Annotated in this window: 45 protein-coding genes and 1 other RNA gene (1 of these 46 running past the window's edge); 40 read left to right on the top strand and 6 right to left on the bottom strand. The window is 51.9% G+C overall.

Going from position 1 to position 43,375, the window contains the following annotated elements; translation table 11 throughout:
• Positions 1 to 249 precede the first annotated feature (249 nt).
• Positions 250 to 2,361, top strand: coding sequence for a stalk domain-containing protein (locus tag FPZ49_RS13010; protein ID WP_144847300.1), 2,112 nt, complete (start codon positions 250 to 252; stop codon positions 2,359 to 2,361).
• A gap of 105 nt (positions 2,362 to 2,466) precedes the next feature.
• On the opposite strand, the gene FPZ49_RS13005 is transcribed toward FPZ49_RS13010, so the two are convergent.
• Entirely contained in the window at positions 2,467 to 4,386 is a 1,920-nt protein-coding gene (locus FPZ49_RS13005) for an FAD-dependent oxidoreductase (RefSeq protein ID WP_144847298.1), read from the bottom strand.
• A gap of 184 nt (positions 4,387 to 4,570) precedes the next feature.
• Here FPZ49_RS13005 and FPZ49_RS13000 point away from each other — a divergent pair, with 184 nt between their 5' ends.
• The 24 genes from FPZ49_RS13000 (at position 4,571) to rnpB (ending at position 25,460) form a co-directional block, all read left to right on the top strand.
• Positions 4,571 to 4,915, top strand: coding sequence for a histidine triad nucleotide-binding protein (locus FPZ49_RS13000; RefSeq protein WP_144847296.1), 345 nt, complete (start codon positions 4,571 to 4,573; stop codon positions 4,913 to 4,915).
• A gap of 131 nt (positions 4,916 to 5,046) precedes the next feature.
• Complete coding sequence (rpsU, locus tag FPZ49_RS12995; RefSeq protein ID WP_010491812.1) at positions 5,047 to 5,220, top strand: 30S ribosomal protein S21; 174 nt, start codon at positions 5,047 to 5,049, stop codon at positions 5,218 to 5,220.
• A 12-nt stretch (positions 5,221 to 5,232) separates the two neighbouring features.
• Positions 5,233 to 5,676, top strand: a complete 444-nt coding sequence (locus FPZ49_RS12990; protein WP_144847294.1) for a GatB/YqeY domain-containing protein — start codon at positions 5,233 to 5,235, stop codon at positions 5,674 to 5,676.
• A gap of 132 nt (positions 5,677 to 5,808) precedes the next feature.
• A complete protein-coding gene (locus FPZ49_RS12985; protein ID WP_144847292.1) occupies positions 5,809 to 7,203 on the top strand; it encodes an NfeD family protein in 1,395 nt (464 codons plus the stop codon).
• A 64-nt stretch (positions 7,204 to 7,267) separates the two neighbouring features.
• On the top strand, positions 7,268 to 8,257 hold the full coding sequence (gene floA / locus FPZ49_RS12980; RefSeq protein WP_144847290.1) for a flotillin-like protein FloA: 990 nt from the start codon (positions 7,268 to 7,270) through the stop codon (positions 8,255 to 8,257).
• Between the two features lie 38 nt (positions 8,258 to 8,295).
• Entirely contained in the window at positions 8,296 to 8,769 is a 474-nt protein-coding gene (locus tag FPZ49_RS12975) for a hypothetical protein (protein WP_144847288.1), read from the top strand.
• Positions 8,770 to 8,939: 170 nt separating this feature from the next.
• Positions 8,940 to 9,218 (top strand): sporulation protein YqfC, encoded by a 279-nt coding sequence (gene yqfC / locus FPZ49_RS12970; RefSeq protein WP_144847286.1) that lies wholly within the window; start codon positions 8,940 to 8,942, stop codon positions 9,216 to 9,218.
• A gap of 20 nt (positions 9,219 to 9,238) precedes the next feature.
• Positions 9,239 to 10,420 carry a sporulation protein YqfD gene (gene yqfD / locus FPZ49_RS12965; RefSeq protein WP_144847284.1) on the top strand — a complete coding sequence of 394 codons (1,182 nt, stop codon included), beginning with the start codon at positions 9,239 to 9,241 and terminating at the stop codon, positions 10,418 to 10,420.
• 25 nt (positions 10,421 to 10,445) lie between these two features.
• Positions 10,446 to 11,408 (top strand): PhoH family protein, encoded by a 963-nt coding sequence (locus tag FPZ49_RS12960; RefSeq protein WP_391563818.1) that lies wholly within the window; start codon positions 10,446 to 10,448, stop codon positions 11,406 to 11,408.
• Between the two features lie 19 nt (positions 11,409 to 11,427).
• Entirely contained in the window at positions 11,428 to 13,683 is a 2,256-nt protein-coding gene (locus FPZ49_RS12955; RefSeq protein WP_144847322.1) for an HD family phosphohydrolase, read from the top strand.
• Positions 13,680 to 14,237: an rRNA maturation RNase YbeY gene (gene ybeY, locus FPZ49_RS12950; RefSeq protein WP_144847280.1), complete on the top strand. Its 558-nt coding sequence runs from the start codon at positions 13,680 to 13,682 to the stop codon at positions 14,235 to 14,237. The genes FPZ49_RS12955 and ybeY overlap by 4 nt, the downstream gene beginning before the upstream one ends.
• Complete coding sequence (locus FPZ49_RS12945) at positions 14,234 to 14,941, top strand: diacylglycerol kinase family protein (protein WP_144847278.1); 708 nt, start codon at positions 14,234 to 14,236, stop codon at positions 14,939 to 14,941. The genes ybeY and FPZ49_RS12945 overlap by 4 nt, the downstream gene beginning before the upstream one ends.
• 26 nt (positions 14,942 to 14,967) lie before the next feature.
• Entirely contained in the window at positions 14,968 to 15,384 is a 417-nt protein-coding gene (gene cdd / locus FPZ49_RS12940) for a cytidine deaminase (protein ID WP_144847276.1), read from the top strand.
• Positions 15,384 to 16,307 carry a GTPase Era gene (era, locus tag FPZ49_RS12935; RefSeq protein WP_144847274.1) on the top strand — a complete coding sequence of 308 codons (924 nt, stop codon included), beginning with the start codon at positions 15,384 to 15,386 and terminating at the stop codon, positions 16,305 to 16,307. The genes cdd and era overlap by 1 nt, the downstream gene beginning before the upstream one ends.
• A gap of 138 nt (positions 16,308 to 16,445) precedes the next feature.
• The gene (locus tag FPZ49_RS12930; protein ID WP_144847271.1) at positions 16,446 to 16,586 is read left to right on the top strand and encodes a YqzL family protein; all 141 of its coding nucleotides are present in this window, start codon (positions 16,446 to 16,448) and stop codon (positions 16,584 to 16,586) included.
• 40 nt (positions 16,587 to 16,626) lie between these two features.
• Positions 16,627 to 17,373 (top strand): DNA repair protein RecO, encoded by a 747-nt coding sequence (gene recO, locus FPZ49_RS12925; protein WP_144847269.1) that lies wholly within the window; start codon positions 16,627 to 16,629, stop codon positions 17,371 to 17,373.
• Positions 17,374 to 17,709: 336 nt separating this feature from the next.
• Positions 17,710 to 18,522: a pyruvate, water dikinase regulatory protein gene (locus FPZ49_RS12920; RefSeq protein ID WP_144847267.1), complete on the top strand. Its 813-nt coding sequence runs from the start codon at positions 17,710 to 17,712 to the stop codon at positions 18,520 to 18,522.
• A gap of 107 nt (positions 18,523 to 18,629) precedes the next feature.
• On the top strand, positions 18,630 to 19,088 hold the full coding sequence (locus FPZ49_RS12915) for a YaiI/YqxD family protein (protein ID WP_144847265.1): 459 nt from the start codon (positions 18,630 to 18,632) through the stop codon (positions 19,086 to 19,088).
• A gap of 43 nt (positions 19,089 to 19,131) precedes the next feature.
• Complete coding sequence (gene dnaG, locus FPZ49_RS12910) at positions 19,132 to 20,979, top strand: DNA primase (RefSeq protein WP_144847263.1); 1,848 nt, start codon at positions 19,132 to 19,134, stop codon at positions 20,977 to 20,979.
• Positions 20,980 to 21,022: 43 nt separating this feature from the next.
• Complete coding sequence (rpoD, locus tag FPZ49_RS12905; protein ID WP_144847261.1) at positions 21,023 to 22,144, top strand: RNA polymerase sigma factor RpoD; 1,122 nt, start codon at positions 21,023 to 21,025, stop codon at positions 22,142 to 22,144.
• Positions 22,145 to 22,294: 150 nt separating this feature from the next.
• A complete protein-coding gene (locus FPZ49_RS12900) occupies positions 22,295 to 23,131 on the top strand; it encodes a hypothetical protein (protein WP_144847259.1) in 837 nt (278 codons plus the stop codon).
• Entirely contained in the window at positions 23,132 to 23,893 is a 762-nt protein-coding gene (locus tag FPZ49_RS12895) for a tRNA (adenine(22)-N(1))-methyltransferase (protein ID WP_144847257.1), read from the top strand.
• Complete coding sequence (locus FPZ49_RS12890; protein WP_144847255.1) at positions 23,869 to 24,984, top strand: Nif3-like dinuclear metal center hexameric protein; 1,116 nt, start codon at positions 23,869 to 23,871, stop codon at positions 24,982 to 24,984. Before FPZ49_RS12895 ends, FPZ49_RS12890 begins: the two co-directional genes overlap by 25 nt.
• 60 nt (positions 24,985 to 25,044) lie before the next feature.
• Positions 25,045 to 25,460: RNase P RNA component class A (gene rnpB / locus FPZ49_RS12885), an RNA gene on the top strand.
• Positions 25,461 to 25,587: 127 nt separating this feature from the next.
• On the opposite strand, the gene FPZ49_RS12880 is transcribed toward rnpB, so the two are convergent.
• Entirely contained in the window at positions 25,588 to 27,492 is a 1,905-nt protein-coding gene (locus FPZ49_RS12880) for a S8 family peptidase (RefSeq protein ID WP_144847253.1), read from the bottom strand.
• A gap of 229 nt (positions 27,493 to 27,721) precedes the next feature.
• Between FPZ49_RS12880 and FPZ49_RS12875 the strand changes: the two genes are divergently transcribed.
• The 13 genes from FPZ49_RS12875 (at position 27,722) to FPZ49_RS12815 (ending at position 37,968) form a co-directional block, all read left to right on the top strand.
• Positions 27,722 to 28,222: a YpuI family protein gene (locus tag FPZ49_RS12875; RefSeq protein WP_144847250.1), complete on the top strand. Its 501-nt coding sequence runs from the start codon at positions 27,722 to 27,724 to the stop codon at positions 28,220 to 28,222.
• A 74-nt stretch (positions 28,223 to 28,296) separates the two neighbouring features.
• On the top strand, positions 28,297 to 29,436 hold the full coding sequence (locus FPZ49_RS12870; RefSeq protein WP_144847248.1) for a glycoside hydrolase family 15 protein: 1,140 nt from the start codon (positions 28,297 to 28,299) through the stop codon (positions 29,434 to 29,436).
• Between the two features lie 55 nt (positions 29,437 to 29,491).
• A complete protein-coding gene (locus FPZ49_RS12865) occupies positions 29,492 to 29,701 on the top strand; it encodes a DUF1540 domain-containing protein (RefSeq protein ID WP_144847246.1) in 210 nt (69 codons plus the stop codon).
• Between the two features lie 32 nt (positions 29,702 to 29,733).
• Positions 29,734 to 30,147, top strand: a complete 414-nt coding sequence (locus FPZ49_RS12860) for a hypothetical protein (protein WP_144847244.1) — start codon at positions 29,734 to 29,736, stop codon at positions 30,145 to 30,147.
• A gap of 124 nt (positions 30,148 to 30,271) precedes the next feature.
• Positions 30,272 to 30,997: a lytic transglycosylase domain-containing protein gene (locus FPZ49_RS12855; protein ID WP_144847241.1), complete on the top strand. Its 726-nt coding sequence runs from the start codon at positions 30,272 to 30,274 to the stop codon at positions 30,995 to 30,997.
• A gap of 93 nt (positions 30,998 to 31,090) precedes the next feature.
• Complete coding sequence (locus FPZ49_RS12850) at positions 31,091 to 32,266, top strand: cysteine desulfurase family protein (RefSeq protein ID WP_144847239.1); 1,176 nt, start codon at positions 31,091 to 31,093, stop codon at positions 32,264 to 32,266.
• Entirely contained in the window at positions 32,263 to 33,471 is a 1,209-nt protein-coding gene (gene thiI, locus FPZ49_RS12845) for a tRNA uracil 4-sulfurtransferase ThiI (protein WP_144847237.1), read from the top strand. Before FPZ49_RS12850 ends, thiI begins: the two co-directional genes overlap by 4 nt.
• A 36-nt stretch (positions 33,472 to 33,507) precedes the next feature.
• Positions 33,508 to 34,170 (top strand): TerC family protein, encoded by a 663-nt coding sequence (locus tag FPZ49_RS12840; RefSeq protein WP_144847235.1) that lies wholly within the window; start codon positions 33,508 to 33,510, stop codon positions 34,168 to 34,170.
• Between the two features lie 238 nt (positions 34,171 to 34,408).
• Positions 34,409 to 36,256 (top strand): translational GTPase TypA, encoded by a 1,848-nt coding sequence (gene typA / locus FPZ49_RS12835; RefSeq protein ID WP_144847233.1) that lies wholly within the window; start codon positions 34,409 to 34,411, stop codon positions 36,254 to 36,256.
• A gap of 76 nt (positions 36,257 to 36,332) precedes the next feature.
• Positions 36,333 to 36,602, top strand: a complete 270-nt coding sequence (locus tag FPZ49_RS12830) for a YlaH-like family protein (protein ID WP_144847231.1) — start codon at positions 36,333 to 36,335, stop codon at positions 36,600 to 36,602.
• Between the two features lie 18 nt (positions 36,603 to 36,620).
• Complete coding sequence (locus FPZ49_RS12825) at positions 36,621 to 37,085, top strand: hypothetical protein (RefSeq protein ID WP_144847230.1); 465 nt, start codon at positions 36,621 to 36,623, stop codon at positions 37,083 to 37,085.
• 6 nt (positions 37,086 to 37,091) lie between these two features.
• A complete protein-coding gene (locus FPZ49_RS12820) occupies positions 37,092 to 37,364 on the top strand; it encodes a hypothetical protein (RefSeq protein ID WP_144847229.1) in 273 nt (90 codons plus the stop codon).
• Positions 37,365 to 37,515: 151 nt separating this feature from the next.
• Positions 37,516 to 37,968: a pyridoxamine 5'-phosphate oxidase family protein gene (locus tag FPZ49_RS12815; RefSeq protein ID WP_144847227.1), complete on the top strand. Its 453-nt coding sequence runs from the start codon at positions 37,516 to 37,518 to the stop codon at positions 37,966 to 37,968.
• Positions 37,969 to 38,017: 49 nt separating this feature from the next.
• Here the strand turns inward: FPZ49_RS12815 and FPZ49_RS12810 are convergent, their stop codons facing one another.
• Positions 38,018 to 38,548, bottom strand: coding sequence for a YhcN/YlaJ family sporulation lipoprotein (locus tag FPZ49_RS12810; RefSeq protein WP_144847225.1), 531 nt, complete (start codon positions 38,546 to 38,548; stop codon positions 38,018 to 38,020).
• Between the two features lie 152 nt (positions 38,549 to 38,700).
• Here FPZ49_RS12810 and FPZ49_RS12805 point away from each other — a divergent pair, with 152 nt between their 5' ends.
• Positions 38,701 to 40,035, top strand: coding sequence for a PhoH family protein (locus FPZ49_RS12805; RefSeq protein WP_144847223.1), 1,335 nt, complete (start codon positions 38,701 to 38,703; stop codon positions 40,033 to 40,035).
• 81 nt (positions 40,036 to 40,116) lie between these two features.
• Here the strand turns inward: FPZ49_RS12805 and FPZ49_RS12800 are convergent, their stop codons facing one another.
• From FPZ49_RS12800 to FPZ49_RS12790, 3 genes are all read right to left on the bottom strand, one after another.
• Entirely contained in the window at positions 40,117 to 40,641 is a 525-nt protein-coding gene (locus FPZ49_RS12800) for a hypothetical protein (RefSeq protein WP_144847221.1), read from the bottom strand.
• A gap of 68 nt (positions 40,642 to 40,709) precedes the next feature.
• Positions 40,710 to 41,834 (bottom strand): hypothetical protein, encoded by a 1,125-nt coding sequence (locus FPZ49_RS12795; RefSeq protein ID WP_261381376.1) that lies wholly within the window; start codon positions 41,832 to 41,834, stop codon positions 40,710 to 40,712.
• A 191-nt stretch (positions 41,835 to 42,025) separates the two neighbouring features.
• Positions 42,026 to 42,961 (bottom strand): hypothetical protein, encoded by a 936-nt coding sequence (locus tag FPZ49_RS12790; protein ID WP_144847219.1) that lies wholly within the window; start codon positions 42,959 to 42,961, stop codon positions 42,026 to 42,028.
• Between the two features lie 110 nt (positions 42,962 to 43,071).
• On the opposite strand from FPZ49_RS12790, the gene FPZ49_RS12785 reads away from it, so the two are divergent.
• A protein-coding gene (locus FPZ49_RS12785; RefSeq protein ID WP_144847217.1) for a class I SAM-dependent methyltransferase crosses the window boundary here: on the top strand, positions 43,072 to 43,375 show its 5' portion. 830 nt of this gene lie beyond the right edge of the window; 304 of the gene's 1,134 nt are visible here — the first part of the coding sequence; the start codon lies at positions 43,072 to 43,074; the stop codon falls past the right edge of the window.

Genomic DNA, 43,375 nt, shown 5'->3' with positions numbered 1-43,375 from the left:
TCAAAGAACTCGGATTCCTATTCTTTTCTGATTATTACCGACAAGTCACAACGTAAACTTAGGAACCGCCGTATACCGAACGGTACGTACGGTGGTGTGGGAGGTCGGCTGCTCAATTAATGAGCAGCCTCCTACCCGATTACGCAAAAATAGGACTCTCCTGCTGCTCCTCACGCCATTTCTATACCCGACACGGCTGCACTCGTGTATAATAAAAAGACAACCTTAGATACAAAAAGGGGAGCGTCTATGAAGCTATATAAATATAAAAGTAATCGGATTCCCAAAGCCATCCTCATCTCCGCAGTTTGCGCTGGCTTGTTCCTAGGGGCTGTTGGATCTCACCCTGGCAAGGCGTACGCCGATGCGATCTGGGATCATTGGCAGGCAGCGGATGCCGCAGTGGCGAAGGGGACACCGGAAGCGGCCGTTCCGCACTGGAAGTTTCTGGTCGATCATTACGCATCCATCGGAGATTGGGAGAATGCGGCGTTGTTTTGCGGCCGGCTCGACGAATATTACGATAATGCGAAGGCGTATGATCAAGCGATTCGGTACTACGAGCTGGAGAACGAGTATTGGCTCAAAGCCGGCAAAGACTGGGGAGCCGTAGACCTGCAGCGCGCCGAGCAAATCCGCACGACCATCGAGTTGTACATGAATGTTTCCGATCCCGAAGTACTAAAGGCGCGTTCAGCGCCGACAAGCGGGAAGCTGTCCAAATTCGAACCGGAATACGGGACGTACATAGGCATGTATACCGAGCGAGATCCGCAAATGCTCAATTTTTACGACCGTTCGGAGCAATTTTACGGCAAAAAGCACGCGCTCTACCTCGCCTATACCCAGGTCGGCAAGCCGTTTCCGAAGCAGTATGTGACACGAGCCAAGCAGGCGGGAGCAGCGATGCAAATTGCCTGGGAGCCTTCAAACGGACTGGATGCCGTGACGGAAGCGGTCGTTCGGGATTGGGCGCGGGAAGCGAAAGCAGCCGGAATACCGATTTTTCTCCGGTATGCCAGTGAAATGAACGGGAACTGGGTCGTATGGCATGGCGATCCGCAGAAATACATTCAGAATTTCCGAATGGTGCACGACATCATGGCGCAGGAAGCGCCGAATGTAGCGATGGTCTGGAGTCCCGGCGATGTGCCGATGTACTCGATGGATGCGTATTATCCCGGGGATGACTATGTAGATTGGGTTGGTGTCAGCTTGTATACCGAGCCGTACGAGAACGGCGACCCGAAGCAGGCCAATATGCAGGCAACGAGTCCGATTGAGCGTCTAGATTATTTGTACAAAACATACGCTGCCCGCAAACCGCTCATGCTCAGCGAAACCGCCGTATCCCACCGGGCGAATTTGCCTCAGGAGACGTTTACTGACTATGCGCTTTTGAATCTGCAGCGGTTATATGAGGTAATGCCGGCCAAATACCCGCGCCTCAAATCGATCACGTATTTCAACGTCAACCTGGGCATGACCGAGTCGATGAACGATTATTTGCTTCGCGATAACGACGCCGTTATGAAGCTGTATAGTAAAATGATTGCCTCGCCGTACTACTTAACCAAAGTGGAAAATGGGGCGAAGCCGTCCAATCTTCAAGGAACCGTTCCGCTGGGCGGAGACCGGTATTTTACGAAGAGCACCAAGCTAACTCCATTTGTGAAAATTCCGGATATTTATATCGGCAAGCTGGAGTATTATTTAAACGGCAAGCTGCTGGAGACGCAAACGAGTCCGCCATTCGGCCTAGAGCTCCAAGCGGGTGATGTACCCGATGGCTCTGTTATTGAACTCGCAGTCTACAATCGGGCTGGGGAAAAGACAGCCTCCAAGTCGTTCCCTCTGAACTCCGGCATCTCGGTGGCCGTGGATGGAAAAGATCTTGCTTTCGAACAACCGCCGGTGATCCGGGACGGGAACACCTTGACGCCGCTTCGCGCCATTTTCGAGTCGATGGGCGCTGCGGTCAAGTGGGATCAGTCCACCCAAACGGCGACCGCGACAAAAGGGGCTACCACCTTAGCCATCCAAATCGGAAGCAGTACGGCGCTGAAGAACAACGTGCCGGTCAAGCTGGAAATGCCCGCTCAGCTGGTCAACGGCTATACCATGGTGCCTGCCCGCTTTGTCGGGGAAGCCTTTGGCGGTACGGTGAACTGGGACGGGGCTTCCCGCACCGTGCAAATTCGCAACAGCGGGAAATCATCGATCAACCAGCAGGCCGAACCTAATGTGACAACCATAACCGGAGCTCTTACCAACACTGCCACCCAAACGAAGGCAACCTTCAAAAGCTGGCTCAAGGTACAATATACCAAGGTAGTCCAATTATGGAACAAATTAGCTTGAAGAATACTCTAGTCCTATAAACACCAAAAAAGCTCAATTCGCTGAAAATTACAGCCGAATTGAGCTTTTTTCATCTGTCTATAAATAATTGCGCATAGCTTTCCCTTACACCCGAGCCGGAACCTTCAAATCCTCCATAATCGCTTTCGCCGCCTGGCGCGCGCTGGAGAAGGCGCGTTCCGCGAGCTCGCCTTTGCCCGTACAACCGTCGCCGCAAAAGTAGAACGGCACATTTTCGATCCGATTTGGCAAGAGCTCGTTGCCGACGATATTTTTCACGCTGGCTACCATCGCCTTCTTGGACACGCGCTTCACTTCCGTCGCATCGCGCCAGCCTGGATAGTACTGGTCGAACAACGCTTCCATCTGCTTCGTTTTATCGTCCAGGTACGCCTTGCGTTCGGCTTCATCGGCAAAGTTGTCGCTCAGGTACGCGATCCCCTGCAGCAGCTGACCGCCTTCTGGAACCAGCGTATGGTCGGTAGCCGAGACGTCGCTAATGAACAGCTTATTGTCCATGTCGCTGATATAGCTGAACGGACGCGCCACTACGTGCTTGAGGCCGATATCGTAAACCATGACCTCCGTAGGCGTGTTATCTTCGTAAGGGGCCAGGAACGGCTCCCATGGCGTGCCTTTGAGCAGCTTGCAAACCTGCTGAACCGGCATCGCGAAAATGACGCGGTCAAAGCTTTCTTCCCGATTTTTCGTTTTCAGTACGAATCGCTTATCTTCATAGCGAATGCTTTCTACGCCTTCTTGCAGCGCTAAGTCCCAGCGGCCGGAAATTTCGATTTTCTGGCGAAGCTGATTGGTAATGACCGCCCAGCTTCCCAGCACATAGTTGACCGGACGGCTGGACAGAAAGAGGTTGTGGTAATATTCGCTGATGACGGAACCAGATACCTTGCGGGCTTCTTCCGGCGTGATGAAGAAATTGGAGCATACCAGATGCTCCCACAGCTCTTTCACATCTTCGTCCGCATCGGATTGCGCCAAGTAGTCGCCTAGCGTGTTGTAATTGCGAACGTTATGGATATTGGCGATGATCGCCGTAATTTCACCGACGAACCGCATTTTTTGCAGCGGGTTCAGCAGCTCGGTCCGCATCAAATTGATAAAATCGAGCGGAGCAGGTGTCAGCTGATCGTTTTTCGCATACATAACTCTTCGTTTGTCTACCTGCTTCGAGCTGAAAGACAGCCCAAGCTCCCGTTCCATAACGGAAATTTGATGGCGATCTATTCCATAAATGGCATGCGCTCCATAATTCAGCGTAAACCCAGATTTTTCGTAAGTAAATGCCCGGCCTCCGAGCTGTGGACTGCGTTCAAACAGCACCCCCTCAGTCATAGGGTGTTCCGATAAATAAGCGGCTGCAGTCAGTCCCGCAAGTCCGCCGCCAATGACGGCTACTCTCATGATGTTTTCTCCCTTCCGTTCCGGCTCCGCGAGCACCGGTTCCGCGGCTAGATTCGTGCGGATTCCCGACCATACCCATGACAGCTGACCGCGCATCAGCTCGGTAAGGTCGCCTTCTTCTTTCGTACACCATAGGATTAGCGTTCCCATGTAGGATGAGACAAGTGTCTTTGCTTTATCCGGATGCGGCAGCCAGCGCAGCACGCTGTCAAACAAACACCGGTTCAGCTCCTCTTGCGCTTGCTTCAACCCTTCGTTTTGCAGGGACAAAGCCAAATAGCTTTTCATAAGCTTAGGGGAGTGTCCGACGGCTTCCGTCAATTCCAGCATGAGCCGGTTAATGTGATGCTCAAGCGAAGTTACCTGGGACGGCTTGCGCCTCGACCAGGCCACAATCAGATCAATCTGCTTCTTGGGAATTTCTCTTAGAATTTCGTCTTTGCCTGCGAAGTAATGATAAAACGTTCCTTTGGAGGTATGCGTCGCGGCTATGATATCATCGACCGAAACCTGGTCGTAGCCTTGTTCGATAAAGAGCTTGAGAGCGACCTCCATCATATAGTCCCGTTTCTTACGGGTTGCGGCACGCATGAATTTGTTCATGGCATCCCCCTGGAATATGCTGCAGCGTCAGCTGCAGCCGAATGTGCTAATCCCAAACGATTATTCATTATATGCAAAATTAGACTCGGAGTCTACTATAAACTTTGGGACGAGAGGCATTGGATTTTTATCGGCCGATTCAGTATGATAGAGGATAGAATTTCCATGAGGGAGGTGGACAAAGATGGATTGTATTTTCTGCAAAATTGTTGAGGGGACTATCCCTTCCAAGAAGGTATTCGAGAATGAGCATGTCATAGCTTTCCATGACATTCAACCCGCTGCAAATGTACATACTTTAATTATTCCGAAAAAACATATTGCAGACATGAACGGCGTCGAGGAAGCGGATCTGTTTCTGATCGGCGAGATTCATCGGGCTGCGCAGCAGATCGCCCGGGAGCAGGGCGTTTCGGAATCGGGGTACCGGCTTGTCAACAATTGCGGCAAAGACAGTGGACAAGTGGTGTTTCACCTCCATTATCACCTATTGGGCGGAGAAAAACTGGGTGCTTTAAATTCCAAATAACGGCAAGTCCAAAGAATTTTAAAAGAGTTGCGTATTTGGGTTGACACCCAGTTTCAGTTTCACCTATAATGGGGTTTGATGAATGTCTTTTTTTTCGTCTTGGACGGTCTGTTCGGAGGGAGGGAAAACTGGTGTCAGAAACTCGAGTTCGCAAGAACGAAACTATAGATGCTGCACTTCGTCGCTTTAAGCGCTCCATCGCGAAAGATGGCGTATTGGCGGAGGTTAAGAAACGCAAGCATTATGAGAAGCCTAGCGTGAAACGCAAGAAGAAGTCAGAGGCTGCTCGCAAGAGAAAGTTCTAGGAGGCTTAATCGATGAGCTTAAGCGAGAAATTAAACGATGATATGAAGCTCGCGATGAAGAGCCAAGACAAGTTCAAACTCTCCGTAATCCGTATGGTTCGTGCCGCTATCAAGAATATCGAGATTGATCAGCGTAAAACCTTAGATGACCAAGAAGTACTTGACGTTCTTAATCGTGAGATCAAACAGCGGAAAGATTCCCTCCAAGAATTTGAAAAGGCCGGTCGTGAGGATTTAGCGGAAAACCTGAAGGCTGAACTTGTAATATTGATGGAATACATGCCGCAACAGCTATCGGAAGAAGAAGTAAAAGCCATTGTACAGCAGACCATCCAAGAAGTGGGCGCTTCTTCCAAAGCGGATATGGGGAAAGTCATGACTGCATTAATGCCGAAGGTGAAGGGGCGGGCAGACGGCAAAACCGTCAATACGTTCGTTCAACAGTTACTGTCCTAACAACGATGAGAAACACTCCGATTATTCCGGGGTGTTTCTTTTTTTAACATTAGAATTGAATCCAAAAAATGCAAGCTGCGTAATACCTTATGAACGTAGGTTGATTCGACAATCGAGAAGGAGGTGATCTGGATGCGATTGCAGGTAAGACGAATGCTTCGGGCTCGAGCGATTTTGCTGACGCTTGGCTTTGCGCTCCTCCTGCCGCTTATCATGCTCAAGAGCTCGGAGGGGCTAGCAGCGGCGGCAGAGCCCAGTAAACCGGCTCAAGCGGCGCCTGTCGTCGTAATCCCCGTGCACTCTACGATAGAAACGGGGCTGCAGCGGTTTTTGGAGCGGGCCTTTCAGGAAGCGCAGGAGGCGCGTGCGGTTTCCATAGTGCTTGATATTGATACGCTGGGCGGCAGAGTCGATTCAGCCGAGGAGATCGGGCAGCTCGTACGGAGCAGCTCGATTCCAACGGTTGCTTTTGTCCATGGCAAAGCCGTATCGGCCGGCAGCTATATTGCGCTGAATGCCAATCAGATCGTCATGCAGCCGGGCAGCTCGATCGGAGCCGCGTCCGTTGTGGATGCGGGCGGTAATGAGGTGGAGAGCGCAAAGGTAGTGGCGCATTGGGCGAGCGAGATGAAAGCGGCAGCGGAGCTGCGCGGACGGAATCCGCAAATTGCGGAAGCGATGGTCGACAAGAACACCGGCGTGACGATGTCACAGATCAATCGTACGGTGCAGAAGGGACAAATTGTTTCCCTTACGGCTGAAGAAGCGGTCAAAGTAGGCTATGCCGAGAAGCTGGCGGGGAATTTGCAGGAGGTCGTCCAATTTATTGGAGGCGAAGGGCATCCGGTCGTCACGATTGATTTAAGCGGTGCAGAGCAGTTTGCCCGTTTCATTACGCAGCCTTGGGTATCCATGCTGCTGCTGTTCCTCGGCATTGCAGGCGTGGCGATCGAATTGTTCGTCCCCGGGTTCGGGCTGCCTGGAATCATGGGCTTGCTGGGTTTCGGGCTGTATTTCTTCGGCCATTACATTGCAGGGTTTGCCGGAGTCGAGGATCTGGTGCTGTTCGCGATCGGGATTTTGCTGCTCATTATTGAAGTATTCGTGTCCAGCTTCGGTATCATCGGCATTCTCGGAGCGGCGTGCTTGATCGGCAGTGTCATTATGGCGGCGTACAATACGAAGCGGGCTGCTTTGAACCTGGGGCTGGCTTTTGTCCTGGCGATCATAGTGGTTGCGATTGTCATTCGAGTGTTCAAGCACCGCGGCGTATGGAATCGCTTTATTCTACGCGAGCAGCTGACAACGGAAAAAGGCTACACCGCCGCACCTACGAGATTGGATCTGATTGGGCAAACAGGCCGATCGATCACGCCGCTGCGTCCAGCCGGTACGGCCATGTTTGGTGAGGAACGGGTGGATGTCGTTACCGCAGGGGATTTCATTGCAGCGGGACGCGAGATTGTTGTGCTTCAGGTAGAAGGGGTTCGAGTCATTGTGCGGGAGAAGCCGCAAGGCCCCGTTTAACCCATGAGGCTTGCTGGATTACTGATCCAAAGCCTATTGTGAGACCAGAGGAGGAAATGAGGAAATGGATTCTATCGTTTACATCTTTTTGCTGGTGGCCGTAATTATTATTGCGCTGTCCGTATTTTTTAGCTTCGTACCAGTGATGCTGTGGATTTCGGCGCTGGCTTCCGGCGTACGGATCGGTATTATTACGCTGGTAGCGATGCGTTTGCGCCGCGTCATTCCAAGTCGCATCGTTAATCCGATGATCAAGGCGACGAAAGCGGGCATTGATCTGACGATTAACCAGCTGGAGAGCCATTTTCTGGCCGGCGGTAACGTAGACCGGGTGGTCAATGCTTTGATTGCCGCTCATCGAGCTGACATTCACTTGGAATTTGAACGCGCGGCAGCGATTGATTTGGCTGGACGCGATGTTTTGCAGGCGGTGCAGATGAGCGTAAACCCGCGAGTGATCGAGACTCCGACCGTATCCGCTGTGGCCAAGAACGGGATCGAAGTAAAGGTTATTGCGCGTGTGACGGTCCGAGCTAATATCGACCGACTCGTCGGTGGTGCAGGAGAAGAAACGATTATCGCGCGGGTTGGCGAAGGGATCGTCACGACCGTCGGGTCCAGCGATTCGCACAAAGATGTGCTTGAGAATCCGGATAAAATTTCGCGCACGGTGCTCGGCAAAGGGCTTGATGCCGGAACGGCGTTTGAGATTTTGTCGATCGATATTGCGGACGTAGACGTAGGCAAAAACATTGGTGCCCACTTGCAGACAGAGCAGGCGGAAGCGGATAAGCGTATTGCACAAGCGAAAGCGGAGGAGCGCCGCGCAATGGCGGTGGCTCAAGAGCAGGAAATGAAGGCGCGCGTCATCGAGATGAAGGCGAAGGTCGTAGAGGCCGAATCCGAAGTGCCTCTGGCCATGGCCGAAGCGCTGCGTGACGGAAAGCTTGGCGTCATGGATTATATGAACCTGAAAAACATTGATGCCGATACCCAAATGAGGTCTTCCTTAGGCAAGATGAATGGAAATGGAAAAGACGGCGACGAAGCGTAAGCCTCCCATCGGCATAAAGGAAAGGCGGTATTTAATCGATGTGGATCCTTCAGTTTCTGTTCAAAAATTGGTTTATTCTTATCGTACTCTTCATAATCGTCGGCCGAATATTTGGCCGGATTCGAGGTGCGACAGGCGCCGCTCCGCAGCAGGGGAGGCCGTCGAAGGGGATGCCTTCGTTCGGCGGAGGTCCAGGTACGGGCCCGACCTCCGGCAGAGAAGAGGGCCGCGCTCGCAGGATGCCGGCGACAGTGCAGGCACAGCCAACCTACAAGGCGTCTACGGCTCCGGTCATGACGCGAGGTGCTGACGCTCCAGAGCGGGCATCGGAGGCTGTGCCGGCCGCTACACGCACGCCACAGCCGATCCACAAGGCGCCAGCGGAGGCGGCAGCCGACACCGCTTCACCTGCCGGCGGCCTAGGGCCTTTAACGGCACAAGACGCGGCCCGCGGCGTGCTGTGGGCGGAGATTCTTGGACCGCCCCGGGCGAAACGGCCTTATAGACGTTAGCCTTGCACGCTACAAAAAAGCATTCATTTCCAGGCGGTTGATTCACATCCGTTTGGGGAATGGATGCTTTTTTCGTTTTCATCATATTTTCGCTTTCCAGGCATATGGTGTAAATAGCCCATGGTATACGTATGAAGCCGATCATGCTTCCAACCCGAAGGAGGTAACGTATGCGCAGTCTTTCCCGTAGGTTTAATCAGTTCACCGCCAAGCTGCTCGACCTGCCTCAGGACGTGGTCATGGACCTGCCGCGCATAACGATGATTGGCAATATGCAGCTGTACATCGAAAATCATCGCGGCGTATTGCATTTTTCAAACGAGCTGCTGAGGCTGGCTTTAGGGAAAGGGAAGCTCGAGGTCCATGGACAGCAGTTAGTGATTCGCGCCATTTTGTCGGAGGAAGTGTTCATCGAGGGCGTCATCCACGACATTAAATATGTCCCATAGCCGGAAAGGGGAAATATTGGATGAAATCATCGTTTTTGAATCGGGCTCGCGGCTTTGTTGTCATTGAAGTTCGGGGGACGCGGCTGGAGGTTTTGGTTAACCGGATGACGGAGAAGCGGATGTCCATATGGGACATTCGCCATACTGCGGAGAGCAAGGCGGAGCTGAGCATCGGCATTGGCGATTTTTTTCGGCTTCGTCCGCTCTTAAAAGAGACAGGCTCCAGAACCCGAATCAAGGAGCGGCACGGGTTCCCGTTTTGGCTGGGGAAAATTGAAAAACGGAAATTTTTTGCCGTCGGGCTGTTAGGCTTTATTATCGGCTTATATTTGCTGTCCTCGGTCGTTTGGCAGATCCGTGTAGAAGGCAACGAGACGCTGCAATCGGCGCAAATTTTAGAAGCGGCGAAGCGCGAGGGCATTTATAAATATCAGTGGAAATTTCGTCTCAAAGATCCGGACGAGCTGTCTAGACAGCTGCAGAGCCAATTGCCTCAAACCGCGTGGATCGGAGTGGAAATCCGGGGTACGAATGTGATTATTAAGGTCGTTGAGGCGACCATCCCCGAGAAGCCGCCTCTCATGAGCCCGCGTAACATGGTCGCGTCCAAAAATGCGATGGTAACTGAAATTTTTGCGGAAAAAGGCCGCCCGGTCGTAAAGCCGAATACCTACGTGCGAAAGGGCGATGTTCTGATCTCCGGCATTCTCGGCGACGAAGTGAACCGTCAAACGGTGGTTGCTTCGGGCAAGGTCAAAGGGCTGGTTTGGTACAAGCCGACGGTGGAGGTGCCGCTGACGCGCCAATATAAAACCTATACGGGAGAAATGAAGAAGCGCTTCTACCTCGTCATTGGAAGCCGGGCGCTTATGCTCTACGGTTATGGCAAGATCGGGTTTGAGCAATACGAGTCGATCCCGGAACGCAAAACGCTGCAATGGCGTAACTTTGTCCTTCCAATCGGTTGGCTTAGCGAAAAAGTGATGGAGGTTCAGGTCGCCGAGCAGGCGATTGATCCGAAAGAGGCTTCGGCTACCGGTTTAGCACAGGCAAAATCCGAGATTTTAGCCGCAGCAGGCAGCGATTCGCGTGTCGTTTCGGAAAAAATTTTGCATGAAAAGACGGAGAATGGTAAAGTTTATATGGAAGTGTACCTAGAAGTGGAAGAACCTATCGCTGTAGAACAACCGATCGTACCATAACCTCCGGAGGAGAGACTGCCTGTTGATTGAACAAGCGACTACTGTCAAAGTGGCATTAAAAAACACCGCCGAAGGCTTGTCCTTATTCGGACCCCAAGACAAGTTCCTGCACTTGATTGAGCAGGAGACTGAGGCGACGATTTTTACTCGCGAAGAAGAAATTGTCATTCAAGGCTCTGCAACCGACACAGCACGGCTGGAGCAGCTGTTTACCGTCTTGCTGGAGCTTGTGCGCAACCAATATGTGCTCACTGAGCGCGATGTGAATTATGCGCTGGAGCTATCCAAGCAGATGAAGACCGACCAACTGCTCGAATTGTTCAAGGGCGAGATTGCGGTCACCCATAAAGGCAAACCGATTCGTGTGAAGACGATCGGTCAGAAGCAGTACGTGAACGAGATCAAGAAGAAAGACATCGTCTTTGGCATTGGGCCGGCCGGAACAGGCAAAACGTACATAGCCGTAGTGCTGGCGGTCGCTGCACTCAAGGAAGGCAAGGTCAAACGGATCGTCCTAACCCGCCCTGCGGTGGAAGCGGGAGAGAGCCTCGGCTTCTTACCCGGCGATCTGCAGGAAAAGGTTGACCCTTATTTGAGGCCATTGTATGATGCTCTTAATGACGTTCTCGGGCCGGAACAGGTTATTAAAGCGCTCGAACGCGGGTTGATTGAGATTGCTCCGCTGGCTTATATGCGCGGACGCACGCTTGATGACTCGTTTATTATTTTAGATGAAGCTCAGAATACGACACCGGAGCAGATGAAGATGTTTTTGACGCGGCTTGGCTTCGGTTCCAAAATGGTGATTACAGGCGACGTGACGCAAATTGATTTGCCGCGAGGCAAGTCGTCCGGTTTAGTCGAAGCTAGACGCATCTTGAATAAGATTGAGGAAATCGGATTCATTGTATTCGCAGATCAGGATGTCGTAAGGCATTCGCTTGTGCAGAAAATCATCGTGGCCTACAACGAGGAAAAAGAAGGCTGAGGAAGGGTTGACCTTTCGAATGAACCGCGTTTCCATTCAAGGCAAATTTCATTACCGGCTTACCGGCTGGAGATACAGCGCCATCGTGCGTTTTCTTCTGTTTTTGGTCGTGGCGCTCATATTTTACTTCGCGCTATTCCATCGGATCGTACCGCAAACCTACGATATCCAGGTCGGAGCCATTGCCGAGAAGGATATATTGGCCCCGCGAGCCATACCCAATGAGGTGGCGACGGAGAAGGCCAAGGAAGAGGCTGCACAGCGCGTTGGACCCGTGTATAAGATCGTATCGCTCAAGAACGAAATGGCCATTGAAGAAGTGCTGGAGAAGCTTCTGGCGATCAACAGCGATCCGGAAGTTACCGCAACCGATAAAGTAAACATATACAAAACCGTCATTCCTACGCTCATTCAAGATCATTTGGAACGCCAATTGAAAACCTTCACAGACAGCGCGCAGTACAGTGACAATCTTCTTCTGGAGATGCGCAAGAACTTTCGCGATCAGCAATACAGGGTGCCGGAGGAGACGTATTATAAAATTCCGCGCTTAACCAAGGAAGATTTAACCGCTATGGTGCCGGTGGCTAAAGAAATCGTCTCCAAGCTGATGAATGATCAGATTTTGGATGCGCAGACGGCCAGGGTGAAGGTGCCGGAATTAGTCAATGCGTCTACGCTGACCAAGAGCAACGCCCGCGAGATTGTCCAGGAGCTGGTACGCGCGGCACTGACGCCGAACAAGTTTTACGATCAGAAGGGCACGGACGAAGCGAAAGGCCATGCAAGGGATAACGTTAAGCAGGTTATGATCAACAAGAACGACGTCTTAATCGCCAAGGGCGAGCGGATTACAGACGATGTGTATCAGCGGCTGGGCAGCTTGGACTTGCTCAAAGACAATACCAGCTATTGGCCTCATCTTGGACTCATCCTATTCGTTACTCTTCTTAGTTTAGTGCTCTATATGTTCGTCAGGCAGAGCCCGCATCCGATCAATCATAACAACGTTCAGCTGATCATGCTGGTGCTGATTCTTCTCATGACCATCGTCGGAATGAAGGTGTTCTCGATGATGCAAAATCTTGATTACCCTTACATTGCCTTTTTGGCGCCGACAGCCTTGGGGGCGATGCTGCTTACAATTCTGCTGGATGCCCAGCTGGCGTTCGTTGCGGCCGTCGTATTCAGCATCATTGCAAGCGTAGTGTTCAACTCTGATCATTTGCAGCTGTTTGATTTCAATTACGGCTTGCTGACACTAACGAGCTCGTTTGCGGCAACTTTTTCGATTCAACGCGCCAGCCAGCGCTCCTCCATCCTGAAAGCTGGCATGATGGCATCGCTCTTCGCAGTCATGCTTTCCGCTGCCTTCATCTTGCTGGGTGATCACGAGTCAAAGCGGGATGCGTTGTTCGCTGCCTGCTTTGCGCTTGGGAGTGGCTTGCTGACGGCGATCTTCGTTATTGGTGTGCTGCCGTTTCTGGAGGTCGCCTTTGGGATCTTATCTCCGCTGAAGCTGGTGGAGCTGTCGAACCCGAACCACCCGCTGCTGCGCAAGCTGCTCACGGAGACGCCTGGGACGTATCACCACAGTGTGATGGTCGGCAATTTGTCTGAGGCAGCGGCGGAAGCTATTGGCGCGGACGGCTTGCTCTGCCGTGTGGGGGCCTATTACCATGATATCGGGAAGACGAAGCGGCCGAGCTACTTTATCGAGAACCAGACGAATATTGAAAATCCCCACGACCGGATCGATCCGGCCCTAAGCAAGTCAATTATCGTTGCGCATGCGCGCGATGGGGTGGAGATGCTCAAGGAGTTCAACATTCCGAAGCCGATCCGCGATATTGCGGAGCAGCATCACGGGACGACGCTGCTGCAGTTTTTCTTCCACAAAGCGAAGAAGCAGGCGGAAGAGAAGGGTGAGAAGCTACCGGAGGAGATCGAATACCGGTACCCGGGCCCGAATGCCCAAACAAAGGAAGCGGCGATCGTTGGGATTGCCGATTGTGTCGAGGCGGCGGTTCGCTCGCTGCGCAATCCGACCGTGGAGCAGATTGACTCCATGGTCCGCAAGATCATTAAAAGCCGGCTGGATGACGGCCAGTTCAACGATTGCGACTTAACGATCAAGGAGCTGGACCAAATCGCCAAGACGCTGAACGAAACGCTGTTAGGTATATTCCACTCGAGAATTGAGTACCCGACGGAGCTGCCTGGACAGAAGGCCGAGCCGCCTGCGGCGGATTCTACGAAAGAGGTGAAGCCATGAGCTTACAGCTGTCATGGAACAACGAACAAGACCAATTTGATATTTCTCCGGCTTTGATTGAAAAATTAAGGGAGCTGCTGAAGCTGGCCGGCGAGCATGAAACCGTGACGGACGGAGAGGTCGCGCTGACCTTTGTGGACGATGCGGCGATTCAGGAGCTCAATAAGCAGTACCGCGGCTTGGATAAGCCGACGGATGTGCTGTCGTTTGCGATGCAGGAAATGGGCGACGAAGAGCTGGAAATCATCTATGATGAGGACGATTTCGCGGACGAAGACGATTTGCGGGACGGCGAGCGTCTGGACGATCCGGAAGCGTCGGACGGCGAAGAGGAAGACACCTTCGAGGAGCCGCTTGGCGATATCGTGATCTCGGTGCCAAGGGCGATCGCCCAAGCTGAAGATTACGGCCACTCGGTGGAGCGGGAGCTGGGTTTTTTATTCGTCCATGGCTTCCTGCATTTGATCGGCTATGATCATCAAGACGAGGAAGAAGAAAAAGAAATGTTCGGCAAGCAAGAACTCATTTTGCAAAAGGCGGGTCTTGTTCGTTGAAACAGCCGGTGAAATGGCAGCGCAGCTTCCGGTATGCCTATGAGGGAGTCAAGTACGCACTGGCGACGCAGCGGAATATGAAATTTCATTTTTTCGCAGCGCTCATCGTGCTGCTGCTCGCCTTGTTCCTTGGCTTAACGAAGGTGGACCTGTTGTTCATCCTGCTCTCCGTGACTTTAATGATTGTGACGGAGCTAATTAACACCGCAGTGGAAAAAGCGGTGGATCTAGCGATGCCGGATATTCATCCGCTCGCCAAAATTGCCAAAGATGTAGCTGCAGCCTCCGTGTTGGTGTCTGCAGCTTTTGCCGCTGTTACGGGGATGATCGTGTTCTACGATCCGATCGACCGGCTGTTTGAGTCCGCACGAACCGCTCAGGGCCATTCGTTTACGGCCGGCGCCGTGTGGGTACTGCTCTCTCTAGTCGCGTTATCCGTCATTGTCGTGGAGACCCGCTTTTCGGCCAAGGGCCGATGGGTGAAGCCAAGCTTGCTCACCGCCGTAGCGTTCGCCGTTGCAACGCTGATCACGTGCACGGTGAAAGAAACACTTCCAGCATTGCTGGGGTTTTTCCTGGCAGGGCTGCTAATGCTCGTCCTGTACGACAAACGGACCCGGGGCTTCGGCTCCTTGTGGCTCGGGGCGCTGCTGGGAAGCTTTATTACGATTTTGGCATACTATTTATATCACACGTACATCTAACTTTACCCTTGAAAGGGGTGCCTCGGTTGAACAAAGATGAACTGGTCGCCAAAGCGCGGGAAGCGCGAGAACGTGCTTACACGCCGTATTCCAAGTTCAAAGTAGGCTGCGCGCTGCTGGATTCCAAAGGCAACGTCCACCTGGGCTGCAACGTGGAGAATGCGGCTTACAGTCCAACCAACTGTGCGGAGCGGACGGCGTTATTCCGGGCGATTGCCGACGGCGAGGCGGCCCGTTCGTTTCAAGCGCTCGCGGTCATCGCGGATACGGCGCAGCCGGTCAGTCCTTGCGGCGTTTGCCGCCAAGTGCTGGTGGAGCTGTGCACTCCGGATATGCCGGTATATTTAGCCAATATGCGCGGAGAGGTGAGCGAGACAACCGTTTCGGCTTTACTCCCAGGCGCATTTACATCGAATGATTTGGAAGAAGGGCAGGCAAATTAATGTCTTCAAAACAACAAGCCAGCGGCGGAAAGAAAGCCTTTAAATCCGGATTTGTGGCCATCATCGGCCGTCCGAACGTAGGTAAATCCACGCTGATGAATCAAGTCATCGGGCAAAAGATCGCGATCATGTCCGATAAGCCGCAAACCACTCGGAATAAAATCCATGGTGTGTATACAACCGCTGATTCTCAAATTGTGTTCCTTGATACCCCGGGTATCCATAAGCCACAGTCCAAGCTGGGTGATTATATGATGAAAGCCGCGGAGGGAGCGCTCTCGGAAGTCGATGCGATTCTTTTTCTGGTCGACGTGGTTGAGGGCATCGGCGGCGGTGACCGCTATATCATTGAGAACCTCAAGAAGGTAAACACACCGGTCATTCTCGTCATGAACAAAATCGACCAAGTGCATCCGGAGGCGCTTTTGCCCGTCATTGTGGCGTACAAAGATTTGTATCCGTTCGCTGAGATCGTTCCAATTTCCGCCATGCACGGCAATAACGTGAATACGCTGCTCGAGCAGATCGCCAAGTACTTGCCGGAGGGGCCGCAATATTACCCGGCTGACCAGGTGACTGACCATCCGGAGCAGTTTGTTTGCGCCGAAATGATCCGGGAGAAAATTTTGCACCAGACGCGCGAAGAAATTCCTCATTCCATCGCGGTAGCCATCGAGGATATGAAGGTGCAGGAAAACGGTGTAGTACATATTTCTGCGGTGATCTATGTGGAGCGGGATTCCCAGAAAGGCATCATCATCGGGAAAAAGGGCGCGCTGCTGAAAGAGGTCGGACGCTTGGCCCGCAAAGATATCGAAGCGCTGCTAGGCTCCAAAACGTTCCTGGAGCTGTGGGTCAAGGTAAAGAAGGACTGGCGCAACCAAGAGCGCGTGCTCAAGGATCTCGGTTTCCGCCACGAGTAACAATGCCAGTATTTGTGAAGCATACTTCTGATCGAATCGTACCATCCTAATCCTAGAAACAGGTAATAGTCATGTCACCAACGCTGCGCTTCTTCACGATAATGTCGCGGATAGATGCAGCAATAGGGAGGATGTACCATGAGAGATTTTTCGTGGAAGTATTTTTCGATGACTGGAGATGTGGATGCTTACCTGCTTTATAAAGAAGTTGTGAACCGGGATCGTAGCGATGAATCGGACGAGGAAGAAGAGCCGGGGGCGGCGGAATCGGCGGAGTAACGCTTTATGCCCCATGGCCTCGAATTAGGGAGAGCTGAGTGTGCAGTACAGAGTGCAGGGGATCGTTATTCGGAGCATGGATTATGGGGAAGGCAACAAAATTATTAGCCTTTTCACGCGGGAATATGGAAAAATGAGCGTCGTCGCCCGCGGCGCCAAAAAAGTGAAAAGCCGGTACGGGTCCTCTGCGCAGCTATTTACTTTCGGCGACTATTTATTTTATAAAAACGGGCAGCTCGGAACGCTGAATCATGCGGAAATCATTGAGCCTTATCATAAAATCAGAGAGGATCTGCATCGGGCCGCCCACGCCTCCTATTTGGCCGAAATGACAGAACGAATGATGGGGGACCAAGAGGGGCAGCCTTTTTTGTTTGATCAGCTGAAAGCTAGCATGACGGCCATTCAAGAGGATAAGGATTACGAGATTATTGATCATTTCTATGAAATGAAAATGCTCACGTACGCTGGGTATACACCGGAGCTGGATCAATGTATGGTGTGCCGGGAAAGCTCAGAAGCGGTTGCCTTGAGTATCGGACTGGGCGGCATCCTGTGTGAAAAATGCATTTTGCGCGATCCGCAGGCGATTCGGATCTCTTCCGGCGTGTTTAAGCTGCTAAGGGTGTTTGTACAAACGGATGTTAGGCGGCTCGGCCAGATTGATGTTAAACCACAGACGAAGGCGCTGCTGAAGCACATTATGAGGTCCTATTTCGATACGCATGTAGGGCTGCGGCTGAAATCGCGTGACTTTTTAGATCAAATGGATAAATATGGTGTTTAATGGATAGAAAATTGACATGTTTTGGGCTTAATGATATTATAATATGATACATCCCTGAGGATACTTCTCGTTACTAGGTCTGGATCAGGCTATAGCGGCGGGATTTTTTGTTTGTGTAGGGAGAGATGAGCGGAAGGTTTTTAGAACGTGCGAAATAGCGTGGTCGCTCAGAGCCAACTGCCTGCGGCGCTGTTTTAAATCGTGTTCTACTTACTGAAACCTTTTCCGTCATCTTTTCGTAGATTTGGTAGGTGGAAAACCTGTGACCTTTAAGTGCTGGTCACAGCATAGTATTACATAGCGAGCGTTCACGAGAACTTGAGAAGGTGGGGGCGCATGGAACAGCAGAAAAAACCGGTTATTTTCGTAGCGTCGGACTCGGCAGGGGAGACAGGGGAAGCGGTGGTACGCGCGGCGGCGGTACAGTTTTATCCGCAGCAGGTTGAGATCCGCCGGGTTCCATTTCTACAGGATGTATCCGACGTCGACCGTTTGATTCAGAATGTGCTGGATCGCAACGGGATGATCTTGTTTACACTGGTGATTCCGAAGCTGCGTGATTATTTGATTGAGCAAGCCGGCAAGCATCGGATCAAATATATCGATTTGCTGGGCCCAATCATAGAGACGCTTGAACGTACGCTGCATCAAGAGGCTAGACATCAGCCGGGTATGATTCATAAGCTCGACGAGGACTACTTCAAGAAGGTCGAGGCCGTGGAGTTTGCGGTGAAATATGATGACGGCCGAGATTTTACCGGCATTCTGCAGGCGGACATTGTCTTGGTCGGCGTTTCCCGTACGTCCAAAACCCCTCTTTCCATGTATCTGGCACATAAAAAGTTCAAAGTCGCTAACGTCCCGTTAGTTCCTGAGATCGCGCCGCCGGAGCAGCTGTTTACGGTTTCCAAGAATAAAGTCATCGGCCTGCGCATTGATCCCGAGAAGCTGAATATGATTCGGACTGAACGGCTTAAAACGCTGGGGCTTCCCTCCAATGCAGCTTATGCCAATTTTGAACGGATTCATACCGAGCTCGATTATGCAGACTCCATTATGAAGCGGATCGGCTGTGACATTATCGATGTCTCGAATAAAGCAGTGGAGGAAACGGCCAGCGTAATCATCGAGATGTTGCGTACGAGGTAAGCAGGATTTTTTGTAATTCCATCGTATATAATATTACGGTAGCACGTTAGATGCGCAGACACTTGGATACGGAAGTCCATGCGCTGCAATAGATACGGTGGTAGAACATGACGCTAAAAATTGTGGTGGATGCCGATGCATGCCCGGTGAAGCAAGAAATTATTCGAACGGCAGCGGACTTCAAAGTTCGGGTGCTCATGGTCGCCTCCTATGATCACCGGCTTCAGCCTGCAGAGGGCGTGGACATTGTTCAGGTGGATCGTTCAGATCAGTCGGTTGATTTATACATCGCGAACCACATTCAAGCCGGCGATTTGCTGGTTACGCAGGATTTCGGACTGGCTGCGCTCGCTCTTGGCAAGAAGGCGCTGGCCATTGGGAATCGTGGGCAAATGTACAATGACCGAACGATTGATTTCTTGCTCGAACGTAGGCACGATCAGGCTAAGCAACGGCGCGGAGGCAAGCATTCCAAGGGCCCGCGGGCTTTTACGGAAGAGGATCGGCAGTTTTTTCTACATTCTTTGACAAAAGTTTTGACTCGCTTGCAGGAGAATTCCACCTAATAGCGAATATTATTACGTGTTAATTTGAATGAAGGTGGATAGGATGAGTAACGGACGCATTCCCGAACAAGTGATCGACGCAGTCCTGAAAGCTCACGACATTGTAGAAGTGGTCGGCAGACACGTTCATTTGACGAAGCAGGGACACTATCTTAAAGGCCTCTGTCCGTTTCATTCGGAGAAAACACCATCGTTCACAGTGACGCCGGAGAAACAAATTTATCACTGCTTCGGGTGCGGAGCAGGGGGAAATGCGATCCGGTTCGTTTCGGAGGTCGAGGGCTTGTCTTTCGGTCAAGCGCTTCGAAAGCTGGCTTCGGAGGCCAACCTGGATGTAGGGCTTCAATCGCCGCAGAACGGACCTGCTGAAACGAAGGATCATGCGGAACGCAACCGGCTGATCGAGGCATATGAGCTTGCCGGGAAGCTGTACAGATACATTTTGCTCAGCACAAAGGAAGGGAAGCCAGCGCTCGAATATTTGCGTTCGCGCGGCCTAACCGACAAGCTGATTGAACTGTATGGCATTGGGTACGCGCCTGCAGGTTGGGACACGTTGGCTAAGCTGCTGGAGAAACGGGAGTTTGCTTTACCTTTAATGGAACAGGGAGGGCTTATTTCCTCCAGGCAAGATGGTACTGGGTATTTCGATAAGTTCCGCGATCGCATCATCTTTCCGATCTCCGATTGGAAGGGCAACATTATTGCTTTTGCCGGACGCGCGATGGGCGAAGCCCAGCCGAAATATTTGAACAGTCCGGAGTCCATGCTATTTCATAAAAGCCGGACGCTCTACAATCTGCATCATGCCAGACCGCACATTCGCAAGTCACAGGAGCTGGTCCTGTTCGAAGGCTACATGGATGTCATTAAATCATGGGAGGCCGGCGTTACGAACGGCGTCGCGACCATGGGAACGGCTCTGACACAGGAGCATGCGGAAGCCATTCGGCGCTTAGCCGAGCGGGTCATCGTGGCGTATGACGGCGACAATGCCGGACAGACGGCTGCTTACAAGAGCATCCCCATCCTGGAGAATGCGGGCTGTCAAGTACGGATTGCCCTGCTGCCAAGCGGGAATGACCCGGATGAGTATATTACAAAATATGGTTCTGAACGATTCGTACGGGAGGTCATCGGAACCGCCGTACCATCGATCAAATACAAGCTTTTGCATTTCCGCAAAAACTTCAAACTGCAGGAGGATGGAGAAAAGCTCCGCTATATTGGGCAAGCCTTGAAGCTCTTAGCAGGACTTTCCTCGCCCATTGAACGAGAGCATTACGTTAGAGAGCTTTCCTCCGAGTTTCATTATTCCTACGAGGCTTTGCAGCAAAACCTGAATGAAATCAGGCTCCAGTCGGAAAAAAACGAAAGATTTGGGGATAATAAAGACAAACCGTGGAATAATGTTATGAATGACGGGAAGCCCCGTGAACACCGTGAAAAGACCCCTGCGATCTACCCGGCTTATCAATTTGCCGAGCGGCAGTTGATCTCCGTTATGATGTCGGACCGGGACGTATCGGGCTATGTTCAACGGCAGCTCGGTGAACAGTTCAATGTGGAAGCTCATGCGGCGCTTGCCGCATACTTGTATGCTTACTACGCTCAAGGCCATGAGCCGAGCGCCAGCACGTTTATAGGTATGCTGCAGGATGATAAGTTGGAGAGTTTGGCAAGCTCGCTGACTTTAATAGACAATCGCAATGGGATCAATGACGCTGTCATTGACGATTACATCCGCGAGATCAAGAAGTACCCGCTGCTGCAGATATTAGAGAGTAAGCGGGAAGAAATCAAGAAAGCAGAACGAGTAGGGGATATTTCCAAGGCCCTGCAGCTAGGCAGTGAGATTATAACCCTAGAAAAGCAGTTAAAATCATCCTGATGGCACTAGCGGGATGAATTCTAGGGAGGAGGGAGCCCGTATTATGGCGAACGATCAACGTACGGAAATAGAGACAGAGCTTACGTTGGAGCAAGTGAAGGATCAACTGATTGAACAAGGTAAGAAACGGTCCTCTTTGACCTACAAAGATATCATGGAGAAGCTGGCCCCATTTGACCAGGATCCGGAGCAAATTGATGAATTTTTCGAACAGCTTCAGGAGATGGGGATTGATGTAGGCAACGAATCCGACGAAGACCATGATATGAACCCAATGGGAGAGAACGATCAAGACGAGTTTCATTTCGATGATGATTTGTCGCTTCCCCCAGGGATCAAGATCAATGATCCAGTTCGGATGTATTTGAAAGAAATCGGCCGGGTTCCGCTGCTTTCTGCAGAGGATGAAGTGGATTTGGCTAAGCGGATCGAGCTTGGCGACGAAGAGGCGAAGCGCCGTCTGGCAGAAGCCAACCTCCGTCTCGTAGTTAGTATTGCTAAGCGCTATGTCGGACGCGGCATGCTGTTCTTGGACTTGATCCAGGAAGGCAATATGGGCTTGATCAAAGCGGTAGAGAAATTCGACCATACCAAGGGCTATAAATTCAGTACGTATGCAACCTGGTGGATTCGTCAGGCCATTACTAGAGCGATTGCGGATCAAGCAAGAACGATCCGGATTCCTGTACATATGGTCGAAACCATCAATAAGCTGATTCGGGTATCGCGGCAGCTGCTGCAAGAGCTCGGACGCGAACCGATGCCGGAAGAAATCGCCAAAGAGATGGATTTAAGCACGGATAAAGTACGTGAGATCATGAAGATTGCCCAGGAGCCGGTTTCGCTCGAAACACCAATCGGGGAAGAAGATGACTCTCACTTAGGGGATTTTATCGAGGATCAAGAAGCGCTGGCGCCTGCGGATGCAGCAGCTTATGAGCTCTTGAAGGAGCAGTTGGAAGATGTGCTCGATACGCTGACGGAACGGGAAGAGAATGTCCTTCGTCTTCGCTTTGGTCTGGATGACGGACGGACTCGGACGCTTGAGGAAGTGGGCAAAGTCTTTGGCGTAACCCGTGAGCGGATTCGTCAGATCGAAGCCAAGGCGCTGCGGAAGCTTCGTCACCCTAGCCGAAGCAAGCGGCTGAAAGATTTTCTGGAGTAGTTGTGCTTATACGTTATGCTGCTGCCAGACTCATGTTGGAGCCTACAGACCTTTCTGCGATTTCGCGGTAAGGTCTAATTTTTTGTGCGCCCTTAGCCGATAAGTAAATTTATAGAAGAAATGCTGCTGCGGGCCGGGGGTAACCTATCCATGGATGACAAGAAAAAGATCATCGTTCGTGAAATCGAACATTGGCGCAGAAGTAAGCTGCTGCCCGAGCAATACTGCGACTTTCTGTTGAACATTTATCTCGAAGATGGAGCCGAGAAACCGGAACCGGCGAACGGGGTATTCGGTCTGACACCTTCCAAAATAAGAAACAGTAATTGGAAAATATGGGTGCTGATCTTTGGTGTTGCAGGCGCTCTAACCTTAACTGCTCTTAATTTTAACGCTTTTGAATTACCAATGCAAATCGGGGTCTCTCTTGCGATTTTGGCCAGTTTGTATGGCTGGGGTGGATCGAAGCGGGAGAAAGAGCCGATGGCTGCACAAATTTTGATTGGGATGGCGTCATTGTTTTTACTCTTTATTGGAGTTTATATGCTTCGAATTCACGCGGTGAATGCTCCGATGCCAGTGGTCGGCTATGTCGCGGCCGTCAGTGTGGTTTGGATTATAACCGGGCTGCTCAGTCGATTGATTCTGTTCCAATTTTGCGGCTGGGTTAGCTTGGTCTTTTGTTATGGCTGGCTGCTGCACCATCAGCTCGATTCGATCAACTGGATTACGCTGGAGCTCAGCTGGGTGCCGCTGGCCGTGTTGTTTTGCTGGATGGCCTGGATGATTCATGAGAAGAGCCGTTCGACCGGATTGGTCTTTTTTATGGTCAGTCTGATCGTTTGGTATATGCCGGAATTGTATGGTATGCTTTACGCGGAGCAGTATGGGGAGTTAACGGTGCAGTGGCTGCTTCTGGGCAAAATGGTGCTGGAAGCCGTGCTATTATTCTCGCTGCGAAAAAAATGGACAGAGTGGGTTGCTTAAATGTTGCGTTTGTCAAAACGGTTGGAAATGATTGCGAAGGAAGTGCCGGCAGGCAGCCGGCTTGCAGATATCGGCTCGGATCATGCACTGCTGCCGTCGTTTTTGGCGGAGCGGGGGACGATTGTGTCCGGTGTGGCCGGGGAAGTGAATCAGGGCCCGTTCGAGGCGGCGTTCAAACAAGTGCGTGCTTCGGGGCTGCAGGCGATCATTGAAGTTAGGAAAGGCGACGGCTTGGAAGTGATCTCGGCAGAAGAAGTGGATGTGATCACGATTGCCGGTATGGGTGGGACACTCATCGCATCGATTCTGGAAGCAGGCAAAGAGAAGCTGGCAGGCGTTCAAAGGCTTGTTTTACAGCCCAACGTCGGGGAGTCAGGGGTTCGCCGATGGTTAATCGATAACGGGTGGCAGTTGATCCGGGAGCTTATTTTAGAAGAAGACGATAAAATATATGAAATTCTGGTTGCCGTTCCTAAAACAAGCACAGAGCTTACGAACGAGCAATTGTACATGCCGATGGAGCTTGCGGAAGGCATTGTAGCCGATCAGGAGCTGCTGCTTCAAATGGGACCTTTCCTGACCCAAGAAGCTTCCCCCGTATGGGTAAAGAAATGGCGTCATGAGCTCGATAAGCTGGAGAAAATCTGTTCCAGAATGGCGCAATCGGAGCTGGAGGCATCGCGGCTGAAGGAAGCGGAATTCCGCCAGGAAATGAAGCGAATTGAGGAGGTGCTGGCATGTACGCAAAAGGCCAAGCCGTAATCGGGCTTATGGAGGAGCTGGCGCCGAAGTCTTACGCGGTGCAGGACGATAAGATTGGGCTGCAGCTTGGCACTTTGTCGAAGGAAATCCGCAAAGTGCTCGTTGCCCTCGATGTAACCGATGAAGTGGTCGACGAAGCGATTCGTGAGCAGGCGGATCTGATCATCGCCCATCACGCGATTATTTACCGTCCGCTGCCGCACATTCAGACGGATACGCCCGCAGGCAGGCTGTACGAGAAGCTGATCAAGCATGATATTGCGGTGTACATCTCCCATACCAATTTGGATGTAGCGGATGGCGGAATTAACGATATGATGGCGGAGGCGATCGGGCTTACCGATACAGAGCCGCTCGACGAAGTACATACGGATAAGCTGAAAAAGCTGATTGTATACGCCCCGAAGGAGCATGCGGATAAAATACGCCAGGTGATGTTTGACGCGGGGGCTGGATGGATCGGCGACTACAGCCATTGCAGCTTTAATATTGAGGGAACAGGCACGTATTTGCCGAGAGAAGGCACGCATCCTTACAAGGGCGAGCAAGGAAAGCTTCAGAAGGCGGATGAAGTCCGCATCGAGACGATCGTCCCGCAAAGCGTGGAGCGCAAGGTTGTGCAGGCGATGCTGAAGGTGCACCCTTATGAAGAAGTCGCCTATGACTTGTTTGTGCTGGATTTGAAAACCCGCACCTTTGGATTAGGGCGTGCAGGTAAGCTGGACACGCCGGTTACTTTGCAGGAGCTGTGCGAAAAAGTAAAGCAAGCTTTTGATGTTCCTACGCTGAGGGTCGTTGGGGATCCGAACCGGATGATCCGGAAGGCTGCGGTGCTTGGCGGCTCTGGCAGCCGTTATGTGAGACATGCTCAGTTCCGCGGAGCCGAAGTTCTGGTGACGGGTGATATCGACTATCATACGGCTCATGACGCTTTGGCGGCAGGGATTGCGCTCATCGATCCGGGACATAACGTTGAGAAGATTATGAAGCAAGGCGTAGCGGATTATTTGGAGCAGAAGCTTGCCGAGCGCAAATGGACGACAGCCGTCGTCGCTTCTCAGGTGAATACGGAGCCGTTTCGATTTGTCTAAATGAGGCAGTTGTATTTTTGCGTAATTCCTTGTATACTAGCAAAGCATTCATTGCAAAAGAAAGTTTGACAGACAATCGCTGGTGGCTTCGGCCACGAGAGGAAAGTCCGGGCTCCATAGGGCAGGATGCTGGATAACGTCCAGTCAGCGCGAGCTGAAGGCTAGTGCCACAGAAATGGACCGCCGATGGCCAGCTGCAAAGCTGGCACAGGTAAGGGTGGAACCGTGGTGTAAGAGACCACGAGGAGCTATGGTGACATAGGTCCTGGTAAACCCCATTTGGAGCAAGACCTAGAGGAACGCACGTCTCTTCCCTTGCGGGAGAGTCAGTCTTTGCCCGAGACGCGTTCGGGTTGGTCGCTTGAGCCAATCAGCAATGGTTGGCCTAGATAGATGATTGTCGCTTCGATGGTGGCAGGGTGGCCCCCGTTATGACCACCGGAAGTACAGAACCCGGCTTACGGCAAACTTTCTTTCCGCCATGTTGCAATTTAGACTCGTGAAACGAGAGTATAAATTGTCAACGATGTTGCAGTTAAACGAATGCATGCTACAACCATGTGAAAAACCGCCTCGAGAGGCGGTTTTTTGCTGTATCTATAGTTACTTCGAGCGCGTAAAGAGCTGATCCCAGAACCGCTGCCAATCGGTCCAATCATTGAGAGTCTGATTTCCGCCCACCGCTTCATTCGTCGCAGGAGCAGGGGTTGGTGTCGGTGCTTGAGTGGTGCCGGATTGGGCAGCCTTGAGCGCAGCGACGACATCGATCAGCCCGTAGCCAAAATATTTATCTCGGCCTTTTGGTCCCAGATCCATGGCTGTGTCACGCATGATTTGCATGACTTCCGTGTTTTTCAGGTTGGGATTCGCGGATCGGATCAAAGCCGCCAAAGCCGTCACATGTGGGCTGGCCATGGAAGTGCCGGACAGAGCCGCGTATTGATTACTTGGGTAGGTGCTGGCAATGTTCACACCAGGAGCCGCTACATCGATATAGTCACCGTAGTTGGAGAAGCTAGCCTTCGCGTTGTTCGCGTCCGTAGCAGCCACGGCGAAGACCTCTGGATAAGCAGCAGGGTACCCTGGGCGTTCCGTATTATCGTTCCCGCTGGCCGCAATCAGCACGACGTCATGGTCATAAGCATACTTGATGGCATCGTGCAAAAACTGCGCATCCGCATAGTTTCCAAGGCTCATGTTAATGACCTTGGCGCCGTGATCGGTGGCCCAGATCACGCCCTGTGCTACCGCGTAGGTGCTGCCTGCACCGCTAGAGTCCAGCACCTTGACGGGCATGACCCGGTTATACCAGCTCATTCCGGCAACGCCTAGGTTATTGTTGACCAGCGCCCCAATGACTCCGGCCACATGAGTGCCATGTCCCACGTCATCCTGCGGAGGAGAGTCCGGACTTACGACATTGTAGCCGCTGATGAGTTGATTTTTCAGATCGGAATGATTAAGGTCTACACCCGTATCCACAACCCCTACAATGACGTCCTTAGAGCCCTTGCTCACATTCCAGCCGGCCTCCGTCTCAATCAGAGGCAAGTTCCATTGGTATTTCCGATACAAGGCATCGTTAGGCGTAATCACACTGCTGGCATCCGGCGGTGTTGTAGGTGCTGCGTCGTTGGTCATATACAAAAAATGTGGCTCGGCATAAGCGATGTTCCATTTTTTAAAATAAGCCATGAGCTGTTTCGCTTCCATGCCGCTGGATTCGAACACATAAGTGTACCCGACCTTCTGTACATGCGCGCCGCCGATTTCCTGTTGAATTTGTGCCAGCTGGGCTGCTGTAGGCTCTTGATTGAACTTCACCACCACTTGATTCATATGGTAGTGGCTGGTTCCCTCGTTGCCTTCCGGGTGATTGACATGAACGTCTTGCAGGGTGTCGGAATCGACAGACTTGATTTTATACTTGCCTTCGCTAGGGTAGGTAACGATACGCAAGTTTTTAAGCTGATGATCTGCCACCTGCTGCAAAATTTGCTGCCTTACGGCACCGACGATCCCGGTTTTCCCGGCTTCAGCAGGCACCCCGATAATGAAATAGGTCCCGCCATCCGCTTGAAACGGCTGGGATTGATACACTTGTCCGCTGTCCGCCTGCCGCTTGGCCTCTGCCAGAGCCGATGGAGCGGCTTGTTTGATTTCATTCTTCAGCGTACCGACGGATACGCCTTGCTCCAAGCTTTGGCCGTTTTGCGTCCACACGAGCCATTCCATGTGCGGATGCTCGGACTGCACCGTTTGAAGCGTCTGCTTTACTTGATCTGCTGGAGCGACCGCAAGCTCCTTGGCAACTCGATGCAGCTCATAGCTGCACTGGGAGCGGCAAAGCTCATCGGTTCGTGCCACATCCTGATTAAGCATCGCCTGCTTCATCTGCAGCTCGGCTGCAGGGCTGATCGATTCGGGCCGTGGACCTCCTCCGCCGCGAGGGAAGAGCAGGGCCGTGCCCAGCAGTAACAATACAAAAGAGCAAACATATTTCCACATGACGGCTGCCTCCTAATTGTGCTGCTGACTTAGGAATAGAGTGCCTCGAAATCAGCTTTTCTCAACGCGGTGGGAACATTTACACCATTTAGATTCCTCTGTCAACGGGATTCTGTGGGATAGGCTTTTTAGATATTACTTTTATGTGTGTTTTGTGGTAGGATTGAGGGTAAGAAGTCGTTTTACCATTCCATAGTTATGTTTCTTAAGTTTAAGGGGGTATATCGTTATGGCAGTATTTAATGTAAAAAATCTGTGTGAAACGACAAGAGCTAAGCTGAGCGAAGCGATCGCCAAAATGGAAGCTTTCCTGAATGGGCATGCTTTACAGCAGTTGAATACAGAAAATGACGAAGCCATGGAAGAGTTCTATAAAGGATATCTGGCGGATACCAGACATTTGCTGGTATTCAGCGAAGTGGCATATGAGAAGCTGGGTGTGGCGCTGCGCCGACCGAACTTCAATGTGGAATATGCTGAGAAGGTGCTTTACGATGTGTATCACACCAGCGTGAACAACTTCTTCTATCCGAAGAATGAATGCTATTCGGAAGACGGCCGATATGCTTATACCGGTCAGGACGCCATTCGCTTCCGCAAGAAGCCGACCCGGGACGTGCGTGACTTGACGATCGAGCTCTCCAAAATTTACGAGACGCTCCGCGAGGATTTATCTTATTACGAGACGGATTACATTACCCAAAAGCGACTGCAAGGCGAAAAGGTTTAATCTAGCTTTGCTTCAAATACAAGAAAGAGGTGCTGCGATAGGCATCTCTTTTTGTTTAGGGAGGAAATCGGCGGATGTACGATAAACGCAGGCTGAGCATCGAGGACCTGGTGCAGGCGAGCAAGCAGATCATTGCATGGAATCAGCATCCCAGCGGCGGCTATGTAGCATGTCCGCTGTTCACGCATTATGGCTTCAGCTGGCTGCGGGACGGGAGCTTTATCGCTTATGGCATGGATTGTGTCGGGGAGACAAGCAGCAGCGGGCGGTTTTATGAATGGTGCCGCACGATTCTGGAGCGGAAAGCCGACCATATTACCTGGCTGATCGATCGGCAGAAGCGGGGCGAGCAGATCGGCCGGCATGAGTTTTTACATACGCGGTACCATCTGGATGGGCGGGATGATCTGCATTCGGAGTGGGGAAATTTTCAGCTGGACGGCTACGGCGCTTGGCTATGGGGTCTTGCGGAGCATTTGGAGCGAACCGGGCATACGAAGCTGCCGGAGATCTATCGGAAGAGCGTCGATGTGACAGTGGATTACCTGTGCACCTTTTGGCAGCTGCCGAATTTTGATTGCTGGGAAGAGCATCCGGAGCACGTTCATCCCTCGACATTGGCTTGTATTTACGGTGGTCTAAGCCGTATTGCGTTGCTGGATGACAATGCCGAATTGGCAAATGTTTGCGAGGAAATACACAGCTTTCTCATGGAGCATGCCATTCACCCGGATGGGCACATCGTGAAATACATCACCCCGGTTTATGAAGAAACTGGAGTGCGATACGATATCGGGCATTCCGGAGTGGATGCCAGCTTATTTTGGCTGTGTGAGCCCTTCCGTGTGTTCCCAGTAGAGCATCCGGCAATGAAGCAGACTTTGGCAAAAATTAACCGCGATTTGCGCACCTCACATGGAGGCATACGCCGCTATGAGGAAGATACGTACTATGGGGGCGGGGAATGGCCGATTTTAACGGCATGGTCCGGCTGGGTCCAATCGGAAGCAGGCAACCACGAGGAGGCGCAGCGTGCCTTGGCATGGATTTACTCGAAAGCGGATGCACTAGGCAGGCTGCCGGAGCAGGTACCGGATGCGATTGCCTCCCGGGACATTTATGAGGATTGGGTGCAGCGCTGGGGAACGCCGGCTATGCCTTTGCTTTGGTCGCACGCGATGTTCCTGGTGCTATATAACAGGCTGATTGGGTAGCTTAAATCGAATAGCTCCTATTTGAACCGGGCAAGCTGAGGTAGGGGTGATCACGATGCCAGACGTCAAATGCAGTGTTGCCAACTGTGAATATTGGTCGCAGGGAAATAACTGCAGCGCGAAATCGATTCAAATCGATATCGATCAGCATGCCAATGCAGGCTACGATACGGAATTCGCGGCGGAGTTCGAAGAGCACCAAGACAAAGCAGCCAGCGTAAGAAATACCTGTTGTCACACCTTTGAGGCTAAGAAATCGAAGTGATTCGGACTTTCGAGAGAAGGTGACCGTCAGTCATGGATGATTTTCGCAGGACTGAACCACAGCAGCACGAAGAAGCGCTTGAGATTTACAAGCGGGATCAGCTTAAGACGGAATCCGGCGCCATTGCAGATGAGGAGTACGCGGCTGAGATTACACCCGTACCCTTTGTAGGCTCCCCGGTTCAACCGGCTGCATGGAACGATCCGGACTCTGTTGCTAGCACCAATCCGGTGGTTCGATCTCAATCCTATCGCTGGCTTGGCATTACCGCACTGCTGTTGTCCGTACTCTCGCTGTTTGTGTATCCCGCGTTGTTCGGGACGGTTTCGACCGTGCTGGGTTTCTTCGCTTTTCTTCTGGGCGTGCGGGGACTTGGCGCTTGGGCGGTCGTTGTGGGGCTCATTTCCTTAGCGGGCTATTTTATTTTAGTTCCGTTGTATGCTTGAAGCAGCTGCAAGGGCAGGCCGTTATGGCCTGCTTTTTTTATGCGATTTCGGTGATTTAGGCTGGATGACAAGCTTGAAACAGTGTACAATAGGCTTGTACCTACATAAAAGGAGTTCACCTAAGATGGGAATCGATCCAAGAACGATCAAAGAGATGCTGCAGCTGCAAATCTTAAGTAAATCCAGCCTGCTTTCGTCGGGGAATTCGGTTAGCTCCGATTCCGGTGAAGAGGATAATGATTTCTCTTCGTTGTTGTCCAGCTTGCTGTCCCAACAGCAGGAGCAATTGCCGACAACCTCAGCTGCCTTAGGAAAACTTTCAAGCTTATCGACTGGCGGCCCGCCGGCCTCCGGAATAACGAATCGCGCACTGAGCGGTCCGGCCACAGCTTCGCTCAATCGCTATATGCAGGAACAGCTTGCCGCGAGCAAGCCAACGGAATTTGAATCGATGATTCAGAACGCCAGCCGCAAATTCGGGGTCGACTCCAGCCTGGTGAAAGCCGTGATCGATGCGGAATCTTCTTTCAACCCAAGAGCTGAATCCCGTGCCGGAGCTAAAGGGCTGATGCAGCTGATGGATACAACAGGGCAAGGACTCGGTGTAACCGATCCATTCAATCCAGCGCAAAACATCGAGGGAGGAACACGGCACTTATCCGACCTCCTGGTGAAATATAACGGGAATCACGCTACAGCGCTTGCGGCCTATAATGCAGGTGCCGGGCGGGTGGACAGGCTGGGCATCACCAATGACAGTGATCTCTCAGCTAAGCTTCATTTGCTGCCTGCGGAGACGCAGCAGTATGTCCGTAAAGTGATGCAGCTGAAGCAACATTACGAGGCGTAGTTTCGGACGCAAGACCAATCTTAAGCCTTTCGAGCGAAGGGCTTAAGCGTTGGTCTTGTTTTTCGTCGTTTAACAGAACAGGAGGGGAATCAATTGCTTTATTTGGATTATGCGGCGACGACGCCGATGTATGACGAAGTAATCGATACGATGACGGAAGTGATGAGGTCGTATTTCGGCAATCCATCCTCCATACATAAGCTGGGTGTCGAAGCAGAATTGCTCGTTCGCCGGGCACGCGAAACAATCGCAGCGAGTCTGGGCTGTACGCCTGGGGAAGTCCGGTTTACTTCGGGAGGAACGGAAAGCAACAATCTGGCGATTCGCGGCGCAGCGTACCGGTACCGTTCGAGAGGCAATCGGCTGATTACAACGGCGGTCGAGCATGCTTCGGTTTATGAAACCTTTCGTCAGCTGGAGCAGGAAGGCTTTCAAGTGACTTATTTGCCGGTGGACAGCACAGGGGTGGTGGAGCTGGACGCGCTGAAGCAAGCGCTGACCGAGGATACGACGGTAGTCAGTATCATGTTCGTCAACAATGAAATGGGCCGCATCCAGCCGATAGCCGAGATTGGACGCCTGCTGCGCAGTCGGCCGAAGACGCTGTTTCATGTCGACGCCGTGCAAGCGATCGGCAAGCTGCCGGTCGTTCCTGAGCAGCTTGGCGTGGATCTGATGACGGGAGCGGCACACAAGCTGCGCGGTCCGAAAGGCATCGGCTTTCTCTATTGCCGCCGCGGAGTCGAGCTGGAGCCGCTGATGCTCGGAGGCGGTCAAGAGGATGGGCTTCGCTCCGGCACGGAAAATGTCCCATCCATCGTGGGCATGGCTAAGGCGGTCCGGATGGCGGTGGAGCAGCAGCCGAAATTTGCAGAGCATACAGCAGCCATTCGCCGAAAGCTGGTCAATTGTATTGCCCAGATCCCCGAGCTGGTGCTGAACGGCTCTACGAATGCTGAGGATATGGCCCCGCAGATCGTTCATTTTTCGTTCCCGGGTATGAAGTCCGAGGTTCTCGTACATGCTTTAGAACAGCACGGCATCTATGTTTCGACGCGTTCCGCCTGCTCCTCGGGGGCAGAAAAGCCAAGCCGGGTGCTGGAAGCCATGGGCTGCCGGAGAGAGGTGGCCACGAGCGGCATCCGACTCAGCTATTCGCTGCAGCATTCACCGGAGGACATCGACCGTTTTTGCAGGGTGCTTCAGGAGGTTGTAACGAATTTGCTGCCAAGCGCAGCGCGACGTGAGAAGGACGGAGGAAAGCTATGAAACCCGAGCAAGTCGTTCTCCGGCTAGGAGAGCTGACATTAAAGGGGCGCAACCGGCATCGATTTGAAAAAATGGTGCTGGAGCAGGTACGGAAAGTGCTGCGGCCTTACCCCGTTATTAAATATACGAAAGAGTTCGGACGGATCACGCTTCGATTAAATGGAACAGATTATGAAACGATTGTCCCGCTGCTGCGTAAAGTATTCGGTATTACGTCGTTCAGCCCTGTATACACTGCAGAGCTTGAGCTGGGACAGATGAAGCAAATGGCTTTACAGGTGATGCATTCCATAGAGCAGCCGCCGGTAACGTTTAAAGTGAATGTGCGGCGTGCGAACAAGAGCTTCCCGATGGATTCCCAGGAGCTGAACCGGGAGATCGGCGGGCATGTGCTGCGGGCGTTTCCTGCGCTCAAGGTAGATGTGAAGCGTCCGGAAGTAGAGCTGAGAGTTGAACTGCGCGAGCAGGAGGCGCTGATTTATTGTGCTGTGGAGCGAGGAGCGGGCGGTTTTCCGATTGGGTCCAACGGCAAAGCGATGCTCATGCTCTCCGGCGGGATTGACAGCCCGATAGCCGGTTATTTGGCTATGCGTCAAGGCTTGCGAATTGAAGCCGTGCATTTCCACAGCTACCCGTTCACAAGCGAAAGATCGCAGCAGAAGGTGAAAGACCTGGCGGCGAAGCTGAGCGGCTATTCAGGGTCAATCAGGCTGCATATGGTGCCGTTTACCGACGTCCAAACGCGAATTCATCAGGCCTATAATAAAAATTTGCTGATCACGCTGCTTCGCCGGGCGATGATGCGAATTGCTCAAAAGCTGGCGGAAAGCCATGAAGCAGGAGCCCTCGTAACCGGCGAAAGTCTCGGGCAGGTAGCCAGCCAAACGCTGGCCAGCATGAATGCTATCGGGAGCGTTGTCCATCTGCCGCTGATCCGGCCGCTGATTTGCATGGAAAAGCAGGAGATCATCGACATCGCCCAATCCATCGATACGTTCGAATTGTCCATTTTGCCGTACGAGGATTGCTGTACCTTGTTCTTACCGCCCAGCCCCAGCACCAATCCGAATATGAAGGTGATCGAGAGCATCGAATCGGGCATGCCTTGGCTTGAAGAAGCGCTGAACGACGCGGTTCTCCGTACCGAATCGGTATGGATCGACACCAAGCAGGAAGCGAACGATCCGTTTTCCTCATTTTTCTAATTTATAGGGCTAACATTTTAGGAGGGTTTTTGTACCATGTGGGATTGGTTCGTTTTATTTTTGCAAATCATGCTGATCAATATCGTTTTGAGCGGGGATAACGCCGTAGTTATTGCGCTGGCAAGCCGTAACCTGCCTACCGCCCAGCGCAAGCAAGCGATCTGGTGGGGTGCCTTCGGTGCCATCGGGCTGCGCGTCGTGCTGACGATTATTGCGGTCTTTATTTTGGACATCCCGTACATTCAGACCATAGGTTCGTTATTGCTGCTGTGGATTGCGATCAAGCTGCTGATCGATGATGAGGATCATTCGAATGTAAAAGAAGCATCGACGCTCGGTAAAGCAATCTGGACGATCATCGTGGCCGACTTCGTCATGAGTTTGGACAACGTACTGGCGATTGCAGCGAAAGCCCAAGGCGAGATCGGGGTCATCATTCTGGGGATCGGTCTCAGCGTGCCCATTATTATCTGGGGAAGCAATCTCGTAGTTAATTTGCTCAAAAAGTTCCCGATTCTCATCTACATCGGAGCTGGGATTCTGGGTTATACTTCAGGTGAGATGTTCATTGCGGACGAAAAGGTCTCGCATATGCTGCTGGATGGCATCTCCCATTTTGTAGTGCCGGTATTGACGACGGTCATTGTTATCGGTTCTGGCCTGGTAAAAAAGTTTGTGCTGAGCCCGAAGCACTCCTAAATCGTAATTTTGTAAATTCGTGATCAAATTGCGAATATTTTCGGCGGGTTCTGTAAACACTATGTTAAAATGTTGTCAGTTTCTTGCGTTTTCAGGCGATTGACCGTATAATGAACTTTGAATTGAAGCGTCGGCGCTTACGTCCGGCGCTTCTTTTATGAACGGCTTTCGCTGCCAAGGCTACGTCAGAGCTTTTACGCGAATTCCAAGCCATACTTGAAGAGAGGGTTATTGACTAATGCATTCAAGAGATAAGATTCGCAATATCGCCATCATCGCTCACGTTGACCATGGTAAAACGACACTCGTAGACAAACTGCTTCAGCAGTCCGGGACATTCCGCGAGAACGAAGCCGTACAAGAACGCGCGATGGATTCGAACGATCTGGAGCGCGAACGCGGCATTACCATTTTGGCAAAGAACACAGCGATTAAATACAAGGATTTCTTAATTAATATCGTAGATACGCCTGGACACGCCGACTTCGGCGGTGAAGTAGAGCGGATCATGAAGATGGTTGACGGCGTACTGCTTGTCGTTGATGCCTTCGAAGGTACGATGCCGCAAACGAAATTCGTATTGCGCAAAGCGCTCGAGCAAAACCTGACGCCAGTCGTAGTCGTGAACAAAATCGACCGTCCGAACGCACGCCCAGCGGAAGTGGTTGACGAGGTCCTTGACTTGTTCATCGAGCTTGGCGCGAACGATGACCAGCTGGATTTCCCAGTGGTGTACGCCTCTGCTTTGATGGGAACCTCCAGCATGGATTCCGATCCGGAGAAGCAAGAAGATAACATGCAGGCGCTCTACGAAACGATCATCAGCCACATGCCTTCTCCAACGGAGAGCGTGGATGAGCCGCTGCAGTTCTTGGTTACCCTGATGGATTACAACGAATATTTGGGCCGCATCGCGATTGGTCGTGTTAACCGCGGCGTTGTTCGCCAAGGCCAACCTATTGCTGTAATTAATCGCGAGGGGCAAACGAAGCAAGCACGGATTGAGAAGCTGTTCGGCTTCCAAGGCTTGAAGCGTTTGGAGATTGAAGAAGCAGGCGCAGGTGACATCGTAGCGATTGCAGGGATCAAGGACATCAACATCGGTGAAACTTTGGCTGATCCTGCGAACCCTGAGGCGCTTCCAGTTCTCAAGATTGATGAACCGACGCTGCAAATGACGTTCCTCGTGAACAATAGTCCATTTGCCGGCCGCGAAGGGAAATGGGTAACCTCCCGCAAACTGCGTGAGCGTCTGATGAAAGAGCTGGAGACGGACGTCAGCTTGCGCGTGGATGAAACCGAGAGTCCGGATGCCTTTATCGTATCTGGCCGCGGTGAGCTTCACTTGGGTATTCTGATTGAGAATATGCGCCGCGAAGGCTTTGAGCTGCAGGTGTCGAAGCCGGAAGTTATCATTAAGCAAATCGAGGGCCAGAAGATGGAGCCAATCGAGCGCTTGATCATCGACGTACCGGAAGACAGCATGGGCGCCGTTATGGAGAGCCTTGGAACACGCAAAGCGGAAATGGTCAACATGATCAACAACGGCACCGGCAACGTCCGTCTGGAGTTCTTGATTCCAGCACGCGGCTTGATCGGATACCGGACGTACTTCTTGACCCTGACGCGCGGCTACGGGATTTTGAACCACGCGTTCGACAGCTATGGACCATATGCGGGCAGCAACGTAGGCGGACGTCATGAGGGCGTATTGGTTTCCAGCGAAACCGGCAGCTCGACGCTGTATGGTATTTTGTCCGTTGAAGACCGCGGCACCTTGTTTGTTGAGCCGGGTACGGAAGTATACGAAGGGATGATCGTCGGCGAGCATACCCGCGATAACGACATCATCGTTAACATTTGTAAAGAGAAGCAGCTCACCAACGTCCGTTCGGCTACGAAGGAAGATACGGTGAAGATGAAGACTCCTCGTCTGTACTCGCTGGAGCAAGCACTCGAGTATTTGAACGATGATGAGTATTGTGAAATTACACCCAAGTCGATTCGCCTGCGCAAGAAGATCTTGAATAAGAGCGAGCGCGAGCGTGCGGAGAAGCACCGCAAAATGGCGGAAGCCGGCGTTTAATCGACTGCCTAATATAAGCCCATGGAAAAGCTCTGATTGCTCAGGGCTTTTCTTTGCAGGCTAGGAGGTACTATCAATGACGGAATGGTTAGGAACGCATCCTTGGATTGCGTACATATTGATTTTCGTACTGATTACTTATGTATACAATAAAGTATTCCGTACACGAAGACTGCCGGTTTTGAAAGCTGCCATTATTTATTTGATGCTGGGATTAGGCTCGTTGATGCTGCTGTTTTTCCAATTAGCGGGGCTGCCGATCGTGCTCAGCATGAGCGTTGCGGTAGCGCTGATGTTCATGGTGAAAATCCGTTATTTCTTTCAAGATCGGGCGGCAAAAAAATAAGCAGAGGTGGGGAAGCGAATGGCCCATTTTTGGCTTGTACCGGTGCAGTGGAGCGGGACGGAAGCGCAGTTGCTCTCGGAACGACTGCTGCTGGAGCAATCTGAGCGGAGGGAGCGGTTTGTCAGCGGACTGCAAAGCATCCATCCTCGGCTGCTGCTAGTTTTCAAAGCGGCTTTGCTGCTCAGTGATGAGGTTTCGGCTGCATGCGGGGTGGAGGAGCTGCCTTTCTTGTTAGCGCAAGAAGGAGATATTCGGCTTATCGCCGAAGAACAGTATGAGTACTATGCCTCCTCGTACGAGGAGGTGTCGGCCTGGCCGCTGTCGCACTGTGCAGAGGCGTACTTGAACCGGCTGCTCTCGCCTCAGGCGGCTTTTGTTCTGTTGGAGCAAGCTCAGCTTGAGGAGGACTCTACGCCTTGGCTGCAAGCGATGGAAGGCTGGCTGCGGCAGGGCTTGCAAGTCATTTTGCTAAGAGAGGATTGAGGTTAAGTGCAATTGCGCGACGCGCTGTTCAATTGGCTGCAAATCAGCATTGTCTCCGAGGCCAGACCTGAGGATAATGCGGCTAGAGAAACCCGGGATTTCTTCGAGCTGATCTTACGGGAGGACCATGGTCTGAACCGGTTTTCTGTGACAGCGGACGACATGGCCTATCATATTTTGTATGAGACCGGCGGACAATCCGTCAACCAAAAATTCGACCGTGAAGCCGCGGATCAGCTGCTGGAAGACATTAATTCCAATCCGAAATACAATGAATGACATATAACCCTTCATCTTTTGATAAAATAAATTATCCAGATTTGAAGGGAGTGTACGTGATAACCGATTATGGCTGGCAGTCCATTGCTGTGCTATAATAATATTAGCAACAACTCATATCTGCGATGCTTTCGAAGTAGGAGGGGAATCCATGGCCGAAACGATCACAGCTTTATCCGAGCAGCTCTTCGAACTACTGCAACAAGAAACGTTCGCACTTCTTAGCACCATCGATCATGAAACCGGCGGACCCGGCATGAATTCCATTTCTTGGCTTTTTGCCAAGGATGAGGGCACCGTGCGCTTTGCTGTCGACCAGCGCTCGCGCATTGTGGCGAATCTTCGCCAAAATCCGCTTGTCAACCTCACAGTCATCGGCGCGGGATCGGTTCATGCCATTTACGGCAATGCCCGGCTCGTTACCGAGGCTCTGGACGAGGTTCCTTTCAAACTGGCATGCTTTGATATTGCCATTACAGCGGTTCGTGATGCGATGTTCTATGGAGCCCGCATCTCCGTTGCCCCCGAATACGAAAAAACTTATGACAAGCGTGCGGCTGAAAAGCTGGACACGCAGGTGTTTAATGCCATGAAAAAAGCCTAGAGATTTTCGTTCTAGGCTTTTTTGCTCTATTTTTCACTGTTTGTCCTGTTCATTTAGGCGTTGCAGCTTGCGGCTGATTGGTTTGTGGAGGGGTTACGTCGCGTGGCATCTGTGGAACAATTCGTCCGATGATGGCCGCCATTTCCTCTGCAAATCCGTTTATGGCTCTACCGTTCCGCATCTGTGTACGCATATTTTGCAAACGTCCAGCCAGATCCATATCCGCCGTGACAAGCGCATCCACACCATACGGATCCTTCTTAAGCGCTTCAGCCACGGACAGCTTGATCGTTCCTACTTTCGCACGATCCATTCCTGGCGGTACATTGATGCCTACAACCGCTGTGTTGCCGAATACGACACAGTTGGCGCTCTCAACATTTGGAATGCTGACCGCAATTTGCTCCAGCCGATCGGCGACAGCGCGTGGGTCGGTAATTTCTTTCTTCTGAGGTGCCGTTTGATTCACCTTCACCTGTCGGTTCGGGTCAGCTGCCGAAGGGGACGCTCCATTCTTTGGTGCTTGGGTACATCCTGACAAAAGGGACAACAACAAGACAATGGCAACAAACATCCTCATTTCTCATCGATCCTTTCATTTGCAGTATCAGCTTTGGTTAGTTTGTCCTTACGAGCTAGTTACTATGTATTGACTAGTGCCAAACACCAATGCTGCAACTGTTTACAAGCGTTGCTAGGCTTCAGTTGTCAGCAAACCTGGGAGGGACTCATATGAAAAAAGTGTATGTCCTGGATACCAATGTGCTCTTGCAGGATCCGAACGCCATCTTCGCTTTTGAGGATAACGAAGTCATTATTCCGGCTATCGTGCTTGAAGAGATTGATTCGAAGAAGCGCAATGCCGATGAATTGGGCCGGAACGCCCGTCAAATCTCCCGGATGCTTGATTCGCTCCGCAATGAAGGTCGGCTGTTCGAAGGCATAGAGCTTCCCAGCGGCGGCATGCTTAAAGTGGAGCTGAATCATCGCAGCTTTGCCAAATTGCAGGAAGTATTCGCCGATGTGACGAACGATAACCGGATTTTGGCGGTTGCGCTGAACTATCATTTGGAAGAAAAGGATAACGATACGCCGAGACCTGTGATCTTGGTCAGTAAGGATGTGCTGGTCCGCATCAAAGCGGATGTGCTGGGCATCACGGCGCAGGATTATTTGACTGACCGCGTGGTCAATATGCCCGATGAAATTTACTCCGGCCACTTAACGATCCGCGTGCATCCGGCCATTATCGATGAGTTTTACTCGTATCGTTTCTTGGGGGTCCAATCGCTCAATTTGAACTACCCGCTGCATCCGCATGAATTTGTCATCTTGCGCGATGAGATGGGCACCAGCAAATCGGCCCTGCTGAAGGTGAATGCGGAAGGGAAGAAGCTGGAGCCGCTATACCTTAGCAATGACCCCATCTGGGGGATCGCGGCACGGAACGCTCAACAGCGCATGGCATTGGAGCTGCTGCTCAACGATGACATTCCGCTGGTCACCTTGACAGGTAAAGCCGGAACAGGCAAAACGCTGCTGACGCTGGCGGCTGGGTTGATGAAGGTGGAGGATGAGCGGAAGTACAAGAAGCTGCTGATCGCCCGTCCGGTCGTACCGATGGGGAAAGATATCGGTTTCCTGCCTGGGGAGAAAGAAGAGAAGCTGCGTCCGTGGATGCAGCCGATTTATGATAACCTGGAGTTTCTCTTTGACACGAAGAAGCCGGGGGATATCGATAAGATTTTAGCAGGCCTCGGCAGCATTCAAGTCGAAGCGCTCACCTATATCCGCGGACGGTCCATTCCCGGGCAGTTCATCATCATCGACGAAGCTCAGAACCTTTCCAAGCACGAGATTAAGACAATTGTCTCTCGGGTGGGCGAGGGCAGTAAAATTGTGCTGTTAGGCGATCCGGAGCAAATTGACCATCCCTATCTGGATGCGTCCAGCAACGGGCTAACCTACGTCGTGGAGCGCTTCAAAGAGCAGAGCATCAGTGGTCATATTATGCTGGAGCGGGGCGAACGTTCCCACCTGGCGCAGCTGGCGGCAGATTTGCTGTAAATTCAGCAAAGCGATTAGGCGAAAAAGAAAACATCGGCGCAATAACGACGGACTGTTCGTTATAACGCCGATGTTTTCTTTTTAAGTGTCGTACCAGTGGACGTGGCAGCCATAGGCGCGGGCGATGCCGTCCGCCAGCTCCCGGTGCTGCGTTTCGATCGCACAGAGGGCGTCGGCAGCTCCGGAGCCGGTCGGGCACAGGGCCACCAGATGCTCATCCAGCTGTGCCAATGCGCCTTGAGGCTCAGCTTGGCGGCCTAGCGCTTGATCTGGCGCGAGCTGGAACACACTGATCAAGTCAGCATACACATACACGTTGTCCAAGCGGCTTATGAACCCGAAATCGTCAAACGTCCGATAAGTTTGAACGGGAGCTGGAAGCTGCAGCAGATCCATCGGCTCCCAAGGTATGGCGTACTGCTCCATGATCGGCTCCGCCTCGCTGCGTTCCTCTTCGGTCGCGAAGATGAGCAGCTCCTTTTCCCGGTCATATAGCGCCGCCTTCCCGGCCAGCGCTTTGACGATTTGGGCGTAGTAGCCCGCTCGCTTGCCCTCCGGCAGGTCCATCGCCAGCGCGAATTTGCGCGAAGGCTTTATCGTGTTCATCCGGCGTCACGCTCCTTTTTTAGCTCCATTATCCGCAAAAAAGCCGGCTGCTGCAACTCGTCATCGAGCTACAGTGCCAGCTTGAAGAAAATGCTCATTTTACTATCCTCTAGTTTTATGCCCGTCACTTGCAGGAAGGAAGCGATATTTTGCGGGTAGATGCCCAGATCAAATTGCTTTTCCAGTGCGTCTACCGTCGATTGCGGCAGCGTAAAGTCGTTGAACCGCAGCTCTTGGATTTTATATCGGATGTAGGTTTTGTTCGTTTCTTCTTTAGTAGCGATTTGATAAGTGCCTTTGACGGTAACGGCTATATCGTCTTGCTTGCCGGATGCAATCACTTGATCTGTGGTGAAATGAAAGGTCATGTTGCGGAACAGCTCGTTTTTTTGCTTCAAATAATCGTTCAGCTCCTGATCAGTCATTTGAAACGTATAGCTGAGGCCGTTAGGGTTAATGGTTAGGTTTTTGCCGGACATGAGCCCGGAGCTTGAACCAGAGCCGGTGCCGGATGCAAAGGACTCCGGGAGCTGCTTCATCGCTTGAGCGAGCGCGGTAAAGTACGTTTTGAACAGCGGAATGCCCTTGTCCTGCCACTGACGATTGAGGTCGACCATCTCTTGCTGCACCTTCGCGGCTTCCTTCGTTCGGGCCAGCTGTTCATCGACTTCCTTTTGTAAAGCCACCATGCGAGTTCGTTCCGTTAAATACTTATCCTTCGACTGCGCCAGCTCGGTTTGTGCTTTAAGCTGATCGGATTGCAGGGACTGCAGCTTGGTTAGCGCCTCGCGGTGACGGCCCATCGCCAATTGGTCGTTCTGCAGGATCATTTGAAGATATTCCAGTACGGAGAGCGCATCGGATAACGAACGGATGGAGAAAAAAAGGAGCCACAACGAATCTCGATCTCCCATATAATAGGCCCGAACGACCTTGGCTGCGTGCTGCTTGGCTTCGTTCGTTGCCTTCGCGGCGGCTTGAATTTGCGTCTTCGTGATCTGCAGCTGAGCGTTTAACTGATCCTGACGATTGGTAATGCGGGTCAGCTCTTGATCGATCTCAAACAGGGTCAGCCCTTTTTGCAGCAGCTCTTTGTTCGAGGACTCGGCTTCCGCCCAGCTGGCGGGGGGCGGTACGACAGAAACGCAGCAAAACCAGAGCAGAAGGACAAGCAAGGCCCATTTGCGCATCATTTGGCATGTCCCCCTTTGATGAAGTTGCACTGTACATCATGGATTAGGATGTCAACTGTACATCATGGACTACGATGTCAGTTGTCAACAATGTTGCAGCTGCAGGAAATGTCTCTTAACTCAGATTATCATAAGTTATAGAAAAACATGACAAAAAAATGCTTCCCAGCAGGGAAGCATCGTGAATACGTTTATTTCTTCGGAGCTGCGACCAAGCGTAAAATATCATCCATGCTTTTTACTTGTTTCGGCTCGTCTTGGGTAAAGCTGATCGTTTGATTGATGTCGGATGTCGTGTGCTTCCACTCCATAGCCTGGACCGCGCTGCTCGCATCCACTCGGAATTGAAGCTTACCGGATTGCTCCCGGATAAAGCCTTGGTTATCGATCAGCATGCTGACGGAGGACGGTGAGGTGACCTGGAAGGTACTCATAGCCTTTTTCCATTGATCGGTCTGCGCCGAAGTGCTCAGTCCGCTTTGCAGCAGCTCGCTCAGGATCCCGGGGATCACGCCATTAATCGCATCGGCAGCCGCTTTTTGATTTTTGTCGGTAATATTCAGCGTAATTCGCTTAACCGGCTCGGTGCTGCCGGGCAGCGTTTCCTGCTGTTGACCCGGCTCCAGCCAATCGGGATTGATTCCCTCCAGAAGCTTGCCGTAAACCACGGAGCTTAAATGCCCGGTGTTCTTTAGGCGCTCCGGCCCTTTGTCCAGCGGCAGCATCAGGTATTCGTCCGGCTTGTTGATGGCTGGCATCTGCAGATACAATTTGTTATCTTTAATGAGAAGCGGCATATCGATCGAGCTTGCAGCGCCTTTGGGCAGCACCTTCAAGGTGGCTTCCATGCGGACAGGCTCGGCTAGAGTTGCAGCGCCGCTATATTCGATGTGGCTGTCTTTGAGTGTGGTCAGCATCGCGGCAGCCATAGGGGCTGCTCCTTGAAACAAGCTCGCGTCGAGCTTGAGATCTACGGTTCCGCTAAAATGGTTGGCCAGTGCTTGCTCCTGCTTCTGAACGGCAGCCTGAAGGTCCTGCTTCAGCTGTTTATGATCGGTGCAGCCAACCGCCATCAAGGCAGTGCTGCAAAGGAGTATGAGGCCAGGCAAAACGTTACGTTTAAACAAAGTGAAGCTCCCTTCATTGTTGGCGTCATCCTATTATAGCGAGCAAGCATCGTTTTGTCTGTAGTAAAGTTGGTACAAACAACAACCTAGTGGTGTGAGGAGAGCATGGGATGCAGCAGGGAAAGCCCGGACTGATTCAGGTGATCAGACAGCAGATGGAGTCCGCACCGGAGCAGGCCATAACGTTTCGGGATTACATGGAATTATGTCTCTATCATCCGGAGTTTGGCTATTATATGAGCGAAGAGATCAAGCTCGGCAAAGAGGGCGACTTCTATACGGGCTCTTTCATCGGGGGGGTATTAGCTGAAACCGTTGTGGAATGGATGCTGAAAGAGCCGTTTTGGGACAAGGAGGCGCCTCACGAACCGATCCGCATCATCGAGTGGGGAGGCGGCAGCGGTCGGTTTGCAA

Source organism: Paenibacillus cremeus (assembly GCF_007786445.1).
Taxonomy (GTDB): Bacteria; Bacillota; Bacilli; order Paenibacillales; family NBRC-103111; genus Paenibacillus_G; species Paenibacillus_G cremeus.
The sequence above is the reverse complement of the archived record's forward strand: the minus strand, read 5'-3'. Positions and strand labels throughout refer to the sequence as shown.

What these genes read in the sequence shown, in the direction of transcription:
- FPZ49_RS12990 (WP_144847294.1), top strand. Translation starts at nt 5,233, where the DNA reads ATGAGCTTAAGCGAGAAATTAAACGATGATATGAAGCTCGCGATGAAG.
- FPZ49_RS12900 (WP_144847259.1), top strand. Translation starts at nt 22,295, where the DNA reads ATGGATGACAAGAAAAAGATCATCGTTCGTGAAATCGAACATTGGCGC.
- FPZ49_RS13010 (WP_144847300.1), top strand. Translation starts at nt 250, where the DNA reads ATGAAGCTATATAAATATAAAAGTAATCGGATTCCCAAAGCCATCCTC.
- FPZ49_RS12985 (WP_144847292.1), top strand. Translation starts at nt 5,809, where the DNA reads ATGCGATTGCAGGTAAGACGAATGCTTCGGGCTCGAGCGATTTTGCTG.
- FPZ49_RS12795 (WP_261381376.1), bottom strand. Translation starts at nt 41,834, where the DNA reads ATGATGCGCAAATGGGCCTTGCTTGTCCTTCTGCTCTGGTTTTGCTGC.
- FPZ49_RS12830 (WP_144847231.1), top strand. Translation starts at nt 36,333, where the DNA reads ATGACGGAATGGTTAGGAACGCATCCTTGGATTGCGTACATATTGATT.
- FPZ49_RS12890 (WP_144847255.1), top strand. Translation starts at nt 23,869, where the DNA reads ATGTACGCAAAAGGCCAAGCCGTAATCGGGCTTATGGAGGAGCTGGCG.
- FPZ49_RS12920 (WP_144847267.1), top strand. Translation starts at nt 17,710, where the DNA reads ATGGAACAGCAGAAAAAACCGGTTATTTTCGTAGCGTCGGACTCGGCA.
- FPZ49_RS12955 (WP_144847322.1), top strand. Translation starts at nt 11,428, where the DNA reads ATGAACCGCGTTTCCATTCAAGGCAAATTTCATTACCGGCTTACCGGC.
- ybeY (WP_144847280.1), top strand. Translation starts at nt 13,680, where the DNA reads ATGAGCTTACAGCTGTCATGGAACAACGAACAAGACCAATTTGATATT.
- yqfD (WP_144847284.1), top strand. Translation starts at nt 9,239, where the DNA reads ATGAAATCATCGTTTTTGAATCGGGCTCGCGGCTTTGTTGTCATTGAA.
- FPZ49_RS12915 (WP_144847265.1), top strand. Translation starts at nt 18,630, where the DNA reads ATGACGCTAAAAATTGTGGTGGATGCCGATGCATGCCCGGTGAAGCAA.
- typA (WP_144847233.1), top strand. Translation starts at nt 34,409, where the DNA reads ATGCATTCAAGAGATAAGATTCGCAATATCGCCATCATCGCTCACGTT.
- FPZ49_RS13000 (WP_144847296.1), top strand. Translation starts at nt 4,571, where the DNA reads ATGGATTGTATTTTCTGCAAAATTGTTGAGGGGACTATCCCTTCCAAG.
- FPZ49_RS12930 (WP_144847271.1), top strand. Translation starts at nt 16,446, where the DNA reads ATGAGAGATTTTTCGTGGAAGTATTTTTCGATGACTGGAGATGTGGAT.
- FPZ49_RS12975 (WP_144847288.1), top strand. Translation starts at nt 8,296, where the DNA reads ATGTGGATCCTTCAGTTTCTGTTCAAAAATTGGTTTATTCTTATCGTA.
- dnaG (WP_144847263.1), top strand. Translation starts at nt 19,132, where the DNA reads ATGAGTAACGGACGCATTCCCGAACAAGTGATCGACGCAGTCCTGAAA.
- FPZ49_RS12895 (WP_144847257.1), top strand. Translation starts at nt 23,132, where the DNA reads ATGTTGCGTTTGTCAAAACGGTTGGAAATGATTGCGAAGGAAGTGCCG.
- FPZ49_RS12810 (WP_144847225.1), bottom strand. Translation starts at nt 38,548, where the DNA reads ATGAGGATGTTTGTTGCCATTGTCTTGTTGTTGTCCCTTTTGTCAGGA.
- FPZ49_RS12875 (WP_144847250.1), top strand. Translation starts at nt 27,722, where the DNA reads ATGGCAGTATTTAATGTAAAAAATCTGTGTGAAACGACAAGAGCTAAG.
- FPZ49_RS12860 (WP_144847244.1), top strand. Translation starts at nt 29,734, where the DNA reads ATGGATGATTTTCGCAGGACTGAACCACAGCAGCACGAAGAAGCGCTT.
- FPZ49_RS12800 (WP_144847221.1), bottom strand. Translation starts at nt 40,641, where the DNA reads ATGAACACGATAAAGCCTTCGCGCAAATTCGCGCTGGCGATGGACCTG.
- FPZ49_RS12815 (WP_144847227.1), top strand. Translation starts at nt 37,516, where the DNA reads ATGGCCGAAACGATCACAGCTTTATCCGAGCAGCTCTTCGAACTACTG.
- FPZ49_RS12865 (WP_144847246.1), top strand. Translation starts at nt 29,492, where the DNA reads ATGCCAGACGTCAAATGCAGTGTTGCCAACTGTGAATATTGGTCGCAG.
- FPZ49_RS12840 (WP_144847235.1), top strand. Translation starts at nt 33,508, where the DNA reads ATGTGGGATTGGTTCGTTTTATTTTTGCAAATCATGCTGATCAATATC.
- FPZ49_RS12870 (WP_144847248.1), top strand. Translation starts at nt 28,297, where the DNA reads ATGTACGATAAACGCAGGCTGAGCATCGAGGACCTGGTGCAGGCGAGC.
- thiI (WP_144847237.1), top strand. Translation starts at nt 32,263, where the DNA reads ATGAAACCCGAGCAAGTCGTTCTCCGGCTAGGAGAGCTGACATTAAAG.
- FPZ49_RS12855 (WP_144847241.1), top strand. Translation starts at nt 30,272, where the DNA reads ATGGGAATCGATCCAAGAACGATCAAAGAGATGCTGCAGCTGCAAATC.
- FPZ49_RS13005 (WP_144847298.1), bottom strand. Translation starts at nt 4,386, where the DNA reads ATGAACAAATTCATGCGTGCCGCAACCCGTAAGAAACGGGACTATATG.
- FPZ49_RS12880 (WP_144847253.1), bottom strand. Translation starts at nt 27,492, where the DNA reads ATGTGGAAATATGTTTGCTCTTTTGTATTGTTACTGCTGGGCACGGCC.
- floA (WP_144847290.1), top strand. Translation starts at nt 7,268, where the DNA reads ATGGATTCTATCGTTTACATCTTTTTGCTGGTGGCCGTAATTATTATT.
- FPZ49_RS12805 (WP_144847223.1), top strand. Translation starts at nt 38,701, where the DNA reads ATGAAAAAAGTGTATGTCCTGGATACCAATGTGCTCTTGCAGGATCCG.
- yqfC (WP_144847286.1), top strand. Translation starts at nt 8,940, where the DNA reads ATGCGCAGTCTTTCCCGTAGGTTTAATCAGTTCACCGCCAAGCTGCTC.
- FPZ49_RS12825 (WP_144847230.1), top strand. Translation starts at nt 36,621, where the DNA reads ATGGCCCATTTTTGGCTTGTACCGGTGCAGTGGAGCGGGACGGAAGCG.
- era (WP_144847274.1), top strand. Translation starts at nt 15,384, where the DNA reads ATGTCTTCAAAACAACAAGCCAGCGGCGGAAAGAAAGCCTTTAAATCC.
- rpoD (WP_144847261.1), top strand. Translation starts at nt 21,023, where the DNA reads ATGGCGAACGATCAACGTACGGAAATAGAGACAGAGCTTACGTTGGAG.